Here is a 55,339-nt window from a genome sequence, read left to right on the forward strand (position 1 = left end):
TCGCGCAGCTGCAGCCGCAGCGCCTCCCAGGTGGCGGCGACGTCGCATTCGGCATCGCGTTGCGCGCGGCCCGCAGCGCCGGTGGGGCAGCGCTTCTCCAGCCCGCTGAGTGCGCGCGCCGCCAGCGCTCCCGCGGGCCGGCCGGCGCGCTCCTGGATGAGGGCACGCAGCAGCCAGCTGCGGTCGGCCCCGTGCTCGCGCGCCGCCAGCTGCACCGCGACGGCATCGGCCGCCTCGGCCTGGCCCGCGGCCAGCAGCACGCGGCCGCGCGCGAACAGCCAGGCGGCTTCGCGGGCAGGGTCGACGTCCGCGGGCCAGCGCCTGTCCAGTTCGGCCAGCATGGCGGCGGGGGCGTCGTATGCGCGCCGCGTGAGGTCGGCCAGCTGGGCGCGCTCGGCCGCCAGGTCGGGCGCGGCCTGCGCCATGGCGGTGGCCAGCGTCAGCGGGAGCAGCCAGGCCTTCATGCGGAAGCCGGCCGGGCGCCGTCGTGAGGGGTGGGGCCGTGCAGCACCGTCAGGCCCACGCGGCCTTCGCTCCAGGCGGCCTCCAGCCGCGCCGTCAGCTGCGCGGCGGCAGCCGCGTCGGCGGCATCGATGCGCTCGACGCCGTAGGCCTTGTTGCGGCCGTGCGCCTTGGCGAGGTACATGACGGTGTCGACGAGGTCGATCGCACGCTCCCACGGCAGGCGCAGGCCTTGCGGCGGCACAGGCAGGCTGACGAAGCCGATGGACGCCGTGACAGGGATGCGCCGCCCCTCGTGCTCCACCGGCTGGCCGCCGATCAGGTCGAGCAGGCGCTGCGCGAGCTGCGGCGCAAACAGGCCCTCGCGGGTGCGGGCGACGATGAGGAACTCCTCGCCCCCCCAGCGCACGACGAGGTCTCCGTCGCGCACGGCCTCGCGCAGCCGGCGCGCCAGCTCGGTCAGCACGGCGTCGCCGGCAGCATGGCCGAAGCCATCGTTGATGCGCTTGAAGTGGTCCACGTCGATGAGGAAGACGCCGGCGGCCAGCCCCTCGGGCCCGCTCAGCGTCTTGATGGCGGCCTGGAAATGGCGGCGGTTGGCCAGCCCGGTCAGCGGGTCGGTCTCGCTCTGGCGCTGCAGCGACGCGTTGCTGTGGGCCAGCTGCTCGTTGGCGCGGCGCACGCGCCGGAACGCCTGCCACAGCAGCCCCAGCGACACCGCCACGCACCCGCCCAGAGCGGCCCACAGCATCAACCCGAGGTTGCGCTGGTGCACCTGCTCGGCCTTGAGCGCGTTATCGCGGTTCAGCAGCTCGATGTCGCGGGCACGCTGCTCGGCGTCCTGGCGCTCCTGCGCCTCCAGCAGCAGCTTGCGGGTTTCGTCGCGCAGCACGCGGTCCACCAGCCGGCGATGCTCGCGCCAGGCGGCCACGGCGCCCGCCAGATCGCCGGCGCGCTCCAGGTAGCCGGCCAGTTCCTTCCAGCCATCGGACGCATAAGAGACGGCGCCCTGCTGTTCATCCAGCGCGATGGCTGCACGCGCCTCGGCGCGGCCCTCGGCGAGGCGGCCCAGCGCGATCTTGGCCAGGCCGATGTTGGAGCGGGCCACGCTCTCGGCGCTGACGTTGCGCGTCGCGTGCGCCAGCGGCAGCGCCTGCTCGGCCAGCTCCAGCGCCCGCGCATAGCGGCCCTGGCGCAGGTGGTAGTCGGCGAAGTTCGCCAGGCCCAGCGCGCGCACCGAGTCGGCGCCGGCCGCGGCGGCCTGCTCCAGCGCGTCGGCGTTGGCCTGCAGCGTGATGCTGGTGTCGGCGTCGTCGGCATGCACGATGCCGCGTGTCGTGTACACGGCGTTCAGCGTCATGGGGTCGGGGTCCTTCTGCGCCTCGGCCAGCGCCTGCGCGGCGAGCTGGCGGGCGCGGGCCGGCGTGTCGGCACGCAGCGTCGTGAAGGACAGGTCGGCCAGCGACAGCGCCACGCGCCAGGGCTGGCCGATCTGCTGCGCCAGCCGCAGCGCCTGGTGGCCCTCGGTGAGCGCGGAGTCCAGCTCGCCGGCGTCGCCGCTGACGCCGGCGAACATGCGGTGGTAGCGCCAGCGGGACAGCGGGCCGGCGGCCGCCAGCTGCGCGGCGTCCACGCCGGTCAGCAGCTTGCGCGCCTCGCGCAGGTCGCCCTGCGAGCGCTGGTACTCGGCGCCGATGATGGCCGCGGCGACGCGGGCGTCGGCGCGCTGCTCGGCAACGGGCCAGTCCCTCAGCCGCTGCGCCAGGCGGTCGCTGAGCACGCGGTCACGGGCCAGCGACGCGAGCAGGCCGCGCAGCGCGACGACGTCCAGCCGCGCCTCGCCGCCCGGCTGCGCGGCGGCGCGCTGGCGCAGCTCCAGCTCGTACTGCGCCGGCTTGGCATGCGCGGCGCGCTCGAGGCGGTCCAGCTCACGCGACAGGCTGTCGTCGGCCGCCACGGCCGATGCCGCCGCCGACGAGGCCGGCGGCGTGCCCGACGAGCCCCCCGGCGAACAGGCGGCCAGCAGCAGCAGCGCGGCGAATGCCGCGCACTGCGTCTTGAGCTGGGCCTGGATTGGATGCATCACGGCAGCGAAACGGGGGCTTGTGGTCCCGCACCGCCCATTTCAGCGCGGTTGCGGGACCGCATCGCACGGCACGCACGTCAGAGCGTACAGATTCCACGGGCCACGCCGCATCGTGCTCAGGCTCGCAAGCCCTGGTAGCCACGTGGCACGGCGCCCAGCAGGCGGCGCGTGTAATCCTCACGCGGCGCGGCGATCAGGGCCTGCGTGGGCGCCTGCTCGACGACGTCGCCGTTCTGCATGACCAGCACCTCGTCGGAGATGAACTTGACGACGGCCAGGTCGTGGCTGATGAAGATGTAGCTGAGGCCGAACTCGTCCTGCAGGTCGCGCAAAAGGTTCAGCACCTGGGCCTGCACCGACACGTCCAGCGCCGACACGGCCTCGTCCAGCACGAGCACCTCGGGCTGCAGCGTCAGGCAGCGCGCGATGGCGATGCGCTGGCGCTGGCCGCCGGAGAACTCGTGCGGGTACTTGGCCATGGCGCTCTCGTCCAGGCCCACGCGGCGCAGCAGCGCGATGGCGCGAGCCTCGCGGTCGGCCGTACCGCTGCCGATGCCGTGGATCTCCATCGGCTCGCGCAGCGTCTGCGCGATCGTGAAGCGCGGGTTCAGCGACGCGTAGGGGTTCTGGAACACGACCTGGATGCGGCGGCGCATCTGCTGCCAGTCGGCGCCGCTCATCTTCAGCAGGTCGCGGCCGTCGAACAGCACCTGGCCGCCCATCGTGCCGTTGCTCTGCTCGTGCAGGCGCAGCAGCGCCAGGCCCATGGTCGTCTTGCCGGAGCCCGATTCGCCAACGACGCCCAGCGTGTGGCCCTTGCGCAGCTTGAAGCTCACCCCCTTGACGGCCTTGAACTCGCGCTTGCCGAACAGGCCGTCCTTGAGCCAGAAGCTCTTCTTCAGGCCGGTGACCTCCAGCACGACGGGGGCGTCGGGATCCTTGGGCTTCACGTCGGTGGACGCGGCGCGGCCGGCGATGTGATCGTCGATGACCATCAGCCGCGCCGGGTTCTCCGTCAGCGATGGCCGGCAGGCCAGCAGCGCCTTGGTGTAGGCGTCCTGCGGGTCGCTGAAGATCTGCGCGACCGATGCCGTCTCGCGCACCTGGCCGTGGCGCATGACGACGACATGGTCGGAGATCTCGCCCACCACGCCGAGGTCGTGCGAGATGAACAGCAGGCTCATCTTGTGGCTGTCCTTGAGCCGCGCCAGCAGTTCCATGACCTGGCGCTGGATGGTCACGTCCAGTGCGGTGGTGGGCTCGTCGGCGATCAGCAGCTTCGGGCTGCAGGCCAGCGCCACGGCGATCATGACGCGCTGCTGCTGGCCGCCCGACATCTCGTGCGGATAGGCCGCGAGGCGCCGCTTGGGCTCGGGGATGCCCACCTCGTGCAGCAGCTCCTCGGCGCGCACCCGCGCCTGGCGACGCGTCAGGCCCATGTGCTTGACCAGCGGCTCGCAGATCTGCGTGGCGACGTCGAACACCGGGTTCAGCGAGCTCATCGGGTCCTGGAACACGCAGGCGATGTCCTTGCCGCGGATGGCCTGCAGCTCGCGGGTGGAGGCCTGCAGCAGGTCGCGCCCCTGGAACAGGATGGCGCCCGAGCGCTCCGCGTTGCTGGGCAGCAGGTTCAGGATGGACATGGCCGTGACGCTCTTGCCCGAGCCCGACTCGCCCACCAGCGCCACGGTGCTGTTCCGCGGCACGTCGAAGCTGATGCCCTTGACGGCCAGCTGGCGCTGCGTGACGCCGCCCGCCTTGCCCATGCGGAAGGCGACCTGCAGGTCCTGGATGCTGAGCAGCGTGGTCACTCCAGCCCCCTGAGTTTCGGATCGAGCGCATCCCGCAGCGCGTCGGTGAACAGCGCGAATGCGGTGACGAAGACGGCCATGAAGGCGGCCACGGCGGCCAGCTGCCACCAGTAGCCGAGGATGAGTTCGTTCTGCGCCTCGGCGAGCATGGTGCCCCAGGAGACCTGGTCCACGCTGACGCCCAGGCCCAGGTAGCTGAGGATGACCTCGCTCTTGATGAAGCTGACGACATGCAGCGACAGCTGCACCAGCGCCACGTGCGACACGTTGGGCAGGATGTGCCGGAACATGCGCGACGCCTGCGACGCGCCGATGGCCTCGGCCGAGCGCACGTACTCGCGCACGCGGTGCTTCATGAACTCCGCGCGGATGAGGCGGTAGATGCCGGTCCAGCCGGTCAGCGCCAGGATGGCGACGACCGAGCCCATGCCGCGGTGGAAGATGGCCGCGAACGCGAAGATCAGCAGGATGCTGGGGATGGCCGTGAAGACGTTGTAGACCCACTCCAGGAAGTCGCCCACCTTGCCGCCGAAGAAGCCCGAGACGGCGCCCAGCACGGTGCCGATCAGCGTGGCCACGACGGCCGCGGCCAGGCCCACGAAGATGCTCACCTCGGCACCCTTGACGACCTTGGCCAGCACGTCGCGGCCCAGCCGGTCGCCGCCCAGCGGCAGCGTCTCGGCGCGCACGATCTCGTCGGTCTTGAACGCCTTGGCGCGCTCGGCCCACTCGGCGTAGCGGGGCGCCAGCGGGTCGATGTCGGACAGGTCGACGTTGGGGCCGGTGGGCGCGGCGATGGTGCCGGTGTCCTCGGCGGGCTGCGGGCCCAGCAGCGTGGGCGGCGCGTTGGGCACGCCGATCTCCCGCTGCCAGCCGGCGGCGACGAGGTCGGTGGCCGCCAGCAGCACCAGCACGAGGAACACGCCGACGATGCCCATGGACACGACGCCGACGCGGTCGGTCTTCAGGCGCCGCCAGGCGGCGGCCCAGACGCCGCCGGAAGAGGAGGTCAGCACGGCGCTCATTTCAGGACAACGCGGGGATCGACGAGCTTGTAGAGGATGTCGACGACGAGGTTGACCGTCATCGTCAGCGCCGCCAGGTAGATGGCGAAGGCCTGGATGACGGGGTAGTCGCCGCGGTTCACGGCCAGGTACAGCTCGCGGCCCAGGCCGGGGATGGAGAAGAACACCTCGATGAGGAAGCTGCCCACCAGCACGCCCGGCAGCAGCACCGACACATTGGTCAGGATGGGGATCATCGCGTTGCGCAGCACGTGCTTGAGCAGCACGGTGCCCTCGGTCATGCCCTTGGCGCGCGCGGTGCGCACGTAGTCGTGGCCCAGCTCGTCGAGGAAGAAGCTACGGTACAGCCGGATCTGCGGCGCCAGCGACACGGCCACCGCAACGAGGATGGGCAGCGGCGCGTAGGTGGTCAGGTTGGTCCAGTGGTTGCCCGTCCAGCCCTGCACCGGGAACCAGCCCAGCCGGAACGCGAAGAAGTACTGCGACAGGATGACGTAGACCAGCAGCGAGATGGACACCGCCACCGTCGTGCAGACCATCACGGCGCGGTCCGTCAGGCTGCCGCGCACGGTGGCCACGGCCAGCGCGAACGGGATGGCCAGCAGCACCTCCAGCACCAGGATGGGCACGGTCACCGTCAGCGTGGCCGGCAGCCGCGTCGCGAACAGGTTCGCCACGGCCTCCTTGGTGGCCCAGCTGCGGCCCCAGTCGAAGGTCACGATCTGCTTCAGGAAGATCAGCAGCTGCTCCCAGACCGGCTTGTTCAGGCCCAGCTGGTCGCGGATGACCTCGATCTGCTCGGGGCTGGCGTTCATGCCGCCCAGGATGATGGCGGGGTCGCTGCCGAAGTACTTGAACAGGAAGAACACCAGCAGCACGACGCCCAGCAAGGTGGGGATCATCTGCCACAGGCGTCGAATCAGATAGGCCGCCATCGGGGCTCCCAGAAACCACAAACCCCGCGGCAGGCGCGGGGTTACACCAGAGAACGGGGCGGAGTCTATGCGAGCGCGCCGCCCGCCCACCCTGACGGTTTCACTAGACTCCGCGCTTTTCCAAGCGCACCTCCCGCGATGAAGCCCACCCATCTGCTGACCGGCCTGCTGCTGGCCTGCACGCTGACCCTTGCACAGGCCCAGGACAAGGTGCTGCGCTATGCCTTCAAGGTGGCCGAGACCGGGTTCGACCCGGCACAGATCAGCGACAGCTACTCCAAGGCGGTCGCCGCGGGCATCTTTGATGCGCCGCTGGAATACGACTTCGGCACCCGCCCGTTCAAGCTGCGGCCCAACACGCTGGCGGCGATGCCCGAGATCAGCGCCGACTTCAAGACCATCACGATGCGGGTCCGGCCCGGCATCCACTTCGCCGACGACCCGGCGTTCAAGGGCCGCAAGCGCGAATTGACCGCGGCCGACTACGTCTACAGCGTCAAGCGCCACTACGACCCGCGCTGGAACAGCGCCAACCTCTACCTGCTGGAGAACCCCAGGATCCTGGGCCTGTCGGAGCTGCGCCGCGAACTGATGGCGGCCAAGAAGCCGTTCGACTACGACCGCGAGGTGGAAGGCCTCAAGGTGCTGGACCGCTACACCTTCCAGATCCGGCTGGGCGTGCCCGACCCGCGCTTCGTCTACCAGTTCGCCGATGCCGGCTTCCTGGGCGCCGTCGCGCGCGAGGTCGTCGAGCACTACGGCGAGAAGATCATGGAGCACCCGGTGGGCACCAACGCCTTCCGGCTGGCCGAGTGGCGGCGCAACTCGCGCATCGTGCTGGAGAAGAACCCCAACTACCGCGACGTGCGCTACGCCGAGGTGGCGCCGCCCGACGCCCCCGACAGGCTCAAGGCCGAGGTGGCCGCGCTGCAGGGCCGCCGGCTGCCGCTGGTGGACCGCGTCGTCATCGACATCGTCGAGGAGAACCAGCCGCGCTGGCTGTCCTTCCTGCGCGGCGAGGCCGATGTCATCGAGGAGGTGCCCATCGACTTTGCCGGCGTGGCCATGCCCGGCAACAAGCTCGCGCCCAATCTCGCCAAGCAGGGCCTCACGATGACGCGCTACCCGCGCGCCGACGTGAACTTCAGCTACTACAACATGGAGGACCCGGTCATCGGCGGCTACACGCCGGCGCGCATCGCGCTGCGCCGCGCGATCAACCTCGCGGTGGACCTGGACAAGGAGGTCAACCTCGTGCGCCGCGGCCAGGCGGTGAAGAGCCAGGGGCCCATCCCGGCCGTCGCCTTCGGGCACGACCCGGCGTTCAAGTCCGAGATGTCCGAGTTCAACCTCGCCAAGGCGCGCGCGCTGCTGGACATGTACGGCTACAAGGACCGCGATGGCGACGGCTGGCGCGAGCAGCCCGATGGCCAGCCGCTGCTCATCGAGTACGCCACGCTGGCCGACGGTGAGCGCCGCCAGCTGGCCGAGCTGTGGCAGAAGAACATGGCGCAGCTGGGCGTGCGCTTCAAGTTCAAGATCGGCAAGTTCCCCGAGCAGCTCAAGGCCGCCAACGCCGGCAAGCTGCAGATGTGGCAGGCCGGCTGGGTGGGCACCACGCCCGACGGCGACACCTTCGTCGCGATGGGCTCCAGCGCCTCCAAGGGCAAGGCCAACAAGCCGCGCTTCGACCTGCCGGCCTTCGAGGCGATCTACCAGCAGCAGAAGGCGCTGCCCGACGGCCCCGAGCGCGCCGCCATGCTGGCCGAGCTGCAGCGCCTGCTGGTGGCCTACGCGCCCTACAAGTTCCACGTGCACAAGATCTGGACCGACATGGCCCAGCCCTGGGTGCGCGGCTACAGCCGCAACATCTTCGTGCGCGACTTCTGGAAGTACGTGGACATCGACCTCGCCGCACTGCCCAAGGAGCCCTGATGAAGCCCCTGCTCGCCGCGCTGGCGGCCTGCCTCGCGCTGGCCGCACCGGCCCGTGCGGCCGAGCCCGCCAAGCCCACCAAGACGCTGCGCTACGCCTTCCGCATCGCCGAGACCGGCTTCGACCCGGCGCGCATCTCCGACATCTACTCGCGCACCGTCACGGCCCACATCTTCGAGACGCTGTACGCCTTCGACCCGCTGGCGCGCCCGCCGCGCCTGGTGCCGCTGCTGGCGGCCGGCGAACCCGAGGTCAGCGCGGACTACAAGACCTTCACGATCAAGGTGCGCCCCGGCATCTACTTCGCCGACGACCCGGCCTTCCAGGGCCGCAGGCGCGAGGTCACCGCGGCCGACTTCGTCTACAGCATCAAGCGCTTCGCCGACCCCGCCACCAACGCCCAGGCCTGGGTGGCCTACGAGGAGAACGCGATCGCCGGCCTGAACGAGCTGCGCGAACAGGTGCTGAAGTCGAAGAAGCCCTTCCCCTACGACGCAGAGGTCGAGGGCCTGAAGGCGCTGGACCGCTACACGCTGCAGGTGAAGACGCGCGCCCCGCGGCCGCGTCTCGTCGAGTCCATCTTCAGCGGCAACGACATCTACGGCGTCGTCGCGCGCGAGGTCGTCGAGTTCTACGGCGACAAGATCATGGAGCACCCGGTCGGCACCGGCCCCTTCGTGCTGAAGGAATGGCGGCGCAGCTCGCAGATGGTGTTCGAGCGCAACCCGACCTACCGCGAGCGCCACTACGAGGCGCAGCCCGCGCCGGGCGACCACGAGGCCGAGGCCATCTACGCGAAGTTCAAGGGCCGGCGCCTCCCGATGGTGGACCGCGTCGTCGTGGACGTCATCGTGGAGAACCAGCCGCGCTGGCTGGCCTTCCTGAACAACGAGCACGACTTCATGGAGCGCGTGCCCGAGGAATTCATCACCCAGGCCGCGCCGGGCGGCCGGATCGCGCCCAGCCTGGCCAAGCGCGGCATGCAGGCGGTGTTCACGCTGGCGCCGGACATGACGGTGACGTCCTTCAACCTCGACGACCCCGTCATCGGCGGCGTCACGCCGGACAAGGTCGCGCTGCGCCGGGCCATCTCGCTGGCCTACGACGTGCGCAAGGAGATCACGATCGCGCGCCGCGGCCAGGGCGTGCCGGCGCAGTCGCCCATCGTGCCCAACACCAGCGGCTACGACCCGGCCTTCAAGAGCGAGATGAGCGACTACGACCCGCCGCGCGCCAAGGCGCTGCTGGACATGTACGGCTACATCGACCGCGACGGCGACGGCTGGCGCGACCTGCCCGACGGCAGCCCGCTGGTCATCACGCGCAACACCGAACCCAACTCGCTGAGCCGCGCCATCGACGAGCTGTGGGAGAAGGCGATGCGGGCCGTCGGCATCCGGCTGCAGATCAAGATCCAGCAGTGGCCCGAGAACCTGAAGGCCGTGCAGGCCGGCAACTACCAGACGTGGCAGGTCGGCTCGACCGCCTCGTCGCCCGACGGCCAGGAAGCCCTGCTGCGCTACTACGGCCCCGGCGCCGGCACGCAGAACCTGCCGCGCTTCCGCGACGCGCGCTTCGACGCGCTGTACGACCGCATGCAGGGCCTGCCCGACGGCCCCGAGCGCGACGCGCTGTTCAAGGAGGCCAAGCGCTACGCGGTGACCTACATGCCCTACAAGGTGCATGTGCACCGCATGCTGACCGACATCGAGCAGCCGTGGATGAGCGGCTTCCGCCGGCCGCTGTTCTGGAACGACTTCTGGCAGTACATCGACATCGACGCAGGAAGATCACGGGCGCGCCAGTAGGCGCTCCGTCCGCGGATTTCCGCGGATGCATCCCACCGTTTCGACGGCCTGTCGCAAGCCGCTGGCAGGCACGCCGCCTGCCGGTAGGCTTCAGCCCATCAACACCGACAGGAGCTCGAGATGAACGACGCGGAAGAACTCAACAAGCTGGCCGACCTGCACGCCCGCGGCGTGCTCAGCGACGCGGAGTTCGCGCAGGCCAAGGCCCGGGTGCTGGGCGGCCACGCCACCGCCGGCCACGGCCCGGCAGCCGGCCCCAACGTCGGCGCCGTCAACGGCCTGCGCCGGGCCCGCCTGGACCGCTGGCTGGGCGGCGTCTGCGGCGGCATCGCCCGCGCGACGGGGCTGGACTCCTGGGTCTGGCGCCTCATCTTCACGGTGCTGTTCCTGGCCTTCGGCAGCGGCATACTCCTCTACATCCTTCTCTGGATCTTCGTCCCGGAGGAGTAAGCCCACCCCCGAGGCGCTGACGCGCCTCCCCCTCAAGGGGGCGCCACTGGCGGCCCGGCAAAGCCGGTTCCGCGGCGGCTGCTGGAGGGGTCGGCCCGGAGGGCCTCCACCGGTTTCATCGGTATGCTGGCTCGACAACGCCGGAGACCGCCGATGAAACAGCTCCCAGGCCTCGACGCCAGCTTCCTGTACCTGGAGACGCCGCAGATGCCGATGCATGTCGGCGCGCTGCACCTGCTGGAGCTGCCGGCCGGCTACGACGGCGACTATGTCGCGGACCTGCGCGAGCACATGCGCGCCCGCCTGCCGCTGCTGCCGGCGCTGCGGCGCAAGCTGCTGACGATGCCGCTGGGCCTGTCCAACCCCGGGTGGGTGGACGCCGAGCCCGATCTGGAGGAACACATCGTCGAGATCCCGCTGCCCGAGGGCAGCGGCATGGCCGAGCTGGAGGCGCAGGTGGGCGCCCTGCACCCCGTGCTGCTGGACCGGGCTCGTCCGCTGTGGAAGTTCCACGTCTTCACCGGCCTGGAGCCCGGCCCCGATGGCCAGGTGCGCGTGGCCCTCTACACGCAGCTTCACCACGCTGCGGTGGACGGCCAGGCCGCCGTGGCGCTGGCGCAGGTCATCCTCGACCTCAGCCCCGAGCCGCGCGCCACAGAGTCGCTGCCCGCGCGCGGCAGGAAGCGCGGCCAGCTGGGCACCGTGGGCCTGCTGCGCGCGGCCGTGTCGCAGCAGTGGCAGCAGACCGTCAAGCTGGCCCGCGCGCTGCCCGGCGCGGCCGGCATCCTCGGCAACATGGCCGCGGGCTACGTCGGCGGCGTCGCCGCCGGCAGCGCCGTCGACAAGCTGCGCGCACTGCTGGCCGCCGTGTCCGACGCGGCGGCGCAGACGACCGCCGTCGTGCGCGGCAAGACGGCCGTCTCCAGCCTGGGCCCGGCGCCGCGCACGCGCTTCAACGTGAGCCTGTCCGACACGCGCTCGTTCGCCGGCGTCACGCTGCCGCTGGCCGAGCTGAACCGCGCGCGCCGCCGCCACGGCGCCAGCGTCAACGACGCGGTGCTGTTCGTCATCGGCGGCGCGCTGCGGCGCTACTTCGCCAAGCACGGCCCGCAGCCGCGCAAGAGCCTCATCGCCGCCGTGCCCGTGTCCACGCGCGCGGCCGGCGACACCACGTCCAACAACCAGGCCACGATGAGCTTCATGAGCCTGGGCACCCACCTCGCCAACCCGGCCGACCGACTGGCCCACGTGATGGCGTCCAGCCACGCGATGAAGGCGCAGATGGCCCAGCTCAAGAGCCTGATGCCCACGGACTTCCCATCGCTGGGCATCCCCTGGCTGATGCAGGCCGGCGCCATGCTGTACGGCCGCGCCAAGGTGGCCGAGAAGCTGCCGGTCATCGCCAACGTCGTCATCTCCAACGTGCCCGGCCCGCAGGTGCCGCTGTACCTGGCCGGTGCGCTGATGCTGACCAACTACCCCACGTCCATCGCCGTGCACGGCCTGGCGCTGAACGTGACGGTGCAGACCTACCACCAGTCGCTGGACATCGGCCTGATGGCCTGCGGCGAGGCACTGCCCGAGACCGCCGAACTGGCGGCTTATGTCGAGGCGGCCTTCATGGAGCTGCAGGCGCTGCCGGTGGCCGAGGTTGCCGCTGAGCCGGCTCCGGCAGTGAAGAAGCGCGCCCCGGCGAAGAAGGCAGCGGCCAAGCCGGTGGCCGCCAAGAAGGCGCCGGCCAGGCGCCGCGTGGCCAAGGCTGCCTGACCGCGATGGATGACTTTCCAGGCGACCTGGTCTTCTGGGCCTGCGTGCTGCTGGGCGTCATCGCGCTCATCGTGGCCGTTTTCAAGGCCGACCGGGGCGATGCCGAGTCGATCCTGCAGAAGCGGCTGGCCGCCTACCCCGCCAGCGCCCGCGCCGTCATCCTGCGGGGCAAGCAGCCTGCGGGCTGGAAGTTGGCGCTGCAAATTTTCGTGATGGTGGCGATCGCGCTCGGCATGCCCAAGCTCCAGACACCCGGCACGCTGGCACTGCTGTGCGAACGCTTCGGTGCAGCGCAGACCGCGCAGCTGCTGTGGCTGCTGATCTATCCCGGCCTGCCGTTCCTGATGCTGCTGGCGCTGTCCCCGCTGCTCCTGCAGTCCGTGCGTGTCCTTCGCGGCGGGTACGCGCCGCCGCTGGACAGCGTGCCAACGCAGGACACCATCGCCGTGGCCGGCTGGCGAGCCGTGCTGCGCGGCATGGTGGGTCTGGTGCTGTTTCCCGTGCTGGTCGGCGTCATCGGCTACCTGGCGGCCGACCTGCGCCAGACCTTCAACCGCAATCCCGTGAGCGCCGACGCCCGGTGCCCCATCGGCGAGCCGCCGCCGACCGCCCTGCACCTCTGAGCCCCCGGCGAGGCCACCGACGTCGCCCACGCGACACCGGCGCCCCGGGCAAGCACGCTGCACCGCCCCGCGCCGGCCGGCGGACAATCGCGGGGCTTGAGTCCCTTTCCCGCCTGCATGCCCGCCTCCCGCTCGCCGCGCCTCCCGCGCCGGCCCACGCCGACTGACCACGCCCCCGCTGCCGCGCACGACCTGCGCGCCCCCAATGCCTGGCTGCTGATGCTGGAAGGCCGCGCGCCGTGGGAGTACGCCGCGCTGCTGGCCACGCTGCCGTGGATGAAGAAGCTGCCCCAGGGCGACGGCCACCCGGTGCTGGTGTTCCCCGGCCTGGGCGCCAACGACCTGACCACCGCGCCGCTGCGCGCGCTGCTCGATTCGCTGGGCTACGCCACGCAGCCCTGGCAGCAGGGCTTCAACTTCGGCCCGCGCGCCGGCGTGCTGGAGCAGTGCCGCGCCCACCTCGAAGACCTGCACCGTCGCCACCACCGCAAGGTCAGCCTCATCGGCTGGAGCCTGGGCGGCATCTATGCCCGCGAGCTGGCCAAGGAGTGCCCCGAACTGACGCGCTGCGTCGTCACGCTGGGCACGCCGTTCACCGGCCACCCGCGCGCCACCAACGCATGGCGCTTCTTCGAGATGGTCAGCGGCCAGACCGTGGCCGACGACCACGACCTGCTGGCGCAGATCCGCCAGGCGCCGCCGGTGCCCACCACGTCCATCTACTCCAAGACCGACGGCGTCGTCGCCTGGCGCTGCAGCGTCAACGAGCCGTCACCGCTGGCGGAGAACATCGAGGTCCAGGCCAGCCACATCGGCCTGGGCGTCAACCCCATCGCGCTGTACGCGCTGGCCGACCGGCTGGCGCAGCCCGAGGGGCAGTGGCAGCCTTTCGAGCCCAAGGGTGCGCGGCGCTGGTTCTACAAGACCTGACCCCGCCACCGGGCCCGCTGCCCATGGCGCAGGACTTGCTGCACCCGCCCTGCCCTTTCGTTTGAAGACCACCCCATGCCCTGGACCTTTGCCCACCCGGCGGCCATCCTGCCGCTGCGGCGGCTGTGCCCCCGCTGGCTCTCGCTGCCAGCCCTGACCCTCGGCGCCATGGCGCCCGACATGAGCTACTACATCGGCATGCACGGCAAGTGGCGCTCGTTCTGCCACACGCCCGAGGGCATCCTCACCGCCTGCCTGCCGGTATGCCTGCTGCTGCTGGCGCTGCTGCTGCGCTTTGCGAAGCCGCTGACCGTGCTGCTGGCCGAGCCGCACCGCGGCCTGGTGCGCGCGCAGTTGCAGCCGCCGCCGCACCCGGCGTGGCGGGCGCTCGTGGTGGCCGTGCTGTCGGTGCTGATCGGCGCGGCCACGCACCTGGTGTGGGACTCGTTCACGCACGAGGGCCGCTGGGGCGCCGAGCTGCTGCCCGAGCTGGAAGAGCCGCTGCTGGACGGGCTGGACCGGCAGTTCCAGCTCACGCACCTGCTGCAGCACCTGAGCACCGCCGTGGGCGTGGCGGCACTGGCCGTCGTGTACCGGCGCGCGCTGCGCCGCCTGCCGCCGGCCGTGCCCGCGCCGCTGGACATGCAGCGCCGCCGCCTGCTGCTGGCCTGCGCGGCCGTGGCGCTGGCCATCGGGGCTGCCAGCGCCTGGGCGCTGACGCCGGCGACGCTGCCCGCCTACGGGTCGCACCGCCTCGTGCGCAGCGTCGTCTGGAGCACCAGCTGCTTCGCGGCGCTGCTTGCCATCGCCAGCGCGGCCTGGTGGCGCCGCCACGGCGATGCCTGACCCCGCTTCCACACCGCCGCGCTTCTCGCGGTAAGGTATCGCCCTCAACCGGACCCATGCCCATGCAACACCACACCCTCGCCGCCGCCGACGACAAGGCCGCCAAGAAAGAAGCCCCCGAGAAGCAGGAGGAGCAGCTGCTCTTCAAGGGCCGCTACGTAATGATCTTCGGCGAGATCGACGACAAGATGGCCCACGCCACCTGCCGCCGCCTGCTGGCGCTGAGCCAGGAATCGGACGCCCCGATCACGCTGCTGATCTCCAGCCCCGGCGGCCACGTCGAGAGCGGCGACGCCATCCACGACATGATCCGCTTCGTGCGCGCCCCGGTCACCGTGGTGGGCACGGGCTGGGTGGCCAGCGCCGGCACGCACATCTACCTGGCCGTGCCCAAGGAGCGCCGCGTCGCGCTGCCCAACACGCGCTTCATGATCCACCAGCCGGCCGGCGGCGCCGGCGGCCAGGCCAGCGACATCGCCATCCAGGCCAAGGAAATCATCCGCACCCGCGAGCGCATCGCCGCCGTCATCGCCCGCGAGACCGGCCAGCCGCTGGAACGCGTGCGCGTGGACATCGAGCGCGACTTCTGGATGGGCACCGACGAGGCCATCGCCTACGGCCTGGTGTCGCGCGTCATCGAGCGCCAGGTCGACCTCGGCTGACCCCGCGCCCGCCCGCATGCAGCTCAGCGCCAACGGCGTCCGCATCGAGGTCGACATCCGCGGCCCGGCGGACGGCGAGCCGCTGCTGATGATCATGGGCCTGGGGATGCAGCTCATCGCCTGGCCCGACGGCCTGGTGGACGAGCTGGTGGCCCGCGGCTTTCGCGTCATCCGCTTCGACAACCGCGACGTGGGCCTGTCCCAGCCCTTCGACGAGCTGGGCCCGCCCAACGTGCCGCTGGCCGCGCTGCTGCACCTGTTCCACCTGCCCATCAAGGCGCCCTACCAGCTGGCCGACCTGGCGCGCGACGCCGTCGGCGTGCTGGACGCGCTGGGCATCCCGGCGGCGCATGTCTGCGGCGCCTCCATGGGCGGCATGATCGCCCAGCACCTGGGCTTCGCCCATGCGCAGCGCGTGAAGAGCCTGACGCTGATGATGACCACCAGCGGCGACCGCAGCCTGCCCAAGGAGAGCCTCAAGGTGCGCCGCGCGCTGCTGTCCCGGCCCCGGCCGGGCAGCACGCCCGAGCAGAAGCTGCAGAACGTGCTGGACCACTTCGTGGGCCTGTACGGCATCATCGGCAGCCCCGGCTACCCGGCCGACCCCGCGGTGCTGCGCGAGCGCATCGCGCAGGGCGTGCAGCGCGCGTTCCGGCCGCAGGCGGTGGCGCGCCAGCTGGTGGCCATCGCGGCCGACGCCCACCGGGCCGAGCGCGTGTCGCGCATCGCCGCACCCACGCTGGTGCTGCATGGCGAGCACGATGCGCTGATCCCCGTCGCCGCGGCGCGCGACCTGGCGCGGCGCATCCCGGATGCAAGGCTGGAGATCATCCCCGGCTGGGGCCACGACCTGCCCGAGCCGCTGTGGCCGCGGCTGGCCGCCGACATCGCCGCCAATGCGGCGCGCGCCTGAGCGTCAGCGCTGCACGTCCGCCAGAGAAGCGACCGACTGGTACGCCTCCAGCGCCTGATCCAGGTTGGGGCCGCCTTCCATCAGCGCCCGCTTCAGCGCCAGCTGCGCGGTCTCGGTCTGCTGCTCCTGGTCCGACACCGTGCCATCGCGGTTGACGTCGGCCGTCACGTGGACGATGCCGGTGGCCACCTTGGCCGTGTCCTGCGAGGCTGCCGCCCGCGCGCCGGCGGCGGACACCGTCACCACGGCCGACGCGACCTCTGGCGCCGCGCGCCGCGCCGGCACGGGCGCCGCAGCCACCCCGGACGGGGAAGCGCTGGCGGTGGCGTTGACGGGAGGCAGCACGGCAGGCAGTGAAAGCTGTGTCATGGGGTCATCGGCCGCCACGCGGCGAACTTGAGCAGTTTTTTCTGCTCGGCCGCGTCAGCGCGCCTTCGCCTTGACCTCGACGTCCGTGCGCTTGCCGTCCGCCGCCTCGACGGTCAGCGTCAGCGGCACGACCTCGCCGGCCTTGATCGGGCGTTGAAGGCCCATCAGCATGACGTGGTAGCTGCCCGGCTTCAGCGCCACGGCCTGGCCGGCCGGCAGCGGCAGCGCGTCCACGGCGCGCATCTTCATGACGCCGTCGTCCATCTTCATCTCGTGGATCTCCACCATGCCCGCCACCGGCGAGCTGGCGGCCACCACCTTGGCCGCCTGAGCCGACGTCAGCTGCATGAAGGCGCCGGTGGCCTTCTGCGGCGCGACGGTGGCGCGCACCCAGGGGTCGTCCACCTTCACGGCGGGGCTCTGGGCCTGGGCGGCCAGGGACAGCAACAGGGCGGGAACAAGCAGCAGACGACGCATGGCAGGGGGGGCTACAACGGTGAGGCCGCCATTGTGCGACCGCGGGGCTTGACCTCACCTGTCCATGTGTACTATCGTACTAGTACACATAGCCAGCACCCATGGACCCCGCCCACTTCGTCCACATCAACACCGGCTCGCCCGAGCCCATCTACCGCCAGCTCATCGAGCAGGTGAAGCGCCGCGTGGCGGCCGGGCAGCTGAAAGCGGGCGACGAGATCCCGTCGGTGCGCGAGCTGGCGCAGGCGCTGGCCGTGCACCCCATGACCATCTCCAAGGCCTATTCCCTGCTGGAGATGGACGGCGTGCTGGAGCGCCGCCGCGGGCTGTCCATGGTGGTGGCGGCCCAGCACCAGCAGGCCCAGCCCACCGCTGACCGCGTCGAGCTGCTGCGACCGACGCTGGAGAAGGCCGCCGCCGAAGCGCGGCAGCTGGAGCTGTCCCCGGCCCAGGCCCTGCAGCTGTTCAAAACCATCCTGGAAGAGGCCCCATGACCCCGCACTTTCCGCACACCGAATCCGCCAGCGCCGAACTCAGCGGCGTGAGCCTGGCCTATCCCAAGGGCCCCGCCGTGCTGACCGGCCTGGACTGGCAGCTGCTGCCCGGCCAGGTGGTGGGCCTGCTGGGCCGCAACGGCGCCGGCAAGACGACGCTGCTGGAGACGCTGCTGGGCCTGCGCGAGCCCGACGCCGGGCGCGTGCAGCTGTTCGGCCAGGACGTGGCGGCGCTGGACGACACCGCCCGCGCCCGCATCGGCTACGTGCCGCAGCACAGCGACCTGTTCGAGGGCTTCACGCCGGCACAGCTGCTGGCCTATTTCAAGAGCTTCTACCCGCGCTGGAACGACGCCAAGGTGGAGGGCCTGATGTCGCGCTGGGACATTCGCGCCGACCAGCCCATCCGCAAGCTCTCCGGCGGCCAGAAGCAGCGCCTGTCCATCATCCGCGCGCTGGCCCACGAGCCCGACCTGCTGGTGCTGGACGAGCCCGTCGCCAGCCTGGACCCGGCCGGCCGGCGCGACTTCCTGCGCGAGCTCGTCGGCGAGGTGCTGGACCGCGGTGCGACGGTGGTGTTCTCCACCCACATCCTGTCGGACCTGGAGCGCGTGGCGTTCAACATTGCCTTCCTGGCGCAGGGCCGCATCGCGCTGCAGGCGCCGCTGGACGAGTTGCTAGATCAGGTGCGAGCCTTCACCGGCAGCGTCACCGAAATGGCCGCGTTGATGGGGCGCCTGGGCCTGCAGCCGCTCAAGCGCACGCCGCTGGAGGCCGGCCGCGAGCGCGTGCTGGCGCGGCTGCCGGCCGGCGGCGCGCTGCCCGGCGGCGTCGCGGCCGAGCGCCTGAACCTGGACGACCTGTTCACGGAGCTGACCTGATGAGCGCCGCCGCCCGCTATTCGCAGGTGCTGCTGGCCTTCTGGCGGACGCGCGACCTGCAAGCGCCGCTGGGGCGCTGGCTCGTCATGACCTTGATCGTGCTGGTGTGCATGGCCGGGTTGATCGCGCTGCCGCCCGAGGCCGGCTGGCGGTTGGTGGCCGGCGTGGCATTGCTGGTGACGCTGGGCGTGTGGCTGGCCGTGTGCGGCAGCCTGCAGGAGCAGAACCACCCGACCGCCGCCCGCACCGTGCCAGGCCACCTGCGCACGATCAGGCGCGCCGCGCTGCTGGGCTGGGCGCTGAGCACCGGCCTCACGACGCTGCTGCTGTGGGCCATCTTCCCGATCCCTGGAGCCTGGCCCTTGCAGTTGCTGAGCTGCGGCTTCATCGCCGTGTTCCTGCTGTGGGCATCGCGCATGGTGTGGCTGTGGCTGCTGCTCACGCTGCTGTCGCCCTTGCTGGGCGCCTTCAGTGCGACGCTGGCGCCACTCGGGAGGGCGCTGGCCACGCTGTGGGTCGAGCACACCGGCGTGATGCTGCTGGCCGGCCTGCTGGCTCAGGCCGCACTGGTGGTGTTGGCTTTCGGCACGGGCGGCGCCCGCCACGCAGCCCGCTATGCACGCCAGAGCCTGATGCGCAACGCGATGCGCCTGCAGCTGGACGGGCGCCAGGTCAACGCGGCGGCCTGGGGTCGACCCGTCGAGTGGCTGACGCGCCCGTTCGGCCTGATGCTGGACGCCTGGCAGCGCCGGCTGCTGGCGCGCGCCGACAACGGCAGCCCGCGCAATGTGATGGCCCGGGCCACCCTCGTGCTGCACGGCGCGCAGCACTGGATGTACCAGCTGATGGGCATCACCGTGCTGGCCGTCATCGTGCTCGTCGCGTTCGTGGCGGTGTCCTGTGTGATACACGTGCCGCTGGCCACCTTCCTGCCTGGCGCCTTCGGCATGGGCGTGGCCATCGCGAGCGTGGGCTTCAACCCCGGTTTCGCCCTGCCCACGGCGCTGTGGCAGAGCCGGCGCGAGCAGGCCCTGCTGTGCCTGCTGCCGGGCATGCCGCGCGGCGCGATGCTGAGCCGCGCCGTGGCGGCCGGCCACCTGCGCAACGCCGGCATCGCCTGGCTGGGCACCAGCCTCGTGCTGCTGGCGCTGGGGCTGGCGGCCCACAACGACTGGCTGCTGTGCCTGCCGCTGGCGGCGCTGCCGGTGAATGCAGTCAACCTCACCCGACCACCCGCCGCCATGCGCGCGCCGCAGGTGATGACGACGGTGTGGCCCGTGCTGGCATTCCTCGCGCTGGCGGGGCTGCTGTACGGACTGTCGCGGCTGGGCGTGCCGATGGCGCTGCTGGCCGCTGCGGTGCCGGCGCTGTCGGCGGCGGTGCTGGCCTGGCGCTGGCGCACGCTCAGCCGGGCGCCGGCCGCGCTGCCCACCGGCAGGCTCAGCTGATCACGCGCGGATCTCCGGCTCCACCAGCTGGGCCAACTGCAGCAGCGACTCCTGCCACCCCAGGTAGCAGCCCTCCGCCGGGATGACATCGGGGATGCCTTCCTGCCGGATGCGCACCTCGGTGCCGCAGGACACGGCCCTCAGCTCGACCGTCGTCTGCATCTCGCCGGGCAGGTTGGCGTCGTCGAAGGTGGCGGTGTACTGCACCCGCTCGCCCGGCACCAGCGCCAGGTAGCGCCCGCCGAAGCCATGGCTGCCGCCGGTCGTGTGGTTCGTGAACGCCATGCGGTAGCTGCCGCCGACCTGCGCGTCCATCGCGTGCACGGTGCAGGTGAAGCCGAACGGCGGCAGCCACTTGGCCATGGCGGCGGGCGTCGTGAAGGCGCGGTAGACGCGGTCCGGCGGGCAGCGCAGGACGCGGTGGAAGGTGACGGTGTTGGGCATGACGGTTCCTGATGGGGGCGAGAGGACGACCCTCTGCAGTCTCGACGATCCAGACGGCGCCCGATCGACACCCCGTCAGATCGGCAGCTCGGTGAAGTAGCGCCCGCCGTGGAAGATCAGCGGCTGCGCGCCGGGCCGCGACGTGCAGCGCTCCACCTCGCCGACGAAGATGACGTGATCACCCTCCTCGTAGCGGCTGCGGTTGGCGCACTCGAACACGGCCACGGCGCCGTCCAGCACCGGCGCGCCACCGGCACCCTCGCGCCAGGCCACGCCGGCGAAGCGGTCGATGTCGCGCGTCGCGAAGCGCTGCGCCAGCTCCTTCTGGTCGGCCGCGAGGATGTTGATCGCGTAGTGCGAGCCGTGCGTGAAGGTCGGCAGCGAGCCGGCGCGGCGCGCCAGGCTCCACAGCACCAGCGGCGGGTCCAGCGACACGGAATTGAACGAGTTGGCCGTCAGGCCCACGAGGCCGCCGTCCGCCGAGCGCACGGTGATGACGGTCACGCCGGTGGCGAACATGCCGAGGGCGGCGCGGAATTGCTGAGAGTCCATATCAATGCCGCCCGGCCGCCCGAAGGCAGGGATGCGCCCCCTGGGAGGGCAACGGGCGGCGCGGGCGGGGGGGCAATGTCATGCGCCCGATTGTCGCCAGTCCTACGACAGGCGACATGCGGCCATCGCACAATGTCGCCATGCATGCCGACGACTTCCTGGTCCACGACGACCTGCAACTCAGCCACCTGCCGCAGCGGATGTTCGGCGCCTGTGCCGACTGCGCCGCCGGCCGCTGCGCGCCGCCCAGACGTGGGCGCCGCCTCTTCACGGGCCTGCTGGCCGCCACCGGCGTGGCCGCCGCGCTGCCCGCCTGGGCCCGCGAGGGCGTGGACGTGGGCCCCAAGAGCAAGTTCACCGGTTTCGTGTCGGCCGACCAGCTGGAGCAGGCCGGCGGCCAGCAGTACGCGCAGATGATGGCCCAGGCCAACCAGCAGCGCGCCCTGGCATCGCTGCAGCATCCGCAGCTGCAGCGCCTGCGCTACATCGCGCAGCGCATCATTCCGTACAGCTATGAGTGGAACGACCGCGCGCAGCGCTGGAAGTGGGAGGTCAACCTGCTGGGCGACGCGCAGCTGAATGCCTTCTGCATGCCGGGCGGCAAGATCGCTTTCTATTACGGCATCCTGGAGAAGCTCAAGCTGGAGGACGACGAGGTCGCCGCCATCATGGGCCACGAGGTGGCGCACGCGCTGCGCGAGCATGCGCGCGAGCGGGTCGGCAAGTCGGCCGTCACCAACGGCGTCATCGAGCTGGGCTCGGCGCTGCTGGGCCTGGGCAACCTGGGCCGCGGCCTGGCCGGCATGGGCGGCCAGCTGCTGAGCCTGCGCTTCAGCCGCGACGACGAGACCGAGGCCGACCTGGTGGGCATCGAGCTGTCTGCCCGCGCCGGCTACGACCCGTCGGCCGCCGTGCGGCTGTGGGAAAAGATGATGGCCGCCAACAAGGGCGCGCCGCCGCAATGGCTGTCCACCCACCCGGCCAGCGGCACGCGCATCCGCGACATCCAGGCCAACCTGCCCAAGGTGGAAGGGCTGTACGCCCGCGCGGCCAAGCCTGACCAGCGCTTCCCGGTCGCGCCGCCACGCAACGTCAGCCCGCAGTAGCCGCAGGGGCGGGCCGAGCGCCGGGCCGCTCCCAAGCCGGCCCGCGATCCCCTCGGGGGATCGGCCGGCGTACCCGCCGGCCGAGGGGCGCCATCACCAGCGCGCCGGGAGGTTCTTGAGGCGCTGGTATTCGCCGGCCGCGACGCGGCGCAGGTAGCCGCCCAGCTCCAGGTCCTTGACCAGCTTGGACACCATCTCGCGTGAGCAGCCCAGTCGCTGCGCCATGCCCTGGTGCGTCAGCGCGAGGTGGCGGCCGTCCTGCGTCAGCTCGTCGACAAGGTTCTTCAGCCGCCCGTAGACGTCGTTCAGCGCCAGCTGCTTGGTCGACAGCGTCGCCGCGCGCGCGCGGCGGATGACCTTGGTCAGCAGCTCGAACGCGAACTCGGGGTGCTCGCTGATGTGCGTCAGCAGGCTGGCGCGCGTGACCATGACCAGCCGGCTGGCCTCCTCCGTGATGACGCTGGCCGAGCGTGGCCCGCCGTCCAGGCTCATCTCGCCGACATACTCGCCGGGGCCGTAGACGCCGTAGGTGATTTCGCGGCCGCGTGCGTCGCTGCTGTAGGCCCGCAGCGAGCCGGACAGCACCACGTAGAGGTTGTCGCCGACTGACCCCTCCTCGATCAGCACCACGCCCTTGCGGTGGCTGCGTGAAATGCCGCGCGCCGCAAGCAGGCGCAGCGAGGTGGGCAGGGCAAGGAGTTCAGCGTCGGTGGAATCGTCAGGCATCCGGAAGGCGCCGCGGGCATCGGGCCGCCCGGCGCGCCGGGGATGTTAGTTCACCGCGTGAAATGAGCCGCCGCGGGCGGCACGCGCGTCAGTTCACCAGCTTGGCCGGCCGCAGCGACGACACCAGCGGCGGCAGCAGCGCCAGCTGGCGCATCAGCTCGCCGATGCTGTCGGCGCCGCTCTTGGCGCGGATGCTCTGGATCTGGCTGCGCACCGTCGAGATGGCCACGCCTTGCCGCTGCGCCACCTCGGTGGGCTTGACGCCGTTGGACAGCGCTTTCAGCACCTCGGTCTCGGCCGGCGTGAGCTGGTAGCGCAGCGCGAACCACTGCGCGGCCAGGTCGCCGCACAGTTGGCGGCGCTCCAGGATCAGCAGCACGGCGGCCTGGCTGACGTCGCGGTTCAGCGGCACGACGACGACGTTGGCACGGCCGCATTCGGCACGTTCGTCGCCCAGGCGCAGCAGGCAGCGCCGGCCGCTCGCCTCGGCGCCTTCCAGCGCTTCGGCGAACGGGACCGCGTCGGTCAGCAGCCGCGCGCGCAGGTGCGGGCCCACGACCTCCAGCGGGTGGTTGTCGTCCAGCGTGGCGCGCGCTGCCAGGTTGGCGTGCAGCATGCGGCCGGCGCCATTGAGCAGCACGACGCCATGGTCGAGCTCCTCCAGCACCAGCCCCATCCACTGGCTGGACAGCGACGCCGCCTGGCGGCGCTCCTGGGGGCGGCCGGGCGCCTGACCCGGCTGAACAAACTCATTCATCCACATGGCAGCACTCCTCGGCCCACCCGCTGCGAGCCATCCTCAAAGCGTAGGAGAGCATGTTTGGACCCGGGCGTAAATGTTGCTGGATGTGTTTGTGAACGAATTACAGGGGCGCGTCATTTCGGCCAAACGCATTTCCAGACTAGGGATTGCAAGACGCTGGGCGCCGGCTGTGAACAACGCACGATGGCATGAGCTCATGACGGAACAATCGTTGGCGTTTCTGTCATCGCGCATCAGACTGGCGCCGTTGTCCATTGCACCCGCCACTGCCTGACCGTCCGATGTGTGAGCTTTTCGCCCTCAACAGCCGCCTGGCCGCCGCCGCGAATTTCTCGCTGAGCGGCTTTGCCGCCCGCGGCGGCCGCACGGCAGACCACGTTGACGGTTGGGGCGTGGCCTTCCACGCCGGCGAGCGCTGCGAGGTGGTCGTCGAGGACCGCCCCGCCGCCGAGTCGGACCTGGCCTCCCACTACGGCCGCCACCCGGTGCAGGCGCGCAACATCATTGCCCACATCCGCAAGGCCACGCAGGGCGTGCGCGCGGTGGAGAACTGCCACCCCTTCCGCCGCGACTGGGCGGGCCGCAGCTGGGTGTTCGCCCACAACGGCGACCTGAAGGACTTCCACCCCGACCTGGACGGTAGCTTCACGCCCGCCGGCCAGACCGACAGCGAGCGCGCCTTCTGCTGGCTGATGCAGCGGCTGCAGCAGCGTTTCGGCGACGCCGCGCCGGCCTGGCCCGAGCTGGCCGCCACGCTGACGCCATGGCTGCACGAGATCGCCGAGCACGGCCGCTTCAACCTGCTGCTGACCGACGGCCGCGCGATGCTGGCGCACGCCTCCACCAAGCTGCACTGGCTGCGCCGCCAGGCGCCCTTTGGCCACGTGCGGCTGCGCGACGGTGACCTCAGCGTGGACCTGTCCCTGCTGAACGGCCCGCGTGACCGCATGACGCTGGTGGCCACCGAGCCGCTGACGCACGACGAGGCCTGGCAGCCCTTCCAGCCGGGCGAGGTGCGCGTGTTCGAGCAGGGCGATTGCATCTACTTGAGCGAGGGCATCGCCGCGCAAGTGGCCGCCTGAACTGCCGCTTAAGCTCGGGGGCATGCCTGCCCTCCTGTGCCGACTGACCGCCGCGGCGGTCCTTCTCCTTCATCTCGCCGCCCACGCGGGCACCGCCATCGTCATCGGCGGCGCCACCAAGAGCGACAACGACGCCGTCTGGCAGCGCATCGTCGACGAGGCCGGCGGCCCGGGCGCGCGCATCGCCGTGTTCGCGACCGCCGCCGCCAACCCCGAGCGCAGCGCCGGCCTCATCGTCGCGTCGCTGAACCGGCGCGGCGCCAACGCCGAGGCCATCCCCGTCGCGCCGCGGCAGAAGGATGTGGACTGGCAGGCCAACCTGAACGACCCGGCGCTGATCGCCAAGGTCGCCGCGTCCAAGGCGGTGTTCTTCTCGGGCGGCGCACAGGAGTACATCGTCGACACGCTGCAGCCCGGCGGCAAAGCGACGGCGATGCTGAAGGCCATCCGTCAGGTGTTCGACGACGGCGGCGTCGTGGCCGGCACCAGCGCGGGCGCGGCCATCATGAGCCGCCTCATGTTCCGCGACGCGCCGGACAACCTGCAGATCCTCAAGGGCCAGTGGCGCGACAAGCGCGAGTACGACCAGGGCCTGGGCTTCGTCATGCCGGGCCTGTTCGTGGATCAGCATTTCCTCAAGCGCGGGCGCATCGGCCGCTTGCTGCCGGCGATGCAGGCGCTGGGCTACACGCTGGGCCTGGGCGTGGAGGAGAACACGGCCGCCGTCGTCAAGGGCCACGAGGTGGAGATCGTCGGCGCGCGCGGCGCGATGCTGGTGGACCTGTCCGAAGCCTCGTCAGACGCGAAGCTGCCGGCCTTCAACGTGCGCGGCGCCGTCATCAGCTACCTGGACCGCGGCGACCGGCACGACCTCAAGACCGGCCTCACCACGCCTGCCGCCCACAAGCTGCGCGACCAGAAGCTCGACCCCGCCGCGGCGGACTACCGCCCCTACCTGCAGTTCGACCACTACTTCCTCGACATCCTGGCCGACAACATGATCGTGACGGCCATGTCGCAACTGCTGGACAGCCGGCAGCCCGAGGTGCGCGGCCTGGCCTACCGCGTGCGGCCGCGGCCGGGCGACCTGGCGCCGGAGCTGGGCTTCGAGTTCCGGCTCTACAAGGGGCCGGGCACGGTCGGCTGGTTCAGCAACGCGCTGGGCGGCGACGACTACACGGTGCTGAAGGTGCGGCTGGACGTGACGCCGGTGCGCATGGCCGCGCCGCTGTTCACGCCGCTGCTGCCGAACTGACGGCCGGCTCGGCCTTGCGCGGCCGGCGCTGGATGCCCAGCAGCAGCGCCAGCCCCGGCACGCGGCGCGCGCCCAGGTAGGCCAGTGCGCAGATCGCAAAGGTCAGCACGATCAGCAGCCCCGCCTCCAGGCCCCAGGGCAGTACCAGCGGCTTCAGCGCCTGCGTCAGCAGCACGATGACGCTCTGGTGCAGGATGTAGAGGCAGAACACCGCCGCGGCGGCCTCGCGCAGCGCCGGCGTCTCGCGCTGGAAAGCGCGCTGCGCCCAGCCACAGCAGGCGACGATGGCCCACCAGGTCAGCGCGCCGCGCAGCGTGCGGGCCGCGACCAGCCCCGCGTCAGGCGGCACCGCGTCCGCATAGCGGGCATTGAACGCCAGCAGCGCGGCCCAGGTCGCCAGTGACACGGCCAGCGCCGCCCAGCGCAGCCGCAGCGCCGCCGGCCACAGGCCTTGCGCCAGCGGCGTGCGGCTGGCCCAGCCGACGGCGAACACGAAGCCGTACTGCAGGTGGTTGTAGAGGTCGTGCACGAGGTCGTGTGTCGACGGCCAGTGCGGCATGACGGTCACGCGCAGCAGAGCCAGCGGCACCGCGGGCGCCAGCAGCCAGGCCCAGGCGGGCAGCTCGACGGCCCGCGGCTTCAGCTTCAACGACGCGAGCGCCGCCCCCGCCACTGCGTAGACCCACAGGTAGGGCAGGAACCACAGGTGGTTCCAGGTCGGCACGTCCAAGCAGTCGTCGCCGCGGCACAGCGCACCGCCCTTCAGGTAGCGCGCCCAGAAGTCCAGATAGCCGCCGTCGCCCGGCAGCAGTTCGGGCGCCTGTGTCCGCACCTCGAAGTAGGCCTGCGGCGTGACGATGATGACCATGCCGAACAGCAGCGGCAGCAGCAGGCGCCGCGAGCGGTCCTTCAGCGTGCCGAGCGCGCCGCGCTTCGCGAACAGGCCCTGGCAGGCTGCGCCGGCGATGAGGAACAGCAGCGACAGCCGCCACGGCGAGCTGAGCTGCATGAAGGGCTCCAGCGCGTCACTGGCGGCGGGGCTTTTCACGTGCCAGTCCCAGGTCACGTAGTACATGCCGACGTGGTACGGGATCAGCAGCGCGAAGGCGGCGACGCGCAGGCCGTCGAGAAAGGGCAGGCGGGGTGTGTTCATGGCCCGCAGCGTCGCCGGCCCGGCCGCGCGGCGCGACGGCGGCGGGGCGAATGGCGGGCGCTATGGGGTGAATGTGTCCAGCACGTCGCGGTAGCCGCGCGACACGCGCAGCACCTCGCCGCAGGCGAGCGTCAGCAGCGCCTCGCCACTGGCCAGGCGTTCGATGCGCTGCACATGCGCCGGGTTGACGGCATGGCTGCGGTGCACGCGCAGGAAGCGCGCGGCCCAGCCGGGGCGGGCCAGCGCGTCGGCCAGCGTGGCGCGCTCCAGCAGGCTGCGCGGCGGCAGGTGCAGCTCGATGTAGTTGTCGGCCGCCGAGATCCACGGCACGTCGGCCAGCCGCACGCGCTCGCCGCCCACCCACCATTCGCCCACCGGCGCGGGCGGCTGTGCCAGGCGCTCGCGCACGCGGGCCAGCGCGGCGGCCAGGCGCTCGGGCGTGTAGGGCTTGAGCAGGTAGTCCAGCGCCGCGAGCTCGAAGGCCTGCAGCGCATGTTCGGCATGCGCGGTCGAGAAGATGACGCTGCGCACGCCCCGCTCGCGCAGCGCGGCGGCCAGCTGCACACCGTTGCCGCCGGGCATCTCGATGTCCAGCAGCGCGAGGTCGGGCGGCGCGGCGAGCGTCTGCACCAGGGCCAGCGCGGCCGGCGCGTCGGGGGCTTCCAGCAGTTCGGCGACGTCGGGCTCGGCAGCCAGCAGCCGGCGCAGCCGGGCGCGCGCGGCGGGCTCGTCGTCGACGATCAGGATGCGCATGGCAGGCCCACGGTCAGCGTCATGCCCGCACCGTCCGGCGCGAAGGCCACGCTGGCCGCGCTGCCATAGCGCGCCGCCAGCCGCTCGCGCAGGTTGCGCAGGCCCAGGCCGCCGTCGGGGTCGGGCGGCGACGCGGGCACGGGCGTGTCGCCGTGGTTGCTGACGCGCAGCGTCAGGCGCTCGCCTTCGCGCGCCGCCGCCACGACGACCTCGACACGGCCGCGGTGCCGCGCCACGTCGTGCTTGATGGCATTCTCCACCGGCGCCAGCAGCAGCAGCGCCGGCAGCCGGCAGGCCAGCGCAGCGTCGTCGGCCTCGATGCGCACCACCAGCCGCTCGGGGCCGAAGCGCGCCTGCATGAGCGCGAGGAAGGGCTGCACCAACGCCAGCTCCTCGCCCAGCGTGTGCTCGGCGCGCTGCTGCGCGGCCAGCGTCTGGCGCAGCAGGTCGGCCAGCTGGCACAGCAGGCGGTCGGCGCGGGGCACGTCCTCGTACATGACCGAGGAGATCAGGTTCAGCGTGTTGAACAGGAAGTGCGGCTGCACCTGGTCGGCCAGGCGCGCCAGGCGCACCTCGGCCAGCTCGCGGCGGGCACGGTCCAGCTCCTGGGCGCGCAGGCTGGCGGCCTGGGCCATCCAGACGCCGCGCGAGATCAGGCAGAAGCTCAGATAGCTGACCGCGTCCTTGCCGCCCTCGTAGATCAGCACCGTCCGCAGATCGTCGGGGTGGTAGTCGACGCCGGCGAGGGCGTAGACCGCGAAGCGCAGGCCGAACATGCCGCCGACGTGCAGCAGGCTGAACAGTGGCATCGCCACCGCATGGGTGGCCAGCTGGCGCCCCCACGGCCGTCCGCGCAGGCGTCCCATCAACGCATGCACGCCCAGGGCCAGGCCGCCGATGACGACGACGGAACTGAACTCCCACAGGAAGGGCTCCCAGGGATGCGCGCCACCGGACAGGCGATAGGTCTGCAGTGCGGAGACGCTGAGCAGCAGGCCAATGACGGCCAGCAGCGCGAAATACGGAAGGCGCCAGCGGCGCGGCAGCAGGGACATGGCGGCAGCGTAGCGGGCTTTGCCGCCGCGCCGCTGCCATCCGCCCCGTCAGCAGGGCGCCTCGCCCCATCGCGTCAGGGCTTGGGGACGTCGTAGGTGGCGGCGATGCTGACGCCGCTGTAGCTGGCGCGCGGGTCCTTGGAACCGAGCACGACGTAGTACCAGTCCGACGCGGACGGCTGGCCGATGTTGACGCTCTGAGCCGTGCCAGGCTGCGCGGAGCGCGCCAGGTACTGGGCTGCCGTGGGCCAGCGGCCGTAGTCCACCGACAGGCTCAGGTCGCCCGTGCCGCCGCTGCTGAAGATGCGCACATTGCTCGCTCCGACCGGCAGGCGCAGGTAGAGATAGTTGACGGTGGCGGCCGGCAGGAAGACGGAGCAGTTGCGGCCGAGGTAGAGCGTGGACTTGTCGGCGCAGGCGGGCAGTGTTGCATCGGTCGGCAGCGGCGGCTGGCCGGCCGTCGTCGCGCTGGCCACCCAGCTCGCGAACTCGGCGTCGTAGCGCGTGCCGATGGCCTGCATGCGCGCTTGGTAGCCGGCATAGTCGCCGAGGCGGAACAGCGCGAGGTTGGCATCGACGTCGCTGCGGTGGCGCTCGACCATGAAGCGCGTGGCCATATAGCCCCAACGGTAGGCGCGGTTGACGTAGTCGGCCATCTGGTAGGTGTTGCCGAAGATGTCGCTGAGCTTGTACTGGGCCGTACGCGCCGCGTCGATGGCGGCCTGGTTGTTGTTGCCCAGCGAGAGGTATTCAGCAATGCCTTCTATCCACCAGACGGTGGGCTTGGAGGTGCTCAGCGCGAAATCGCCGGCCATGTCGAAGCGGCCGTCGAGGTAGTGGATGTATTCGTGCTTGAGGTTCCAGATCTGGAAGTCGGGCAGCCAGGTGGCCTTGTAGGCGACAAAGCGCGCCTGGTTGGCGGTGTCGGCCGGGTTGCCTTCGAGATACATGCCGCCGTTGTCGGTGCTGATGCCGTAGATCAACGAGGCGTACTTCTGGTAGTTGGCGTAGTCGTCGAACACCACCACTTCCAGCGCGCCGTTGTTGTCGTTGGGAACCGGCTTGCGTTGGGTTTTCAGCATGGTGTGCGCATAGCTCTCCTCCGCGGCGAGCTGGGTGCAGGTGTCGCTGAACTGCGCGGCGGTGAGGGCCTGGGCGCGCACGCGCAGCGTGCTGCTGCAGCTCTGCGAGAACTTCAGGACCGCGTTGGCTAGCGTGGTCTTGTAGTTGCAGGTGCCGTAGCTGGCGCAGTTGGCGTTGTCGTAGTAGCTGACCGCTTCGGCCGCGACGGCCCACAGCGAGACGCTGTTGTCGCTTGGCCGGCTGGTGGCCAGCGTGTCGCGGATCTCCTGGCTGACCGTGGGCAGCAGCGCCGGGTACTGGCCGTAGCGCAGCGCCTCGCGCAGAGCGTCATTGAGCTGGTAGTCGTTGGGCGTGCCGAGCAGTGCGGCGCGGTTGCCGCGCACGAAGCCGTACAGGGCCTGTGTGTAGCTCGGATCGTTCTGCAGCGCGGCCGCCGCGCCGTCGCGCCAGTGCACGTAGTACATGACCGTCAGCACGCCGGTGAAGCCGGCGGCCACGGTGCGCTCGCTCAGCGCCTGCACGGCATTGGGGCTGGCCTGCGTGTTGGTGAAGCGCGTGACGAGGCTGCGCATGCGCGGCATGTAGTAGAGCTCGTCGCTCTGATTGGTGAGCAGCGTCATCACCTCGCCCGCCGTCGTGTAGCCGGGCGTGTTGGCCCGCATCAGCCGGTTGCCGTCGATGAGGCCGCCGATGGCGCTGCGCGTGACATCACGCACCGCGGCGGGCGGCGTGGGGCCGCTGCCGCCGCTGGCCACGTAGTAGGCGGCGCGCAGATAGAGGGTCAGGTTGACGAGGCGGATGTTGGTGGCGTCGTAGCTGGCGGCCTCCTGCGCAAAGCGCTGCGCCACGGCGGTGGCGTTGGCGGCGCTGAACACGCTGGCTGCACGCGTACCGCTGAGCGAGAACAGGCCGTAGTGGCAGTCGAAGGCCGGCAGGTTGGCGATGTAGTCGGCCAGGGCGCTGCCCTGCAGGCCGGCCAGCACGCTCATGTCTTCGCAGGGCCGCGCGGTGGCAGCCAGCGCCGTCACGCGGCCGGTGTCGAGCCTGGCGTTTCGCGGCGGCGTCAGCAGCTGGTACTGCGCCTGCTCGGGCGAGGGCGGCAGCACGCTGCGCTGGCTGGGGCGCGGCGCCTGCTGGGTCGGGTGGTCGTGTGCCAGGGCCAGCGTGGCCAGCGTGCCTAGTGCCAGGCTCGTGGCCAGGCTCGTCGCCAGGCGGTGCAAAGTCCTCATGGGTGTCTCCGGTTGTGAATGCCGCCGCCACTGATGAGGCGATGCGGCAGCGGCGCACCGTACGCAGGCCGCGTCGGCCCGTCTTGTGCGGATTCGCTGCGATCGGCGAGGACTGACGCCCCCGGTCAGCGCGGCTTCGGCGCCGCCTTCACGGGGCGCGCTACGGGTTGTCCCGGCCCGGGTTGCACCCGGTCGCGCCGCGGCGGGCGCGGATACAGGGTGTCACGCGTTGTCGGGGCGGATGTCGCGCACCCAGCGGCGGAAGGCCAGCGGCGTGAGGCCGGTCAGCGCGCGGAACTGCTTGGTCAGCGCGCTCTGGTCGCAGAAGCCGCAATCCAGCGCGATGTCGCTGATGCGGCGGTCGCTGGCCTGCAGCAGCCGCGCCGCGGCATCGATGCGCAGCTTGGTCAGATACTGGCTGGGGCTGAGGCGGAAGATCTTCTTCATGCGGCGCTCGAACTGCGCGACGTTGAGGCCGGCATGGTCGGCCAGCATCTCGACGCCGAGCGGCTCGGCATGCCGCGCGAGCATCAGGTCGACGACGGCGGCCATGCGCGCGTCGACCATGCCGGATCGGCTGGGCTCCTCCAGATCGCGCGACAAGCAGGCCAGGCCGATGACACGGCCCGCCCGGTCGTGCAGCGGCAGCTTGGTGCTCAGGCACCAGCCGGGCTGGCGGTTGGCAAACAACGTCAGGTCGAGGTTGTCGAGCACCGGCGCGCCGGTGCGGAACAGCTGCTCGTCCTGGGCCATGTAGCGCTCGGCCATGTGGGCCGGGAACAGCTGGCGCGCGGTGCGCCCGATGGCGTCGCCCTCGTGCACCAGGCCGCAACGCTCGGCGCAGGCCTGCGAGATCGACACATAGCGGCCGCTGCGGTCCTTGATGGAGAAGACCATGTCCGGCTGGCGGTCGAACAGGGCCTCCACCCACGCCAGCGGCTGCGCGAGCTCACGCAGGAACTGCTGGCGCCACTGCGCGACGCCGGGCTCGGACGGGGACACGTCGGTGCAGATCAAGACGGGGCGGCTCCGAAATGGGCGCGCAGTTTGCGCGTGCCGCCCTGCCACCGGCCAGCCCCTCATCCGGGTGACGCATCAATCCTTATTGCGCACCAGGCGCCACTGCGCCAGCCCGGCCGAGGCGCCTAGACTGGCGGTTCGGCGCATGGGAGACACGACGTGCTGGACATGCTGGAGCTGCGCACCATCAGCGGCGTCACCGGGGTGATGGGCTGCCTGATGGCGCTCGTGATGGCGTTCCAGCGCCGCAGCTACCCGCCGTCCATCCACGGCCTGGGCCACTGGACGGCGGCGCCCCTGCTGGCATTCGCGTCGGCCCTGCTGTTCACGCTGCGCGGCGTGCTGCCGGCGCTGCTGTCGGCCGGGCTGGCCAACGCGCTGATGTTCGCGGCGGCCGCGACCTTCCTAGCCGGCAGCTGCCGCTTCTTCGGGCAGCCGCTGTCCGCGCGGGCCACGTCGCTGCTGTGGCTGACGGGCGCGGCGACGCTGCTGTTCATGAGCCTGTTCAATGGCGGCTACGGCTGGCGCGTGCTGTTCATGGGCCTGCTGCTGGGCGGCGTCGTCGCCTGGCATGCCGCCGTCGTCTGGCGCCAGCCGCAGCACAGCTTCGCGACACGCTTCACCGGCACCGTGCTGGCGCTGATGAGCGCCATCATCCTGGCCCGCGCCGTGAGCGCGCCGTTCGCTCCGCCGCAGGAGGGCCTGTTCACGCCGGCGCCCATGCAGGTGGTGTACCTGCTGGGCCTGGCCTTCGGCACGCTGCTGACCAGCATCGGCACGGTGCTGATGGCGTCGGAGCACCTGCGCCGCGAGCTGGAGCGCCTCATCACGCACGACAGCCTGACGGGTGCGCTGACGCGCCGCGCGCTGTTCGCGAGCGGCGAGGCGGAGCTGGCGCGCGCGCGGCGCCAGGGGCGCCCGATGGCGGTGCTGATGCTGGACCTGGATCACTTCAAGCAGATCAACGACGAGCACGGCCACCGCGTGGGAGACCGGGTGCTGGTGGACTTCGTCGCCCGCGCGCATGCGGTGCTGCGCCGCCCGGCCGTGCTGGGCCGCTACGGTGGCGAGGAGTTCGTCGCGCTGCTGCCGGACACCGACACGGCGCAGGCGCTGGCGGTGTCCGAGCGCATCCGCGCCAGCACTTGCGCCGACCCGGCGCTGCCGCGCTGCGCGGTCAGCATCGGTGTGGCCGCCGCGCAGCCGCAGGACTCGCTGGAGGCGCTGATCAACCGGGCCGATGCCGGCCTGTACGACGCCAAGGCGCTGGGGCGCAATCGCGTCGTGGCGCGCGGCCCGGCCCCGCACTGAGGCGGCGCTAGCGTCGCGCGCGCGGCGGCTGCGAGGCGGCCCGCTCGCCACCGTCGACCAGCTCGCCGCGGCGCTGGGCGTCCAGGCCCGGCGTTGCGCGCAGGTCGGTGTCGACCTGCCCCTGCTTCAGGTCATGCGCGGCGCGCTTCATGTGCGGGTCGGGAGCCGGGTGGGTGGCATCGGTCTGCTGGTCACGCTCGTGCGGCAGCGCCGGTCCGTCCGGCGCCACGGCGCCGCGCTGCGTCTTCTCTTCGGAGCGGGGGGAGGTCTTGGACTTCATGGCGGGCTCACGGGGTTGCATGACGCCACTGTGGCCGCCGCGCGGCCGGCCCGCTGTAGTCGCAGGCCCACTTCGGGCGTGGGCGGCGTGCCGTCCTACAAAGCGCGCCGCCGGCGTCCGGGCCGGCGGCGCGCGGCCAGCGCCGAGCATGCAGCCCATGACGCCGTCCCTCGCCGCCCCGCCAACGCCGCACGCCGCTACAGAGCGCGCTGCGCATTGGACCGGCGACGGCGCGCGCTGGCAGCTGGTGCTGGCCGGCGACGGGCACGGCGCGCCGCTGCCGCCTGCGCCCGACGGGCTGGCCGCGGCGCCGGGCACCCAGGTGAGCTTCGACAGCAGCGGGCTGTCGCATTGGCAGCCGGGCTTTGTGGCGTCGCTGTGGCAGCGGCTGGCCCCGCTGGCGCGCGCAGGGGTCGAGCTGGACCTGACCGGCCTGCCGCGCGGCCTGCAGCCCATGCTGGGGCTGAGCCTGCCCGCGCCCGCCGGGGCGTCGAGCCGCGCGCGCGACGCCGACGACGCACCGCCGCCCGACCCCGCGTGGCGCAAGACGCTGGCCTTCGTCGGCGACCTGCTGGGCGCGCTGGGCCGGCTGGCCCGCGGCCGCACCGCGATGCGGCTGAGCGACTGGCTGTGGCAGGTCGAGCAGACCGGGCCGCGCAGCCTGCCCATCGTGCTGCTGGTGGCCACGCTGGTGGGGCTGATCGTGGCCTACATGGGCGCGGAGCAGCTGCAGCGCTTCGGCGCGCAGAGCTTCATCGCCAACCTCGTCACCATCGGCGTGGTGCGCGAGATCGCGGCGCTGGTGGTGGGCATCGTGCTGGCGGGGCGCGTCGGCGCGGCCTTCGCGGCGCAGATCGGCAGCATGCGCGCCGGCGAGGAAATCGATGCGCTGACGACGCTGGGCGTGGACCCGGTGGAACACCTGGTGCTGCCGCGCATGCTGGCGCTGCTGGTCACGGGCCCGCTGCTGACGCTGTGCGCCGGCCTGGCCGGGCTGGCCGTGGGCGGCGCGGTGGCCGTGGGGCTGTACGACGTGCCCGCGATGGCCTACCTGAGCACGACGCGCGAGGCGCTGTCGGGCTGGGACCTGTTCGTCGGCCTGCTCAAGGGCAGCGTGTACGCGGTGCTCGTCGCGCTGGCCGGCTGCCGCCAGGGCCTGAACGCGGGCCGCAGCGCGCAGGCCGTGGGCGAGGCGACGACCGCGGCCGTCGTTCAGGCCATCGTGTGGATGGTGGTCGCCGCGTCGGCGCTCACCGTGATCTTCCAGCGGCTGGGACTATGAGCCCCGCGTCCGATCAAGCGCCGCTGCACGCGGGCCGGCCTGGGAGCGGCGCGGCACCCGGCCCGCAGGCACACGAGGTGCTGATGCGCGTGGACAACCTCGGCCTGCACGCCGGCGGCCGCGAGCTGCAGCACGGCCTGACCTTCGACGTGCGCGCCGGCGAGGTGCTGGCCATCTGCGGCGCCAGCGGCTGCGGCAAGAGCACGCTGCTGCGTCACATGATCGGGCTGCAGACGCCCGAGGTGGGCACCGTCACCTGGGTGGCCGGCGGCGAGGCGCGTGATGTGCATGGCGACGACCCGCCGCGGCGCGAGATCGGCGTGGCCTTCCAGGCCGGTGCGCTGTGGAGCAGCATGAGCGTCGGCGAGAACCTGATGCTGCCGCTGGAGCTCTACACCGACCTGGACGAGGCGCAGCGCGAGCAGCAGGCCCGCTTCAAGCTGGCACTGGCCGGGCTGGCCGACCCGGCCACCTTCGACGCCGAGCCGTCGTCGCTGTCGGGCGGCATGAGGAAGCGTGCGGCCATCGCGCGCGCGCTGATGCTGGACCCGCCGCTGCTGTGCCTGGACGAGCCCTCCGCCGGCCTGGACCCGCTGACGTCGGCGCGGCTGGACGACCTCATCAAGCGGCTGAAGACCGACGTCGGCACCGCCATCGTGCTTGTCACTCACGAGCTGGACAGCCTGTTCGCAGTGGCCGACCGGCTGCTGTTCCTGGACGTGCAGGCCCGCACCGCGACCGCACTGGGCCCGCCGGCCGAGCTGCGCGACCACGGGCCCGACGCCGTCCGCGAGTTCCTCAACCGTGGCGAGGTCCCGGCATGAAGCGCCATCGCGCCAACCCTGTGGTCATCGGCGGCTTCGTCGTCGCCGCGCTGGCCATCCTGGCCGTGGCGCTCATGGCGCTGCCCGGCCTGCACTGGTTCAAGCGCCCCGAGCGCGTGGTGATGTTCTTCTCCGGCTCGGTGTTCGGGCTGCAGAAGGGCGCGCCGGTGGTGTTCCGCGGCGTGCGCATCGGCGACGTGACCGACATCAGCGTGCACTACGACAGCACGCGCGACAGCTTCGCCATCCCCGTCGTCGCGCAGCTGGACGCCGACGCCGTGCGCGGCCTGGACGGCCGCATGGGCAACGACGACATCGCCCATGCGCTGCCCACGCTGATCGCGCGCGGCCTCAGCGCGCAGCTGGGCACGCAGAGCCTGGTGACCGGCCAGCTCTACGTGGACCTGGACTTCCGCACCAAGCCGCGCGGCACGCTGCACGGCGGCTACAAGGGCGACGCCACGGAGATCCCGACCAGCGCCACCGCCTTCCAGGCGCTGAAGAACCAGCTGGAAAGCGTGGACCTGCGCAAGATCCTGGACGACCTCAGCCAGATCGCCGCATCGGCCAAGTCGCTGGTGGCCGCGCCGGAGCTCAAGCAGGGCATGCAGGACTTCGCCGCCACGGCGGCCCACGCGCGCCGGCTGGCCGCCGAGCTGGACCGCCGGGCCGTGCCGCTGACGCGCGGCGCCGAGTCGGCACTGGCCAGCGTGGACCGGGCCGGCGGCAAGGTCTCCACCGCCGCCGACAAGCTGGGCGACGGTGCCGACAAGGCCGGCGCGCTGCTGGACCCGAAGGGCGCCGTCGTGCGCGACCTGCAGCACGCCATGAACGAGCTGGCCCAGGCCAGCAGCGCGCTGCGCGACGCCGCCGACACCGACGGCCCGCTGCTGCAGCAGACCGAACGCACGCTGCGCGAGCTGTCGCAGGCCGCCCGCACGCTGCGACAGCTGGCCCGGTCGCTGGACGCCCAGCCGCAGCAGCTGCTGCTGGGCCGCCAGCCGGATGACGGCCTGCCGGCCACCACGCCGGCGTCCGCCAAAAACCGCGCCGAGGACCGCGTCCAGGAGCCCGCACGATGACCGCTTCCCCGCCCCCCCTGCCGCGCCGCGGCCTGCTGCTGGGCCTGGCCGCCGCCGCGCTGGCCGGCTGCGCGCACCGCAGCGCACCGGCCCGCCGCCTGTACGGCCTGACCGGGCTGCCGCCGCTGCCCGCCGACGCCCGCCCCGGCCGCGACAACCGCGCCTGGGTGCTGGGCCCGCAGGTGGCCCTGCCCGAGCTGCTGGACCGCGACGAGATCCTCGTGGCCTCGGGCAGCGCCGGCCTGGCGCCCTTGCCCGAGGCCCGCTGGGCCGAACCGCTGCGCGACGCGCTGCCCCGGCTGCTGGCGGAAGACCTGGCGCGGCTGCGCCAGCCCTACCCCGTCGCGCTGGGCAAGCCGCAGGCCCCGGCCGGCGAGTCGCTGCGGCTGCTGGTGCGCGTGGACGAATGGCTGGCCCGGCCGGACGCCGCCGGCCTGCGGCTGGCGCTGCGGGCGCGCTGGCACTGGCTGCCGCTGCAGGCCCCGGTGGACACGCCGCTGCCCGCCCCCGGCAGCGCCGACCTGGCGCTGCCCTGCGCCGCGCAGGCCGATGCGCTGGCCGAGGCCTACCGGCGCAGCGTCACCGCGCTGGCCGCGGCCATCGTCGCGGGCAGCTGACGGCCGTCGCGCCAGAATGCCGGTTCCCTGCCCAGGACCTGCCATGCTGCCCACCGCCGCCCTTCGCCTGATGCTTGCCGGCGCGCTCGCCGCCGCCCTGCCCGCGGCTGCCGCGCCGGCCCCGCTGCCCACTGTCGCGCAGGTGGACCTGGCCCGCTACGCCGGGGCCTGGTACGAGATCGCGCTGCTGCCCAACCGCTTCCAGAAGCAGTGCGTGGCCGACACCCAGGCCCGCTACGCGCTGGATGGCGACCGCGTCAGCGTGCTGAACCGCTGCCGCACGGCGGACGGCCGCGTGGACGACATCCGCGGCCACGCCAAGGTGGTGGCCGGCAGCGGCAATGCCAAGCTGCGCGTGACGTTCTTCTGGCCCTTCTACGGCGACTACTGGGTGCTGGCGCTGGACCCCGACTACCGCCACGTGCTGGTGGGCGAGCCGGACCGCAAATACGCCTGGGTGCTGTCGCGCACGCCGCAGCTGGACGAGGCCACGCTGCAGGCGCTGCTGGATCGCGCCGCCGAGCTGGGCTTCGACAAGGCCGCCTTCCAGCGCACGCCGCAGACGCAGCCGCTGGACTGAGCCCGCCCCGCCCGGCGAACCGGGCAGCACCGCGGCCTCAGTTCGCCGTCAGCTTCGCCGCGAACGCCTTGTGCACGTCCAGCAGCGCGGTGGCGCGCGCCGTCTGCACCTGGATCAGCGCGTCGGCCGCGGCCAGGCGTTCCTGTTCGGCGTTCAGCAGTGCGTAGAAGTCGGTCACGCCGGCGTCGTAGCGCTTGAAGGCGAGGTCCCGCGCGCGCACGGTGGCGTCCGCCGCCTGCGCCTGGGCCACGGCCTGCAACTCGGTCTCGCGCAGCGTGGACAGGCTGCCCTGCGCGTCCTGCAGCGCGGTGAGCTGCGCCTGCTCGGCGGCGGCCACGGCGGCGTCGACACCGGCACGGGCGGCCGTTTCCTCGGCCTTGCGGGCGCCGAAGTCCAGGAAGTTCCAGTTCAGCGCAGCGGCAAGGCTGTGGATCTGCGTGCCGCTCTTGAACAGGTCGCCCGCCTTGCCGGCGCTCCAGCCGATCTGGCCGGTCAGGCCCAGCGTCGGCCAGCGCGCGGCCCAGGCGACCCGGGCCCGCGCGGCGGCGGCCTGGGCGCGCACGGTGGCGGCCTTCACGTCGGGCCGGGCGGCCAGCAGGCCGGCGGGATCGGGCAGCGCGCCCAGGCTGACGAGGCGCGGCTCGGGCATGGCGGGCAGCGGGTCGGTGTCGGCCTTGTCGCAGTCGGCCGGCGGCTGGCCGCGCAGCACGTCCAGCTGCAGGCGCACGAGGCACGCCGCGTTGCGCAGCGCGGGCACGCTGGCGGAGGTCTGCGCGACGAGCGCTTCGGCGCGGGCCTGGTCCAACGCGGTGTTGCGGCCGGCGCCGACACGGGCCTTCACGAGGTCCAGCAGCTGGTTCTGCACGACCAGCGTTTCCTTCGCGAGCTTGAGCCGGTGGCCCAGGCCGATCAGCTGGGCCTGCAGGTTCAGCGCGGTGCCGGCCAGGCTGAGCTGGGCGGCGTCGCGGTCCAGCGCGGCGCCCTGGGCGTCATAACCGGCCGCCTGCGCGGTGGCCGACACGCGGCCCCACAGGTCGATCTCCCACGCCGCCGTCGCGTTGACGCCGTAGCTGTTGAAGTTGTTGTACTGGCCCTGGTCGTTGGCGGCGCGCTGGCGGCTGGCGTTGGCGCCCGCACCCACCGACGGCAGGCGGCGCGCGCCGGCGGCGTCGGCCAGCGCCTCGGCCTGCTTGAGCCGCGCGGCGGCGGCGCGCAGGTCGCGGTTGTTGGCCAGCACGTCATCGACGACGCGCTGCAGCTGCGCGCTGTCGGCGAAGGCGGCGGTCATCTGCGCGGCGCCATTGGCTGTGAGCGGGAGCTGCGAGAACTTCTCGGGCGCCAGCGCGGCCGGTCCTTGTGACGGGCCGGGCGCGGCACAGCTGGCGACGAGAGCCGCCAGGGCGAGAGGGGTCATACGGATGAGCATGTCAGTGGCCCTCCTTCGTGGTGGGAGCGGCGTCATCGATGCCGGGATGGAAGGCATGGGCGGAGGCCTCGACCTGGGCGCGCAGCGCGGCTGCGCGGGCGCGGCGCTTCTCGGTGCCCTTGCGCAGCAGCGCGTAGAACACCGGCGTCAGGAAGATGCCGAAGAAGGTCACGCCCAGCATGCCGGCGAACACGGCGATGCCCATCGCGCGGCGCATCTCGCTGCCGGCGCCACTGCCCAGGATCAGCGGGATGACGCCGGCGCAGAACGCGATGGACGTCATCAGGATGGGGCGCAGCCGCAGGCGGCAGGCCTCGATGACGGCGTCGGCCACCGAGCGGCCGTGCTCCTCCAGCTCCTTGGCGAACTCGACGATCAGGATGGCGTTCTTGCACGCCAGCCCCACCAGCACCACCAAGGCCACCTGCGTGAAGATGTTCAGGTCCCCCGGCTGCATGAACGGCGGGAAGTGCGACAGCCACAGCCCGAACAGCGCCGACAGGATGCACATCGGCACGATCAGGATGATGGCCAGCGGCAGGCTCCAGCTCTCGTACTGCGCGGCCAGCACGAGGATGACGAGCAGCACCGAGAACGCGAGCACGGCGGCCAGCGTGGGCACCTTGATCGTCGTGCCGGGCAGCGTCACGTCGCGGGTCAGGCGGTCCTGGTAGCTGAGGTCGGTGAACTCGTAGCTGAAGCCGCGCGGCAGCGTCTTCAGGATGCGCTCGATCTCGGCCTCGGCCTGGCCCGACGAGAAGCCCGGCTTGGGCGCGCCGTTGATGTCGGCGGCGGGGAAGCCGTTGTAGCGCGTCACGCGCGTGGGGCCGAAGGTGGGCTCCACGCTCATCAGCGAGCCCAGCGGCACCATGTCGCCGCCCTCGTTGCGGGTCTTGAGCTGCACGACGTCTTCGGCCTTGGCGCGGAACGGCGCGTCGGCCTGCACGATGACCTGGTAGGTCTTGCCGAACTTGGTGAAGTCGTTGACGTACAGCGAGCCGAGGTTGATCTGCAGCGTGTCGTAGATGGAGGCCAGCGGCACGCCCATCTGCTTGGCCTTCACGCGGTCGACGTTGGCGAACAGCTGCGGCACGTTGATGTCGTAGTTGGAGTACGGCGTGCCGATGCTGGTGTTGGGGTTGCCGTAGATCTGGCCCAGCGAGCCCCAGGTGGCGCCGTACAGCGCCTGCTCGCCCTGGCTGCTGCGGTCCTGCACCTGGATCTTGAAGCCGCCCGCGATGCCCAGGCCGTCCACCGGTGGCGGCGGCACGACGAACATGCGCGCACCCTGGATCTGCTGGATGGCGCCGTTGACCTGGCCGAGGATGGCTTCCTTGCTCAGCTCGCGCGAGGTGCGCTTGTCGAAGCCGTCCAGGCCGAAGAACACGATGCCTTCGTTGGGCGAGGCCGAGAAGCCGGCCACCGACAGGCCGGGGAAGGCCACCGAGTCGACGATGCCGGGCACCTTCAGCGCGATGGCGCTCATCTGGCGGATCACGTCCTCGGTACGGTCCAGGCTGGAGCCGGCGGGCAGCTGGGCCACGCCGATCAGGTACTGCTTGTCCGGCGCGGGCACGAAGCCGCTGGGGATGCGCGTGAACAGCAGCGCCGTGGCGCCGAGCAGCAGCGCATAGACCACCAGCGCGGCGCCCTTGCGCTTGAGGATGCCGGTGACGCCGCGGCCGTAGTCGCTGGAGCGGCGCTGGAAGAAGCAGTTGAACCAGTGGAAGAAGCGGCCGAACAGCTTGTCCATGACCACCATCAGGCGGTCTTTGGGCGCGTCATGCGGGCGCAGCAGGATGGCCGCGAGCGCCGGCGACAGCGTCAGCGAGTTGAACGCCGAGATCACCGTCGAGATGGCGATGGTGACGGCGAACTGCTTGTAGAACTGGCCGGAGAGGCCCGGCACCAGCGTGAGGGGAATGAACACCGCGCACAGCACCAGCGCGATGGCGATGATGGGGCCCGAGACCTCCTGCATCGCCTTCACGGTCGCCGCATGCGGCGTGAGGCCGTCCTGGATGTTGCGCTCGACGTTCTCGACGACCACGATGGCGTCGTCCACGACGATGCCGATGGCCAGCACGAGGCCGAACAGCGTCAGCGTGTTGATGGAGAAGCCCAGGGCCAGCAGCACCGCGAAGGTGCCGACGATGGACACCGGCACGGCGACCAGCGGGATGATGGACGCGCGCCAGGTCTGCAGGAAGATGATGACCACCAGCACCACCAGCGCGACGGCCTCGAACAGCGTGTGCACGACCTTCTCGATGGAGGTCTGCACGAAGCGCGTCGGGTCGTAGACGATGGCGTAGTCAACGCCCTTGGGGAAGCTGGGCTTGAGCTTCTCCATCGTCTTGCGGACGTTGTCCGAGATGGCCAGCGCGTTGGAGCCTGGCGCCTGGAACACGGCGATGGCGGCGGCCTCCTTGTTGTTCAGCAGGCTGCGCAGCGCGTAGGTGTTGGCGCTGATCTCGACGCGGCCCACGTCCTTCACGCGGACGAAGGCGCCGGTGCGCGGGTCGGTGCGGACGATGATGTTGCCGAACTCCTCCTCGCTGGCCAGGCGGCCCTGGGCGTTGATGGAGAGCTGGAAGTCCGTGCCCTGCGGCGACGGCGACGCGCCGACGACGCCGGCAGCCACCTGCGTGTTCTGCTCGCGGATGGCGCCGACGACGTCGCCCGCCGTCAGGTTGCGGCCGGCGAGCTTCTGCGGGTCCAGCCAGATGCGCATGGCGTAGTCGCCCGCGCCGAAGCTCTGCACCGAGCCCATGCCGGGGATGCGCAGCAGGTCGTCGCGCACGTTCAGCGTCGCGTAGTTGCGCAGGTAGAGCGCGTCGCGCGAGTTGTCCGGACTCACCAGGTGCACCACCATGGTGAGGTTGGGGCTGGACTTCTCGGTCGTCACGCCGATGGTGCGCACGATGTCGGGCAGGCGGGGCAGCGCGCGGTTGATGCGGTTCTGCACCGCCGTCTCGGCGGCCTCGGGGTGGGTGCCGATCTTGAACGTGACGGTCAGCGTCATGCCGCCATCACCGGTGGCCTGGCTCTCGAAGTAGAGAACGTTCTCCAGGCCGTTGATCTGCTCTTCCAGCGGCGTGGCCACCGTCTCGGAGATCACGCGCGGGTTGGCGCCGGGGTACTGGGCGCGCACGACGACCTGCGGCGGCGCGACCTCGGGGTATTCCGAGATCGGCAGCAGCGGGATGGCCAGCGCACCGATCAGGAAGACGAAGAGGGACAACACGGTCGCGAAACGCGGCCGGTCGATGAAGAAGCGTGAGATGTCCATGGGCTACCGCCTTGGGATTACTTCGAGGCGGCGGAGGCCGGGGCGGGCGCCGGTGCCGGCGCGGCGCCGGGTTGGGCGGCCGGGATGGGCATGCCCTTGTCATCCACCTTCAGCACCTGCGGCGTGACCGGTGCGCCGGGGAAGGCCCGCAGCAGGCCGTCGACGATGACCAACTCGCCGGCCTTGACGCCCTCGACGACGCGCATGCCGTCGATCAGCGCGCCGGGCTTCACGGGCCGCGGCTGCACGATGTTGTTGGGGCCGACGATGAGGACCAGCTTCTGGGTCTGGTCGGTCGTGATCGCGCGGTCCGGCACGACGACGCCAGGGTAGGTGCCGCCGCCGCCCAGCTTCACGCGGGCGTACAGGCCCGGCGTGAACAGGCCGCCCTTGTTGTCGAACACGGCGCGGGCGCGGATGGACGCGGTGGCCGGGTTCAGCCGGTTGTCGACGAAGTCCAGCTTGCCGGTGTGCGGGAAGCCCTGCTCGTTGGACAGGCCCATCTGCACCGCCGTCTGCACCGGCTTGGCCGAGCGCATGTACTTGAGATAGGTCGCCTCGCTGGCGTCGAAGTAGGCATAGACCTTGTCGCTGGAGACGACGGTGGTCAGCACCGGGTCGCCCACGCCGACGAGGTTGCCCGGCGTCACGTTGGCGCGCGACGTGCGGCCGCTGACGGGCGCCGTCACGCTGGCGTACTCCACATTCAGCCTTGCCTGCACCAGCGCGGCCTCGGCGCTCTTCTGGTTAGCCTCGGCGCTGCGCAGCGCGGCGCGCAGCTGGTCGATCTCCTGCTGGCTGACGGCGTTGGCGCTGACCAGCTTCTCGGCGCGGGCGAGGTCCGCCTTGGCCAGCTCGGCCTGCGTTTTTGCGGCGGCGATCTGCGCCTCGGCGCGCGCCACCTCGGCCTTGAAGGCGCGGGCATCGATGGTGAACAGCGGCTCGCCCTTCTTCACCAGTTGGCCTTCCTTGAAGCGCACCGCCTCCACGGTGCCGGCCACGCGGGCGCGCACCTCGACGGTGTCCGGCGCCTCCAGGCGGGCCGTGAACTCGTCGAACTCCTGCACCTCGCGCTGGGTGGCGGGCGCCACCGACACGGGCGGCGGGCCGCCGGCGCCGCCGTGGGCGCCGGCGCCGTCCTGCTTCTGGCCGCAGGCGGCAAGGAGGGCGGCGGCAAGAAGGGGGGTGAGGGTCAGCGCCAGGCTGTGCTTCGTCATGGGGGGCTCCGGGTGCAAGCCGGCGACTGTAAGCAAATCACACCTTGCGCTGTAACCCCAGAACCTAAAGCCCGACCAAGCTGCTGACACCCCTTGTCAACAGCGAGGAACTGTGACCAAAACGAAAAAGCCGCCCTGAGGCGGCTGCGTTAGGCCGGCCAGGCCGGTCGCGGAGCATCAATGGACGCCGTGCATCCACTTCTTCATCAGCGGCGTCATGGCCATCAGCACGACGCCGGCGCCGATGGGGATGAGCGTGAAGATCAGGAAGAACACGGACATCGAATACGTCGACGAGATGTGGTCGATGTAGGAGCCCGTGGAGCCGGCGATCTTGTTGGCGATGGCCGAGTTCAGGAACCAGACGCCGAACATCAGGCCCAGCAGGCGCGTCGGCGCCAGCTTGGAGATGTAGGACAGGCCCACCGGCGACAGGCACAGCTCGCCCATGGTGTGGAACAGGTAGGCCAGCGTCAGGAACATCATGCTGACCTGCGCGGTCTTGGCGCCCTGCGGGATGCCGGCCGAGCCGTAGGACAGCACGGCGAAGCCCAGGCCCAGCAGCACCAGGCCGACGCCGAACTTGACCGGGCCGGACGGGTTCCAGTGCTTCTCCCACATCTTGGAGAACATCGGCGCCAGCACGACGATGAAGAAGCTGTTCAGCACGCCGAACCAGGTGGCGGGCACCTCGCTCTGCTCCATCGCGAACTCGCGGCCCAGCATCCACAGGCACAGGCCCCAGATGATGGCGAAGGCGACGGCCAGCGACACATTGGCCAGCGCGTACTGGCCGCCGGTGGAGCGGTAGAGCTTGAACAGCAGCCAGGTCAGGATGGCCGCGGGCACCAGCGTCATCGCGGTGTTGACGATCTTGAACGCCATGCCGGCCGTGCCGACCAGCGTGCGGTCGGTGTAGTCGGCCGCGAAGATGGTCATGGAGCCGCCGGCCTGCTCGAAGGCGAACCAGAAGAAGATCGTGAAGAACGAGAACACGAAGATGGCCTTGAGCCGGTCGGCGACGACGTTCGCCGGCGTGTCGTCGACCTTTTCCTCGACGACCTTCTTGGCCGCGTCAATCTTGTCGCCGATGGTGCCGAACAGGCCCTGGCTGAGCCAGAACTGGATGGCGCCCAGGATCATGAAGATGCCCGCCAGCCCGAAGCCGAGGTTCCAGGAGATCTTCTCGCCGATGTAGCCGCACAGCGAGATGCCGAAGAAGGCACCGGCGTTCACGCCCATGTAGAACAGCGTGTAGCCGCCGTCACGGGCGCCCTCGTTGTCCTTGCCGTAGAGCTGGCCGACGATGGCCGAGATGTTGGGCTTGAACAGGCCCGTGCCCAGCACCACCAGGCCCAGGCCGGTGTAGAACATCGGCACCGTCTCCATGAACAGCGCGATGTGGCCGGCCGCGATGATGAAGCCGCCCAGCAGCACCGAGCGCCGCGTGCCCAGCAGACGGTCGGCAACATAGCCGCCGAGGATGGGCGTGAAGTACACGAACATCGTGTACCAGCCGTACAGGTTGGTTGCATCGGCCCGGCTCCAGCCCCAGCCGCCCTTGCTGGCCTCGGTGACCAGGAACAGCACGAGCAGCGCCCGCATGCCGTAGTAGGAGAAGCGCTCCCACATCTCCGTGAAGAAGAGGACGAAGAGCTGGTTGGGCTGGCCGAGGATGGTGGTGGCCGGCGTCGGGGTTGCCGCGCGGCCGGCCGCGGCGGCCGTGGTGGAGGTGGTGGTCACGTCTGTCGTTCCAAGTGAAACCGGGGGCGCGGGCGGTAACCCGCTGGAAAGGGCGGAATTGTCCGGTCTGGCGCCGGCAAACCCGAGGCCATCCACCCAGGGATTGCCCTGGGTTGGGTCAGTCTCTCGCGGCCGCCGCGATCGTGCGCTCCAGATAGGCGCGCCACAGAGGCAGGGCCCGCGCTGGCAGAAATTCCTCCAGATAGGCCCGCCCGGCGGCCGCGCGCCGCAACGCTTCGTCCCGGCCCTGCGGCCCCAGGCGCTCGGCAAGCGCCTGGGCCAGCGCCCGCGGCTCTTCACGGGTGACCCAGCCGCGCTCGCCCCCTCCCAGCATCTCCGCCGGGCCGGACGGGCAGTCGTAGGCCACGACAGGCAGCCCCAGGTCGAAGGCCTCCAGGATGACCGTCGGCCAGGCCTCGTAGAGCGAGGTCATGACCAGGGCATCGCATTCGGCGAACAACGGCCGAGGATTGGGGTCGGCGCCCAGCCAGTGCAGCCGGTCACGCACGGGCGACGCGCGGCACGCGGCCTCGAACTGTTCGCGCTCGGGGCCGTCACCCACGAATGCCCACTGCACACGCTGGCCCAGCCCATGCAATTCGACGGCCGCCGCCAGCGCATCCTCCCAGCGCTTCTGTCGCACGATCCGTCCCAGGACGAGGATCACCGGCTCGCCGACGGCCCGCAGGGCCCGCAGGCGCGGCAGCGCGGTGGACTGCGCCGCAAAGGCGCCGCGCACATAGAGGTTGGGCAGGTGCGCCCAGCCGGGGGGCCGAGCCCCCCGCTGGCGCACCATGCTCGCCAACGTCGACTCGCTGACGCAGACGAGGCGCGGCAGCCGCGGGATGAACCGGTAGTAAAGCAAGTTCTGCACGCTGTCGCGCAGCCAGTTGGTGGTGGCCCCCGCGCGCTCTCGGCGGCGGCCATCGATGTCGTAATGCACCCATCCCACCGCGGGCTTGCCGCTGCGCCAGCCGGCCCACCAGGCAACCAGGCTGGACGGTGGGCAGGTGCCAACGAGGCAGTCGCTGTCGCGCGCCAGCCTTGTGGCCTCGCGCAACGCAACCCAGGTCTTGCGCAGCTTCGCGAACAGCGACTCGGTGCGCCGGCGCGCCTGCTCGGGCCAGACGATGCGCGGATCGGTGTCCGACAGGCCGGTCTTGTCGCTCATGCAGACCAGCGCGCGGCAGTCGATCTGCGCGGCGGTGGCGGCGTCCATCAGGTTGAGCGCCACGCGGTGGGTACCGCTCAACTCCAGGTTGTCGAAGAGGATCAGCAGCTTCAGCGGTCGCATACTCGGCAAGGGCTCCGGGGCGCCGCCACTATCGCATCGTCGCGCAGGCATGATGACGCCCCTCAGCCTGCCGACACGGATGCCCGCCCCCACCCTCTCCCCACCGGTGCCCCCGCCCGAGCCGCAGCCCCCGGCGCGCGCCGCGACCGCCCCCAACAGCGGCGACGGCAGCTACCTGGCGCACCGGGCGGTGCAGCTGCTGGGCGCGGGCGCCATGGCGTTCGGCGCGACGCTGTGGCTGCCGCCCGCGGAGGCCGGCTTCTACTTCATGCTGCTGAGCCTGCTGGGCGCCCAGGCGCTGCTGGACGCCGGCAGTTCTACCGTACTGCTGAGCTTCGTGGCCCGCGCGATGCGACATCTGCACTGGGCCGCGCCGGACCGGCTGGCGGGCTCAGCCGCCGCCGTCGCGCGGCTTGGAGACCTGACCCGGCTGGCGCTGACGTGGGCGGTGGCGTCGTCCGCACTGGCGCTGGCCCTGGTGCTGCCGCTGGCCCTGCTGCTGCTCCGCCTGAGGCCGGAGGGCGTCCAGATCGACCCGGGCGGCCAGATCACCGTGTGCACCATCGCCGCGCTGGCGCTCTACCAGCTCGGCGCCGCCCTGCCTCAGGTGCTGGAAGGCACGGGCCGCGTCAGCGACGTAGCGCGCATGCGCGCCCTGCTGGATGTGCTGGCCTACACCGCCGCGGTGGCCTGCCTGCTGGCAGGGAACGGCCTGTGGGCGCCCGCGGTGCTCTGGAGCCTGCGCGGCGCGGGGCAGCTGCTATGGAGCCTCGCGTGGACACGGCGCCTGCTCGGGCGAAGCCGCCCGCGCTGGCTCCGCCGACGGCTGGCATGCACGATGGCGCCGATGCAAGGCCGGCTGGCGTTGTCGTGGACGGTCGGCTTTCTGGGGCTGCAGACGATGGTGCCCATCAGTTATGCGCTGCTGGGGCCGGCGCTGACGGGACGGATCGGCCTGGGGCTGTTTCTCGCCAACGGCGTACTGATGCTGGCGACCGCGCCCGTGTCGTCGCGCGCGCCCGAACTCGGCCGCCTGGGGGCGCAACGCGCGTGGCGCTTGTTCGACGACCTGGCTGCCCAGGCCCTGAGACGCAGCCTGGGCCTGGCGCTGGCCGGCCACACGCTGACGCTTCTGGGCGTGGCAGCCGCGGGGGCGCTGTTCGCCGAGGTGGCCGAGCGCCTGCCCGAACCCAGCTGGTTGGCCTGGCTGGCCCTGTCCAGCTTGGCGAGCACCGCCATCCAGGCCATTGCGACGGCGTTGCGCGCCTGCGGGCGGGAACCCTTTCTGGCAGCCACGCTGTGGGGGGCGGCGCTGCTGCCGCCCGCCCTGCTCATCGGTGCCGGCGGGTGGGGCGCGCCCGGCTTGTGCCTGGCGCATCTGCTGCTGAACGGCGGGTTGGGACTGCCCTGGGCGCTGCGTCTGCGGCGCCGCTTCCGGGAGACACGCTAGATGCGCTTCATCGGGTCCTGCAGCACGTTGCGGCCGGCCTGGTCGCCCAGGCGCCACCTGGCGAAAGCCTCGACCACCGGGCGTGTGAGGCGAGGCGCGACGAACAGCCAGCCCAGGCCCCAGGCCAGCCAGGCCCGGGCCGAGCGCAGGCGCCCGCCGAAGCGCCGATAGCGGATCTGTCGCCACGTCCAGCGCGCGCCGGCGCCATCGCCCGACTGACAGGCGCTCGCCAGCAGCTGCCGCGCCAGCCCCAGCAGCTCGGGCTGAATGTCGGCTTCCATGCGCGCCATGAGCATGTCGCGCTGGCGCTGGGTCAACGGCAGGTCCGCCGCCGTCGAGAACGCGAGAGCCGCGCCGATCATCGACCAGGACGCCGCCAGGTCGGGCGGCTCCCATCGGACGATGCGCTCCATCGACAGTCGCACGCGCCCGTTCTCACCCAGCGAGAACAGCAGCGCGGCGAGATGCGAGATCCAGCTCGACATGTACGCATAGGCCAGCCGCAAACGCGGCTTCAGGCGCGGCGCCCGGACCACCGTCGCGGACAACAGGAGCAGGTTGGACAGGGAATCCGCACGCGCCAGGAAGTCGTCTGCCCCGCGCAGCTCGCGCACCTCGCGACGGTCATAGAGCTCGCAGCGGTAGTTCACGCCCACGAGCCCGTCGTCCGCCGCCTCGATGTCTGCCAGGATGCACGCCACCGCGCCGGGAAGCGGCGTGTCGTCATCACCCAGGATCCACAGCCACTCGGTCTCGCAGACTTCGAGACAGCGCAGCACGTTGGCCCCGCCGCCGATGTTGCAGACGTTGCGCACCACGCAGACGTCGGAACGGCCGGCGATCAGCGCCTCGAGGGTGGCCGCCACCGGCACCGGCGACGCGTTGTCCCGAATCACCAGGTTCACACCCGCCCGCAGCTGCGGCAGCAGCGCCGCCACCGTGCGGGCCAGTTGCTCATTGCGGTCAAACGTCGGGATGGCGATGGTCAGCAGACCGGGAGATGCCAGGTTCATGAGGTGGCTCCGGGAATGCGTCCACGCAGCATGGCCCGCATGCACGCCCACGCGCACGCCAGCAGCAACAGGTACAGCGCCAGGTTGGCCGCGAACACAACGTCGCGGTCGCCGCGCACCGTGTAGATGACCAGCGGCACGTAGGCCACCGACAGCCGCAGCGCCAGCGTGCGCGCCGCCTCGCCGGGCAGCACGAACGCGAAACCCATCAACCACGTCAGGTACCACTCCTGGTTGGACGTGTTGACGAGCAGGAAGTACAGCAGCGTCGCCAGCAGGCACAGCTCGATGCCGGCCTGGAAGGGGTCGCGCTTGAGCCGCGGCCAGTAGCGCCAGCACATCAGCGCGTACACGGCCATGTAGGCCAGGCGCAGCACGCCCGCGAGGTCTTCGCGCGCGATCAGCGCGGGCGGCGCGCCGAACAGCGCCGGCAGCGCATGGCGCGTCACCGCATCCACCAGGTGAAAGATGCTGCTGCGATAGACGTGTACGCCCGTGCTCAGCAGGTGCGACACATGCTCCGTCGACGCCGGGTAGAGCTTGGCCCACGCCAGCACCGCCAGCCCGAAACCCATGACCAGCAGCGCGGGCGCTTGCAGCGTGCGCCAGTGCAGGCGCAGCGGCCCAGGCTGCAGCAGCGCCACGGCCGCCATGATGGGCAGGAAGACCAGCGGAAAGTACTTCAGGCTGAACGCCGTGCCCAGCGCCACGCCGGCGGCCAGCACGTGCTGGCGACGCAGCAGGCTCAGCGCGCCCAGCACGCACAAGTTCATCAGGTGATCGTTGTGCGCGCAGGTGGCCACGCTGAACAGGATGAGCGGGTTGGCCGCGTAGCCGAACAGCGCCGCCTTGCGCCAGGCCGGCGGTGACAGCCGATACACCAGCGCGCTGGCCGCCGCATGCAGACCCAGGTAGAACAGCTTGTGCAGCGCCAGTGCCAGCTTCTCGTTGCCACCGGACAAGCCAGCCAGCCCCGCGGCGATCTTCTGGAACAGGGGGCCGTAGGCCGTCGTGCCTTCGAGGAATCCGGGGTAGACGTTGGCGAACATCGGGTCGTTCGCGAAGCCGGGGATCTGTCCCATCGGCTGCCGGTACGGATTGAGCCCGTAGTGCGCGTCCACCCAGCCGGTGCCGATGTAGAAGAACACGTCCGGGCTGACCCAGGGCATGCCGAGGGCAAAGACGATGGCGACGAGCGCCGACGCTGCCGCGATGCGCGGCAAGGACACCGCGTCGGGCTGCCGGATCACCCGCAGCAGCGTGGCCGCATACAGCAGGCCCAGCACCAGCATCAGCACCAGATGCAGCGCCCGCCCCTGCAGCACACGCTCGGCGGCGACGCGAGGGTCGCTGCCATTGAACAGGCCGAGGAAGTAATCGAACTCGAACGTCGTCAGCTGCAGAGGCGACTGCCACCACAGCCGCGCCGACACCGCCATCGTCGCCAGCGCAACGGCCAGATAGCCCCAGAACAGCCAGCCGACGCCGCGGCCGGAGGGCATGCGGCTCACGGCTCGGCCCCGCCCGAATGCCGCGGCAACGCCGGCCCCGGCGGCAAGTTGACGCGCTCCTTCTCGATGACCAGCGGCCGCCGGCTGACCTGCGTGTGGATGGCTCCCACGTACTCGCCGACGATGCCGATGAAGAAAAGCTGCACCGCACCGAAGAAGAACAGGCCGATGATGATGGGCGCCGTGCCGACGGTGAAGTACTGCCAGAACAGCAGCTTGGCCACCAGGTAGCCCAGCGACACCAGCAGGCTGGCCGCGCTGAGCGTGAAGCCGGCCAGCGTGGCCAGCCGCAGCGGCAGCTTGGAGTGGCTCGTCAGCCCCAGCATCGCCAGGTCGTACAGCGTGTAGAAGTTGTTCTTCGTGATGCCGCGCACACGCGCCGGCTGCTCGAACTCGATGGTCGCGTAGCGGATGCCCAGCTCGGCGATGAGGCCGCGAAAGTAGGGGTACGGGTCGCCCAGCTCGCGGATCATCGTCACGACGGAGCGGTCGTACAGCCCGAAGCCGGTGAAGTTGGCGATCACCGGCACGTCGGCCATGCGGCGCAGCGCGCGGTAGTAGGCACGCCGCAGAGCCGCCATGGCCCAGGTCTCGCGCGAATGCGGCTTCACGCCCAGCACGATCAGTTCGCCGGCGCGCCAGCGGGCCACGAACTGCGCGATCAGCTCCGGCGGGTCCTGCAGGTCAGACGCCATGCAGATGACGGCCTGCCCGCTGGCCTGGTACATGCCGTGCAGCGGCGAGCGCACATGCCCGAAGTTGCGCGCGTTGACGATCAGCTTGACGCGTGGGTCCGCCGCGGCCAGCGCCTTGACCTGCGCCACCGTCGCGTCGGTGGAGCCGTTGTCCACGTAGATGTGCTCGAACTCGAAGTCGGCGGCCGGGCCGCCGGCATCGAACTGCGCCTTGATGCGCTGGTGCAGCTCGACGACGTTGTCGGCCTCGTTCAGGCAGCTGGTGACGATGCTGATCAGGGTCATGGGCGCGCATCCTAGGGCCGCGCCGCCCCGTTCAGGCGCTCAAGGCGCCGCGGTGCGTGACTTGCCGCCGCCCGCAGCCACCGCCTCGTCGCGTTCCGGCAGGATGTAGACCAGGCTGGCGCCGCGGCCCAGCGTGGGCAGCACGACGGCGTCGAAGAACGCCGGGTCGACGACCACGCAGCCCAGCGTGATGCGGCGTTCCTGCAGGTTGTCCGACGCCAGACGCTCGCGCCGGCGCTCGCTCGCGGGCGCCGGGCGCAGGCGATGAATGGCGAGGTTGGCCGCGTAGTCGAACCAGACGACGCGTTCGCCGCTCAGGTTACGGCCCGGCACGGCCTCGAAGCGACCGGCCGGCGTCACCCGCTCGCGGGTGTTCAGGGCACTGGGCGCCTTGCCGCGCGCGCTGGCCGGCTCGCGGTCGCCGGGCGTCAGCCCCAGCAGCGTGGCGGCGCGGCCGACGAGGCGACCGTCGGCGGCGTACACCGCCAGCGTTGCCCTGCGCTTGTCCACGACGGCGAACGGGCGGGCATCCGCGGCGTCATGCGCGACGGGCCGCGGCGAGACCTCGGCCGTGGCGGGCGCGGCCGACATGGCGCCCCACGCGATCACGATGCCCGTGACACCGCCCCTGAACCACCGGCTTGCCCACCTGCTGCCCACCTGCTGCCCCATTCATGAAGGCGGGCGCGACCGCGCGCCAGCCCGGCGGGCAGTCTAGGAAGGCAGGCCCGCGGCGCACAGCCGAGGACTTCACGGTTTGGCGGTGTTACCTGTTTGGGGCAGACAGCTGGGCCAGCTGCGGCGCCGCGGCCGCGGCAGGGAAGAAGGCCGCCAGCGGTTCGCGCTCGGGCAGCACATAGACGATGCCACGCCGCTGGCCGATGTGGGGCCAGACGGTTTCGTCAAAGAACGCCACCGGCACATTGATGCAGCCCCAGCTGATGCGGTTGTCCGCGGCGGTCTTGGTCGCCAGGCGTTCGAGCCGACGCTCGGCCGGATTGGTCGCGCGCACGCGGTGCATGGAGACGGCCGCGTCGTAGTCGACCCAGACGACGTCCTCGCGCAGCGCATTGCGCCCGGGGGCCGACTCGAAGCGCCCGGCAGGCGTCGTGCGCTCGTGAGGCTGGATCTGGTCGATCGCCTTGTTGCCAATGCCCTCGACGCTGCGGTCACCCGCCGCGTAGCCCAGCAGCACGGGGCTGGTGCCCAGCAGCCGGCCGCCGGGGGCGAACACGTAGACCTGCGCGCGGCGCTTGTCGACGATGGCGAAGGGGCGGCGCCCGTTGTCTCCCTCGCGCACCGCCCAGGCAGCCACCTGGGTCACATCGCGGGGCGCGTTGATGCCGGCCATGTCCAGCTGACGGGGCAGCGCGGCGCTGTCGGCGGCGGCAGGCAGCGCACGTGACGCCGAGACGGCGGGCGCCGGCTCGGGCGCGCTGCGCTTGAATCCTTGGCCTGCGACCAGGTAGAGGACGGCCAGGGCGAGGACGGCGAACAGCACGCCCTGCGCCAAGCCGGCGATCACGTCGCGCCGCCGGCGGGCGGCGGCGACGTGCTCGGGAGGCGCTCCGAAACGCATGGCTGGTGACGGAGGCGTGTCTTACCAACTCGTCCGGTCAGTTGCGGTCAGCGCGGGGGGCCGGCTCGTCGGCGGGCGCGGACATGGGCGCCGGCTGGGTGCCGCTGTCCTGCGGCAGCGGCGTGGTGGTGGTGTCGGCCGGCGGCGTCGTGCGTGCCGGATCGTCGGCCCGCTGTTGCTGCTGCAGGGTGTTGGCCGTCGTGTTGTCGACGGGCGGCAGCGCGCTCGGGTCGGCCGGCGTCTCCTCGCTGGGCATGACGACCGCGGGGGTGTCGACAGGCTGCGTGGGTTGCTCGTCGGACTGGGCCCAGGCGAAGCTGATGCCGGACACGAGGGCGACGGCGGTGAGTGCGGAGGTGGCGGTCTTGAGGGCGGACATGGGGACTCCTTTCAAAGCGGTGAACCGGCCATGGAGCGCCGGCTGGCGAGGCCGGGATTTCCACCGGCTGGAATCCACTCTAGGAGGGTCACCCTGCCGCCGGGGTCGGCACCCGGCCCGACGCGCTGTAGGAGTTGCCGCCACCCCGTAGCGGCTCGTTACCCCGCGTTAAATCGCGCTCAGAGCGAGAAGTCGTAGTCGATGGTCAGCGGTGCGTGGTCGCTGAACAGCTGGCCCGTGTAGATGGACTCGGCCTTGGCCAGCGCGGCGATGCCGGGCGTGGCGAGGTGGTAGTCCAGCCGCCACCCGACGTTGTTGGCGCGCGCGTTGCCGCGGTTGCTCCACCAGGTGTACTGCTCGGCCTTCTGGTTCAGCGTGCGGAACACGTCTACCACGCCACCCTCGTCCAGCAGCTTGGTCATCCAGGCCCGCTCCTCGGGCAGGAAGCCACTGTTCTTCTGGTTGCCGCGCCAGTTCTTCAGGTCGATCTCCTTGTGCGCGATATTGACGTCGGCCACGAGGATGAATTCCCGCTCGGCCTTGAGCGCCTGCAGGTGCGGGAACATGGCGTCCAGGAAGCGGTACTTGACCGCCTGGCGTTCCTCCCCGCTGGTGCCGCTGGGGAAATAGACGCTGATGAGGCTGAGCTTGCGGCCCGGCTTGTCGAAGCGCTTTTCCACCCAGCGCCCTTCGCCGTCGAACTCCGCAATCCCCAGCCCGGTGACCACGTCGCTGGGCTCCTCCCGGGTGTACAGCCCCACGCCCGAGTACCCCTTCTTCTCGGCATAGTGGAAATGGCCGTTGAGCTTGTCGCAGCTGCGGAACTTGCTCTCCACGACGTCGGCCTGGGCCTTGAGCTCCTGCACGCCGACGGCATCGGCCTGCTGCTGGGCCAGCCAGTCGAAAAAGCCCTTGCTGGCGGCGGAACGGACGCCGTTGAGGTTGGCGGTGATGAAGCGCATCGGGACGGGTGGGGGCGGCAAAACCCCAGTATCGCAGTGCAGCAAATGCACAACAGCGACGGGTCGCTGTCATCACGAAACCGTCACGCGATCTTTACTATTCCGTAGCAATCCAGAGGCATCACAAATGCCCGCACCGCTCTTCCCCCGTCCGTCTGCCCATCAACTCCGAGGATTTCTCATGCCCAAGATGCTATCCACCCCGACCCTGCTCGCGCTGGCGTTGGGTGCGGCCTTTCCGCTGCAGTCCGCCGTCGCCCAGGCCGCGCCGGAGCCCGAAGCCAAGAAGGATGTGAACCAGCTGCAGGCCGTCATCGTCACCGGCAGCCGCCGGGCCGAGAACTTGAAGGACGTGCCGCTGTCGATCTCGGCGA

At 71.3% G+C, this 55,339-nt stretch carries 52 protein-coding genes (2 of these 52 only partly in view); 23 read left to right on the forward strand and 29 right to left on the reverse strand.

The genetic code is table 11. The features are described 5' to 3' along the window. From ACG04Q_RS03505 to ACG04Q_RS03525, 5 genes are all read right to left on the reverse strand, one after another. On the reverse strand, positions 1-464 hold the 5' end (the start) of the coding sequence (locus ACG04Q_RS03505; RefSeq protein WP_394509431.1) for a diguanylate cyclase. 1,546 nt of this gene lie to the left of the window's left edge; 464 of the gene's 2,010 nt are visible here — the first part of the coding sequence; its start codon is at positions 462-464; its stop codon lies off the left edge, out of view. After that, complete coding sequence (locus tag ACG04Q_RS03510) at positions 461-2,545, reverse strand: tetratricopeptide repeat-containing diguanylate cyclase (protein ID WP_394509432.1); 2,085 nt, start codon at positions 2,543-2,545, stop codon at positions 461-463. Before ACG04Q_RS03510 ends, ACG04Q_RS03505 begins: the two co-directional genes overlap by 4 nt. 119 nt (positions 2,546-2,664) lie before the next feature. Next, entirely contained in the window at positions 2,665-4,359 is a 1,695-nt protein-coding gene (locus ACG04Q_RS03515) for an ABC transporter ATP-binding protein (RefSeq protein ID WP_394509433.1), read from the reverse strand. After that, entirely contained in the window at positions 4,356-5,384 is a 1,029-nt protein-coding gene (locus ACG04Q_RS03520; protein ID WP_394509434.1) for an ABC transporter permease, read from the reverse strand. Before ACG04Q_RS03520 ends, ACG04Q_RS03515 begins: the two co-directional genes overlap by 4 nt. Further along, the gene (locus ACG04Q_RS03525; RefSeq protein ID WP_394509435.1) at positions 5,381-6,319 is read right to left on the reverse strand and encodes an ABC transporter permease; all 939 of its coding nucleotides are present in this window, start codon (positions 6,317-6,319) and stop codon (positions 5,381-5,383) included. The genes ACG04Q_RS03520 and ACG04Q_RS03525 overlap by 4 nt, the downstream gene beginning before the upstream one ends. 138 nt (positions 6,320-6,457) lie before the next feature. Between ACG04Q_RS03525 and ACG04Q_RS03530 the strand changes: the two genes are divergently transcribed. The 9 genes from ACG04Q_RS03530 to ACG04Q_RS03570 all read left to right on the forward strand — a co-directional run bounded on the left by ACG04Q_RS03530 (position 6,458) and on the right by ACG04Q_RS03570 (position 16,253). Beyond that, complete coding sequence (locus ACG04Q_RS03530; RefSeq protein WP_394509436.1) at positions 6,458-8,254, forward strand: ABC transporter substrate-binding protein; 1,797 nt, start codon at positions 6,458-6,460, stop codon at positions 8,252-8,254. Beyond that, positions 8,254-10,062, forward strand: coding sequence for an ABC transporter substrate-binding protein (locus tag ACG04Q_RS03535; protein ID WP_394509437.1), 1,809 nt, complete (start codon positions 8,254-8,256; stop codon positions 10,060-10,062). The genes ACG04Q_RS03530 and ACG04Q_RS03535 overlap by 1 nt, the downstream gene beginning before the upstream one ends. Positions 10,063-10,182: 120 nt before the next feature. Continuing rightward, the gene (locus tag ACG04Q_RS03540) at positions 10,183-10,512 is read left to right on the forward strand and encodes a PspC domain-containing protein (RefSeq protein WP_394509438.1); all 330 of its coding nucleotides are present in this window, start codon (positions 10,183-10,185) and stop codon (positions 10,510-10,512) included. A gap of 153 nt (positions 10,513-10,665) precedes the next feature. Next, positions 10,666-12,279, forward strand: a complete 1,614-nt coding sequence (locus tag ACG04Q_RS03545) for a wax ester/triacylglycerol synthase family O-acyltransferase (protein ID WP_394509439.1) — start codon at positions 10,666-10,668, stop codon at positions 12,277-12,279. Between the two features lie 5 nt (positions 12,280-12,284). Beyond that, on the forward strand, positions 12,285-12,902 hold the full coding sequence (locus ACG04Q_RS03550) for a hypothetical protein (protein WP_394509440.1): 618 nt from the start codon (positions 12,285-12,287) through the stop codon (positions 12,900-12,902). A 96-nt stretch (positions 12,903-12,998) separates the two neighbouring features. Continuing rightward, positions 12,999-13,832 (forward strand): esterase/lipase family protein, encoded by an 834-nt coding sequence (locus ACG04Q_RS03555; RefSeq protein WP_394509441.1) that lies wholly within the window; start codon positions 12,999-13,001, stop codon positions 13,830-13,832. Between the two features lie 75 nt (positions 13,833-13,907). After that, positions 13,908-14,678 carry a DUF4184 family protein gene (locus tag ACG04Q_RS03560; RefSeq protein WP_394509442.1) on the forward strand — a complete coding sequence of 257 codons (771 nt, stop codon included), beginning with the start codon at positions 13,908-13,910 and terminating at the stop codon, positions 14,676-14,678. 62 nt (positions 14,679-14,740) lie between these two features. Further along, complete coding sequence (locus ACG04Q_RS03565) at positions 14,741-15,340, forward strand: ATP-dependent Clp protease proteolytic subunit (RefSeq protein WP_394509444.1); 600 nt, start codon at positions 14,741-14,743, stop codon at positions 15,338-15,340. A 16-nt stretch (positions 15,341-15,356) separates the two neighbouring features. Further along, the gene (locus ACG04Q_RS03570; RefSeq protein WP_394509445.1) at positions 15,357-16,253 is read left to right on the forward strand and encodes an alpha/beta fold hydrolase; all 897 of its coding nucleotides are present in this window, start codon (positions 15,357-15,359) and stop codon (positions 16,251-16,253) included. 3 nt (positions 16,254-16,256) lie between these two features. On the opposite strand, the gene ACG04Q_RS03575 is transcribed toward ACG04Q_RS03570, so the two are convergent. Both ACG04Q_RS03575 and ACG04Q_RS03580 read right to left on the reverse strand, forming a co-directional pair. Beyond that, positions 16,257-16,622, reverse strand: a complete 366-nt coding sequence (locus ACG04Q_RS03575; RefSeq protein ID WP_394509446.1) for a hypothetical protein — start codon at positions 16,620-16,622, stop codon at positions 16,257-16,259. Between the two features lie 54 nt (positions 16,623-16,676). After that, complete coding sequence (locus ACG04Q_RS03580) at positions 16,677-17,099, reverse strand: copper chaperone PCu(A)C (RefSeq protein WP_394509447.1); 423 nt, start codon at positions 17,097-17,099, stop codon at positions 16,677-16,679. 101 nt (positions 17,100-17,200) lie between these two features. Here ACG04Q_RS03580 and ACG04Q_RS03585 point away from each other — a divergent pair, with 101 nt between their 5' ends. From ACG04Q_RS03585 to ACG04Q_RS03595, 3 genes are read left to right on the forward strand one after another with little or no spacing between them, the layout of a single operon-like run. Continuing rightward, positions 17,201-17,593, forward strand: a complete 393-nt coding sequence (locus ACG04Q_RS03585) for a GntR family transcriptional regulator (protein ID WP_394509448.1) — start codon at positions 17,201-17,203, stop codon at positions 17,591-17,593. Next, positions 17,590-18,474: an ABC transporter ATP-binding protein gene (locus ACG04Q_RS03590; protein WP_394509449.1), complete on the forward strand. Its 885-nt coding sequence runs from the start codon at positions 17,590-17,592 to the stop codon at positions 18,472-18,474. The genes ACG04Q_RS03585 and ACG04Q_RS03590 overlap by 4 nt, the downstream gene beginning before the upstream one ends. Next, a complete protein-coding gene (locus ACG04Q_RS03595) occupies positions 18,474-19,922 on the forward strand; it encodes a hypothetical protein (RefSeq protein WP_394509450.1) in 1,449 nt (482 codons plus the stop codon). Before ACG04Q_RS03590 ends, ACG04Q_RS03595 begins: the two co-directional genes overlap by 1 nt. Here ACG04Q_RS03595 and ACG04Q_RS03600 read toward each other — a convergent pair whose 3' ends face one another. Both ACG04Q_RS03600 and ACG04Q_RS03605 read right to left on the reverse strand, forming a co-directional pair. Next, positions 19,923-20,366: an SRPBCC family protein gene (locus tag ACG04Q_RS03600; protein WP_394509451.1), complete on the reverse strand. Its 444-nt coding sequence runs from the start codon at positions 20,364-20,366 to the stop codon at positions 19,923-19,925. It abuts the gene before it with no gap. 75 nt (positions 20,367-20,441) lie between these two features. Further along, positions 20,442-20,918: a flavin reductase family protein gene (locus ACG04Q_RS03605; protein WP_394509452.1), complete on the reverse strand. Its 477-nt coding sequence runs from the start codon at positions 20,916-20,918 to the stop codon at positions 20,442-20,444. A gap of 200 nt (positions 20,919-21,118) precedes the next feature. On the opposite strand from ACG04Q_RS03605, the gene ACG04Q_RS03610 reads away from it, so the two are divergent. After that, entirely contained in the window at positions 21,119-22,024 is a 906-nt protein-coding gene (locus ACG04Q_RS03610) for a M48 family metallopeptidase (RefSeq protein WP_394509674.1), read from the forward strand. A 93-nt stretch (positions 22,025-22,117) separates the two neighbouring features. Here the strand turns inward: ACG04Q_RS03610 and ACG04Q_RS03615 are convergent, their stop codons facing one another. Beyond that, the gene (locus ACG04Q_RS03615) at positions 22,118-22,750 is read right to left on the reverse strand and encodes a Crp/Fnr family transcriptional regulator (RefSeq protein ID WP_394509453.1); all 633 of its coding nucleotides are present in this window, start codon (positions 22,748-22,750) and stop codon (positions 22,118-22,120) included. 88 nt (positions 22,751-22,838) lie between these two features. Continuing rightward, positions 22,839-23,507, reverse strand: coding sequence for a helix-turn-helix transcriptional regulator (locus tag ACG04Q_RS03620; RefSeq protein WP_394509454.1), 669 nt, complete (start codon positions 23,505-23,507; stop codon positions 22,839-22,841). 287 nt (positions 23,508-23,794) lie between these two features. On the opposite strand from ACG04Q_RS03620, the gene ACG04Q_RS03625 reads away from it, so the two are divergent. Together ACG04Q_RS03625 and ACG04Q_RS03630 are read left to right on the forward strand one after the other, a co-directional pair. Further along, entirely contained in the window at positions 23,795-24,595 is an 801-nt protein-coding gene (locus ACG04Q_RS03625) for a class II glutamine amidotransferase (protein WP_394509455.1), read from the forward strand. A 22-nt stretch (positions 24,596-24,617) separates the two neighbouring features. Continuing rightward, the gene (locus tag ACG04Q_RS03630) at positions 24,618-25,850 is read left to right on the forward strand and encodes a cyanophycinase (protein ID WP_394509457.1); all 1,233 of its coding nucleotides are present in this window, start codon (positions 24,618-24,620) and stop codon (positions 25,848-25,850) included. Here the strand turns inward: ACG04Q_RS03630 and ACG04Q_RS03635 are convergent. The 5 genes from ACG04Q_RS03635 to ACG04Q_RS03655 all read right to left on the reverse strand — a co-directional run bounded on the left by ACG04Q_RS03635 (position 25,828) and on the right by ACG04Q_RS03655 (position 32,140). After that, positions 25,828-27,003 (reverse strand): acyltransferase family protein, encoded by a 1,176-nt coding sequence (locus tag ACG04Q_RS03635; protein WP_394509458.1) that lies wholly within the window; start codon positions 27,001-27,003, stop codon positions 25,828-25,830. The two genes, ACG04Q_RS03630 and ACG04Q_RS03635, sit on opposite strands and share 23 nt — an antisense overlap. 60 nt (positions 27,004-27,063) lie before the next feature. Beyond that, on the reverse strand, positions 27,064-27,756 hold the full coding sequence (locus tag ACG04Q_RS03640) for a LytR/AlgR family response regulator transcription factor (RefSeq protein WP_394509459.1): 693 nt from the start codon (positions 27,754-27,756) through the stop codon (positions 27,064-27,066). Next, complete coding sequence (locus tag ACG04Q_RS03645) at positions 27,744-28,811, reverse strand: sensor histidine kinase (protein ID WP_394509460.1); 1,068 nt, start codon at positions 28,809-28,811, stop codon at positions 27,744-27,746. Before ACG04Q_RS03645 ends, ACG04Q_RS03640 begins: the two co-directional genes overlap by 13 nt. 74 nt (positions 28,812-28,885) lie before the next feature. Beyond that, positions 28,886-31,123, reverse strand: a complete 2,238-nt coding sequence (locus ACG04Q_RS03650; protein ID WP_394509461.1) for a M9 family metallopeptidase — start codon at positions 31,121-31,123, stop codon at positions 28,886-28,888. A 222-nt stretch (positions 31,124-31,345) separates the two neighbouring features. Continuing rightward, a complete protein-coding gene (locus ACG04Q_RS03655; RefSeq protein ID WP_394509462.1) occupies positions 31,346-32,140 on the reverse strand; it encodes an AraC family transcriptional regulator in 795 nt (264 codons plus the stop codon). 171 nt (positions 32,141-32,311) lie between these two features. Here ACG04Q_RS03655 and ACG04Q_RS03660 point away from each other — a divergent pair, with 171 nt between their 5' ends. Continuing rightward, complete coding sequence (locus ACG04Q_RS03660) at positions 32,312-33,454, forward strand: GGDEF domain-containing protein (protein WP_394509675.1); 1,143 nt, start codon at positions 32,312-32,314, stop codon at positions 33,452-33,454. A 7-nt stretch (positions 33,455-33,461) separates the two neighbouring features. Here the strand turns inward: ACG04Q_RS03660 and ACG04Q_RS03665 are convergent, their stop codons facing one another. Beyond that, positions 33,462-33,755: a hypothetical protein gene (locus ACG04Q_RS03665; protein ID WP_394509463.1), complete on the reverse strand. Its 294-nt coding sequence runs from the start codon at positions 33,753-33,755 to the stop codon at positions 33,462-33,464. Positions 33,756-33,891: 136 nt separating this feature from the next. On the opposite strand from ACG04Q_RS03665, the gene ACG04Q_RS03670 reads away from it, so the two are divergent. From ACG04Q_RS03670 to ACG04Q_RS03690, 5 genes are read left to right on the forward strand one after another with little or no spacing between them, the layout of a single operon-like run. Further along, positions 33,892-35,016, forward strand: a complete 1,125-nt coding sequence (locus ACG04Q_RS03670; RefSeq protein ID WP_394509464.1) for an MlaE family ABC transporter permease — start codon at positions 33,892-33,894, stop codon at positions 35,014-35,016. Beyond that, positions 35,013-35,840: an ABC transporter ATP-binding protein gene (locus ACG04Q_RS03675; RefSeq protein ID WP_394509465.1), complete on the forward strand. Its 828-nt coding sequence runs from the start codon at positions 35,013-35,015 to the stop codon at positions 35,838-35,840. Before ACG04Q_RS03670 ends, ACG04Q_RS03675 begins: the two co-directional genes overlap by 4 nt. Next, the gene (locus tag ACG04Q_RS03680) at positions 35,837-36,922 is read left to right on the forward strand and encodes an MlaD family protein (RefSeq protein ID WP_394509466.1); all 1,086 of its coding nucleotides are present in this window, start codon (positions 35,837-35,839) and stop codon (positions 36,920-36,922) included. Before ACG04Q_RS03675 ends, ACG04Q_RS03680 begins: the two co-directional genes overlap by 4 nt. Then, positions 36,919-37,539 (forward strand): ABC-type transport auxiliary lipoprotein family protein, encoded by a 621-nt coding sequence (locus ACG04Q_RS03685; protein WP_394509467.1) that lies wholly within the window; start codon positions 36,919-36,921, stop codon positions 37,537-37,539. Before ACG04Q_RS03680 ends, ACG04Q_RS03685 begins: the two co-directional genes overlap by 4 nt. A gap of 43 nt (positions 37,540-37,582) precedes the next feature. Beyond that, positions 37,583-38,119, forward strand: coding sequence for a lipocalin family protein (locus ACG04Q_RS03690; protein ID WP_394509468.1), 537 nt, complete (start codon positions 37,583-37,585; stop codon positions 38,117-38,119). A gap of 37 nt (positions 38,120-38,156) precedes the next feature. On the opposite strand, the gene ACG04Q_RS03695 is transcribed toward ACG04Q_RS03690, so the two are convergent. From ACG04Q_RS03695 to ACG04Q_RS03715, 5 genes are all read right to left on the reverse strand, one after another. Then, complete coding sequence (locus ACG04Q_RS03695; protein ID WP_394509469.1) at positions 38,157-39,533, reverse strand: efflux transporter outer membrane subunit; 1,377 nt, start codon at positions 39,531-39,533, stop codon at positions 38,157-38,159. Between the two features lie 13 nt (positions 39,534-39,546). Beyond that, entirely contained in the window at positions 39,547-42,837 is a 3,291-nt protein-coding gene (locus ACG04Q_RS03700) for an efflux RND transporter permease subunit (protein WP_394509470.1), read from the reverse strand. Positions 42,838-42,854: 17 nt separating this feature from the next. Continuing rightward, entirely contained in the window at positions 42,855-44,054 is a 1,200-nt protein-coding gene (locus ACG04Q_RS03705) for an efflux RND transporter periplasmic adaptor subunit (RefSeq protein ID WP_394509471.1), read from the reverse strand. Positions 44,055-44,231: 177 nt separating this feature from the next. Then, positions 44,232-45,797 (reverse strand): peptide MFS transporter, encoded by a 1,566-nt coding sequence (locus ACG04Q_RS03710; RefSeq protein ID WP_394509472.1) that lies wholly within the window; start codon positions 45,795-45,797, stop codon positions 44,232-44,234. A 118-nt stretch (positions 45,798-45,915) separates the two neighbouring features. Then, positions 45,916-47,091 (reverse strand): glycosyltransferase, encoded by a 1,176-nt coding sequence (locus ACG04Q_RS03715; protein ID WP_394509473.1) that lies wholly within the window; start codon positions 47,089-47,091, stop codon positions 45,916-45,918. Between the two features lie 79 nt (positions 47,092-47,170). Here ACG04Q_RS03715 and ACG04Q_RS03720 point away from each other — a divergent pair, with 79 nt between their 5' ends. Continuing rightward, positions 47,171-48,541 (forward strand): hypothetical protein, encoded by a 1,371-nt coding sequence (locus ACG04Q_RS03720; protein WP_394509474.1) that lies wholly within the window; start codon positions 47,171-47,173, stop codon positions 48,539-48,541. Here ACG04Q_RS03720 and ACG04Q_RS03725 read toward each other — a convergent pair. The 7 genes from ACG04Q_RS03725 to ACG04Q_RS03755 all read right to left on the reverse strand — a co-directional run bounded on the left by ACG04Q_RS03725 (position 48,538) and on the right by ACG04Q_RS03755 (position 54,965). Further along, the gene (locus ACG04Q_RS03725) at positions 48,538-49,554 is read right to left on the reverse strand and encodes a glycosyltransferase family 2 protein (RefSeq protein WP_394509475.1); all 1,017 of its coding nucleotides are present in this window, start codon (positions 49,552-49,554) and stop codon (positions 48,538-48,540) included. The two genes, ACG04Q_RS03720 and ACG04Q_RS03725, sit on opposite strands and share 4 nt — an antisense overlap. After that, the gene (locus ACG04Q_RS03730; RefSeq protein ID WP_394509476.1) at positions 49,551-51,056 is read right to left on the reverse strand and encodes an MptA/MptB family glycosyltransferase; all 1,506 of its coding nucleotides are present in this window, start codon (positions 51,054-51,056) and stop codon (positions 49,551-49,553) included. The genes ACG04Q_RS03725 and ACG04Q_RS03730 overlap by 4 nt, the downstream gene beginning before the upstream one ends. Positions 51,057-51,061: 5 nt before the next feature. Next, positions 51,062-52,045 (reverse strand): glycosyltransferase family 2 protein, encoded by a 984-nt coding sequence (locus tag ACG04Q_RS03735; RefSeq protein WP_394509477.1) that lies wholly within the window; start codon positions 52,043-52,045, stop codon positions 51,062-51,064. A gap of 39 nt (positions 52,046-52,084) precedes the next feature. Next, positions 52,085-52,636, reverse strand: a complete 552-nt coding sequence (locus ACG04Q_RS03740) for a L,D-transpeptidase (protein ID WP_394509478.1) — start codon at positions 52,634-52,636, stop codon at positions 52,085-52,087. 175 nt (positions 52,637-52,811) lie between these two features. Then, positions 52,812-53,624 (reverse strand): hypothetical protein, encoded by an 813-nt coding sequence (locus tag ACG04Q_RS03745; protein WP_394509479.1) that lies wholly within the window; start codon positions 53,622-53,624, stop codon positions 52,812-52,814. A gap of 37 nt (positions 53,625-53,661) precedes the next feature. Beyond that, a complete protein-coding gene (locus tag ACG04Q_RS03750) occupies positions 53,662-54,003 on the reverse strand; it encodes a hypothetical protein (RefSeq protein WP_394509480.1) in 342 nt (113 codons plus the stop codon). Positions 54,004-54,182: 179 nt separating this feature from the next. After that, positions 54,183-54,965, reverse strand: a complete 783-nt coding sequence (locus tag ACG04Q_RS03755) for an exodeoxyribonuclease III (RefSeq protein WP_394509481.1) — start codon at positions 54,963-54,965, stop codon at positions 54,183-54,185. A 181-nt stretch (positions 54,966-55,146) separates the two neighbouring features. Between ACG04Q_RS03755 and ACG04Q_RS03760 the strand changes: the two genes are divergently transcribed. Continuing rightward, positions 55,147-55,339, forward strand: partial view of a TonB-dependent receptor gene (locus tag ACG04Q_RS03760; RefSeq protein WP_394509482.1) — the beginning only. The gene runs 2,078 nt beyond the window's last position; 193 of the gene's 2,271 nt are visible here — the first part of the coding sequence; it begins with the start codon at positions 55,147-55,149; its stop codon lies off the right edge, out of view.

Origin of the sequence: Pelomonas lactea (assembly GCF_043555885.1) — a bacterium.
Taxonomy (GTDB): domain Bacteria; phylum Pseudomonadota; class Gammaproteobacteria; order Burkholderiales; family Burkholderiaceae_C; genus Pelomonas; species Pelomonas lactea.

Coding starts and splice junctions, on each gene's coding strand:
- ACG04Q_RS03510 (WP_394509432.1), bottom strand. CDS start 2,545: ATGCATCCAATCCAGGCCCAGCTCAAGACGCAGTGCGCGGCATTCGCC.
- ACG04Q_RS03520 (WP_394509434.1), bottom strand. CDS start 5,384: ATGAGCGCCGTGCTGACCTCCTCTTCCGGCGGCGTCTGGGCCGCCGCC.
- ACG04Q_RS03525 (WP_394509435.1), bottom strand. CDS start 6,319: ATGGCGGCCTATCTGATTCGACGCCTGTGGCAGATGATCCCCACCTTG.
- ACG04Q_RS03530 (WP_394509436.1), top strand. CDS start 6,458: ATGAAGCCCACCCATCTGCTGACCGGCCTGCTGCTGGCCTGCACGCTG.
- ACG04Q_RS03535 (WP_394509437.1), top strand. CDS start 8,254: ATGAAGCCCCTGCTCGCCGCGCTGGCGGCCTGCCTCGCGCTGGCCGCA.
- ACG04Q_RS03540 (WP_394509438.1), top strand. CDS start 10,183: ATGAACGACGCGGAAGAACTCAACAAGCTGGCCGACCTGCACGCCCGC.
- ACG04Q_RS03545 (WP_394509439.1), top strand. CDS start 10,666: ATGAAACAGCTCCCAGGCCTCGACGCCAGCTTCCTGTACCTGGAGACG.
- ACG04Q_RS03550 (WP_394509440.1), top strand. CDS start 12,285: ATGGATGACTTTCCAGGCGACCTGGTCTTCTGGGCCTGCGTGCTGCTG.
- ACG04Q_RS03560 (WP_394509442.1), top strand. CDS start 13,908: ATGCCCTGGACCTTTGCCCACCCGGCGGCCATCCTGCCGCTGCGGCGG.
- ACG04Q_RS03565 (WP_394509444.1), top strand. CDS start 14,741: ATGCAACACCACACCCTCGCCGCCGCCGACGACAAGGCCGCCAAGAAA.
- ACG04Q_RS03570 (WP_394509445.1), top strand. CDS start 15,357: ATGCAGCTCAGCGCCAACGGCGTCCGCATCGAGGTCGACATCCGCGGC.
- ACG04Q_RS03575 (WP_394509446.1), bottom strand. CDS start 16,622: ATGACACAGCTTTCACTGCCTGCCGTGCTGCCTCCCGTCAACGCCACC.
- ACG04Q_RS03580 (WP_394509447.1), bottom strand. CDS start 17,099: ATGCGTCGTCTGCTGCTTGTTCCCGCCCTGTTGCTGTCCCTGGCCGCC.
- ACG04Q_RS03585 (WP_394509448.1), top strand. CDS start 17,201: ATGGACCCCGCCCACTTCGTCCACATCAACACCGGCTCGCCCGAGCCC.
- ACG04Q_RS03590 (WP_394509449.1), top strand. CDS start 17,590: ATGACCCCGCACTTTCCGCACACCGAATCCGCCAGCGCCGAACTCAGC.
- ACG04Q_RS03595 (WP_394509450.1), top strand. CDS start 18,474: ATGAGCGCCGCCGCCCGCTATTCGCAGGTGCTGCTGGCCTTCTGGCGG.
- ACG04Q_RS03600 (WP_394509451.1), bottom strand. CDS start 20,366: ATGCCCAACACCGTCACCTTCCACCGCGTCCTGCGCTGCCCGCCGGAC.
- ACG04Q_RS03605 (WP_394509452.1), bottom strand. CDS start 20,918: ATGGACTCTCAGCAATTCCGCGCCGCCCTCGGCATGTTCGCCACCGGC.
- ACG04Q_RS03610 (WP_394509674.1), top strand. CDS start 21,119: ATGTTCGGCGCCTGTGCCGACTGCGCCGCCGGCCGCTGCGCGCCGCCC.
- ACG04Q_RS03615 (WP_394509453.1), bottom strand. CDS start 22,750: ATGCCTGACGATTCCACCGACGCTGAACTCCTTGCCCTGCCCACCTCG.
- ACG04Q_RS03620 (WP_394509454.1), bottom strand. CDS start 23,507: ATGAATGAGTTTGTTCAGCCGGGTCAGGCGCCCGGCCGCCCCCAGGAG.
- ACG04Q_RS03625 (WP_394509455.1), top strand. CDS start 23,795: ATGTGTGAGCTTTTCGCCCTCAACAGCCGCCTGGCCGCCGCCGCGAAT.
- ACG04Q_RS03630 (WP_394509457.1), top strand. CDS start 24,618: ATGCCTGCCCTCCTGTGCCGACTGACCGCCGCGGCGGTCCTTCTCCTT.
- ACG04Q_RS03635 (WP_394509458.1), bottom strand. CDS start 27,003: ATGAACACACCCCGCCTGCCCTTTCTCGACGGCCTGCGCGTCGCCGCC.
- ACG04Q_RS03640 (WP_394509459.1), bottom strand. CDS start 27,756: ATGCGCATCCTGATCGTCGACGACGAGCCCGCCGCGCGCGCCCGGCTG.
- ACG04Q_RS03645 (WP_394509460.1), bottom strand. CDS start 28,811: ATGTCCCTGCTGCCGCGCCGCTGGCGCCTTCCGTATTTCGCGCTGCTG.
- ACG04Q_RS03650 (WP_394509461.1), bottom strand. CDS start 31,123: ATGAGGACTTTGCACCGCCTGGCGACGAGCCTGGCCACGAGCCTGGCA.
- ACG04Q_RS03660 (WP_394509675.1), top strand. CDS start 32,312: ATGCTGGAGCTGCGCACCATCAGCGGCGTCACCGGGGTGATGGGCTGC.
- ACG04Q_RS03665 (WP_394509463.1), bottom strand. CDS start 33,755: ATGCAACCCCGTGAGCCCGCCATGAAGTCCAAGACCTCCCCCCGCTCC.
- ACG04Q_RS03670 (WP_394509464.1), top strand. CDS start 33,892: ATGACGCCGTCCCTCGCCGCCCCGCCAACGCCGCACGCCGCTACAGAG.
- ACG04Q_RS03675 (WP_394509465.1), top strand. CDS start 35,013: ATGAGCCCCGCGTCCGATCAAGCGCCGCTGCACGCGGGCCGGCCTGGG.
- ACG04Q_RS03680 (WP_394509466.1), top strand. CDS start 35,837: ATGAAGCGCCATCGCGCCAACCCTGTGGTCATCGGCGGCTTCGTCGTC.
- ACG04Q_RS03685 (WP_394509467.1), top strand. CDS start 36,919: ATGACCGCTTCCCCGCCCCCCCTGCCGCGCCGCGGCCTGCTGCTGGGC.
- ACG04Q_RS03690 (WP_394509468.1), top strand. CDS start 37,583: ATGCTGCCCACCGCCGCCCTTCGCCTGATGCTTGCCGGCGCGCTCGCC.
- ACG04Q_RS03695 (WP_394509469.1), bottom strand. CDS start 39,533: ATGACCCCTCTCGCCCTGGCGGCTCTCGTCGCCAGCTGTGCCGCGCCC.
- ACG04Q_RS03700 (WP_394509470.1), bottom strand. CDS start 42,837: ATGGACATCTCACGCTTCTTCATCGACCGGCCGCGTTTCGCGACCGTG.
- ACG04Q_RS03705 (WP_394509471.1), bottom strand. CDS start 44,054: ATGACGAAGCACAGCCTGGCGCTGACCCTCACCCCCCTTCTTGCCGCC.
- ACG04Q_RS03715 (WP_394509473.1), bottom strand. CDS start 47,091: ATGCGACCGCTGAAGCTGCTGATCCTCTTCGACAACCTGGAGTTGAGC.
- ACG04Q_RS03720 (WP_394509474.1), top strand. CDS start 47,171: ATGCCCGCCCCCACCCTCTCCCCACCGGTGCCCCCGCCCGAGCCGCAG.
- ACG04Q_RS03725 (WP_394509475.1), bottom strand. CDS start 49,554: ATGAACCTGGCATCTCCCGGTCTGCTGACCATCGCCATCCCGACGTTT.
- ACG04Q_RS03730 (WP_394509476.1), bottom strand. CDS start 51,056: ATGCCCTCCGGCCGCGGCGTCGGCTGGCTGTTCTGGGGCTATCTGGCC.
- ACG04Q_RS03735 (WP_394509477.1), bottom strand. CDS start 52,045: ATGACCCTGATCAGCATCGTCACCAGCTGCCTGAACGAGGCCGACAAC.
- ACG04Q_RS03740 (WP_394509478.1), bottom strand. CDS start 52,636: ATGTCGGCCGCGCCCGCCACGGCCGAGGTCTCGCCGCGGCCCGTCGCG.
- ACG04Q_RS03745 (WP_394509479.1), bottom strand. CDS start 53,624: ATGCGTTTCGGAGCGCCTCCCGAGCACGTCGCCGCCGCCCGCCGGCGG.
- ACG04Q_RS03750 (WP_394509480.1), bottom strand. CDS start 54,003: ATGTCCGCCCTCAAGACCGCCACCTCCGCACTCACCGCCGTCGCCCTC.
- ACG04Q_RS03755 (WP_394509481.1), bottom strand. CDS start 54,965: ATGCGCTTCATCACCGCCAACCTCAACGGCGTCCGTTCCGCCGCCAGC.